Here is a 57,671-nt window from a genome sequence, read left to right on the forward strand (position 1 = left end):
GCGCGCGCTTCGCTCCGCGAAGACGACGCGCCGCCGCTACGCGGCGGTTCCGGCTTCGCCGGAAACCTCACGACTCCGTCGTGAGTGGGCATCACTCCGTGATGCCTTGCCGGTCCACTCCGTGGCCCAGCGGCTCGGATCGCTCCGCGATCCGGCCTGAACGGCCTGCGCTCCGCGCTGGCCTGAGACTGCGGCAGCAAGGGGTGTGGCGGGTGTGCTTGACGCCTGGTCAAGCACACCGTCTTACATGAACTGCTTGGGTTCTGCTGACGAGGTTCTGGGCCGGCTGCTCTCGTGTCGGAGGTGCGGGCCTTCCCGGATCCGGAGGGCCTTCCCGTCGGTCTCTATCGTAGCGCTTCCGGGGTGCTTCCTTATTCGAGTTGTGGGCAAAAAAGTTACGGGATCTCTGAGTTTTCGGGGCGCTCCTCTTCGGCGGGGGCGGTGCTGGCTTCATGGAGGATGGTCTGGATCAACTTGCTTCTGCTGTCGGAGAGTTGATTGTTCCTCTGGCTGGTGCGGATCTTGCAGAGCCAGGGGCCGATCATGATGCGTTCCCCGTCGACCTCGATCCCCTCCCGGGCTCCGGGAAGTCGGCCGTGCCGCTCGATGAAGGCGCGCAGCAGTGTGGCTGTCTGTTCGAAGGAGCGGCGTTTTCTGGTCTTGAGGGTGCTGGGTGTGGCGGGGGTGGTGGTCTTCTTCGTTGTCAGGGTGACGTGGTCCGGGGTGAGGCCAAGGCGGGCCAGGAGGTGGCGTTGACCGTCGTCAAGGGTGTTCCAGGTGGTGAGCTGGCGGTGTAGCCAGGTGCCGGCTTTCATGCCGTCAATCACCGTGTCGCGGCGCAGTTTTGCGGGGTCGTGTCCGTCCTGGATGTGGCGGGCCAGGATGTGGTACTTGCGGTGCCAGTCGGGTCCGTACGGGAGGAGCCAGTTGGGGTCGAGGGCGGTGAGGCGTGTGTGACGGGTTGTGGGGAGTTGGTCTTTGCGGGCCAGGCCGCGTTGGTCGACGAGGAATTGGCCGCCGGGATCGTGGGCAGGGATGGCGAGATGGCCGTGCTCGGCGTGGAATGCCTCGACGAGGGTCATGTTGCCTTCGAAGGCGGCTTCGTGCTCGTCCCAGATCATGCCGAGCTCTTCGAGTTCGGCGGTCCAGTCCGCGGTCAGGGTGCCGCGGCGGTGGGCGGTGCGCTGGCCGGCGATGAAGGGGCCGAGGCGGTAGCCGTAGGCGTCGGTGTAGTCGACCGGGACCTTCAGGTGACCGTGTTCTGTGTGGTAGCGGGTGGCCGCCGCCAGGCCGGCACGGCGGGGTGCGGAAAGGACTGCGCCGGCCGACGGCCAGGCCAGCAGGTCCATCGCGCGGGCGATCGTGCCCGGGTCGAGGGTGAAGTCGAAGCGGAACCGGCGGGTGAGGAGGCGGTGGGTGTCGGCGTCCAGGCGGTGCGTGGTGGCCTTGCGCGGGGCGCGGGCAGCAATCGTCTGGTCGTGGTGGCGCAGTGCTGCGGTGATGAGCCAGAGGGCTTCGTAGGGGGTGTCGAGGAGGTCGGTGGGGTCGGAGTCGGGTGGAGTGTAGGCGGGGATGATCAGGCTCGCGGTCTTCACATCGGTGGTGGGGGGTTTGCGCAGGGCGCGGCCCAGGGCCTGGACGATGCGGCGCACGCTCTCGGTGCGGGAGGCGAACACGATTGCGTCCACAGCTGGCAAGTCGATGCCTTCGCCCAGGACTTGGGCGTTGGTGATCACGGCGCGGTCGGCGTTCGCGAACTGGTTGAGGAGTTTCGCGCGCTGGTCGGGGGTGTGGTTGCCGTTGATCGAGGAGACGGCCAGGGTGCCGGCCCAGGAGGGGCGTTGGTCGGGTGGGAGGGCGCGCAGGGTGTGGGGGAACTGGCGGGCGAAGTCTTCTGCGTCGGCGACCTGTTGGAAGTAGACGATCACATGGCGGAGGTCGTGTTCGGTCATCGCTTTGAGGATCGCCAGGTGCAGGGCGGTCGTCCGGCGCGTGGTCGGGGCGAAACCGGTGTGCGCGTGGTCGGGGTCGGTCAGGACCGTGCGCAGGTCGGTGTCGGTGATGGTGGGGATCAGGAGCTGGTAGTCGGCCAGGACGCCGTCCTCGATCGCAGCCGCGTGGGTGTAGGTGTGCAGGCGGGGGCCGAATACCTTGATGTCGTCCATGGAGGCGATCAGGGACGGGGACTCCCACTCCGGTGCGGTCGTTGCGGTCCGCTTGGGGCGCGGGCGGGTGTCGGGGGCCTCGGCCAGGCGCGGCGCCTCCCATTCATAGGGCGTGGCGGTCAGGTACAGGCGGCGCTCCGCACGAATCCGGGAGGAATCGTGGACCATCGTCCATTCCTTGTCCCAGGAGCCCGCGGTGCGGTGCGCCTCGTCGATGATTGCGAGGTCGAAGGCGGGTGCGGTGAAGACGGAGTGCTGGATTTCCTCGATCCGCGGGAGGGAGTCGAGGGTCACGAGCACGATCGCCTTCTCGTTCTTCCTGGCGCGCTGGACCAGCCAGTACGCCAGGTACTCCCCCGAACCCGTACTGCTCGCGCCCGCCTTGGCCAGCACGGGGTGTTTGTCCGCGTTCAGCGATGACACCGCCATCAACGCCTCGGTGCGGCCGTCAGCGCGGGCTGCGGCCGCCCACTGGCCGATCAAGTCCCTCGATGGCACCACCACCAGCAGAAACCGGGCATCCAGGGCTTCGGCCGTGCGCAGCGCGATCAGCGTCTTGCCCGTACCGCACGCCGACACCATGTGCCCGCGGCTCCCGGGTTTCCTCAGACCTCTTGCCCCGCTGTCCACCGCCGCCTGCTGATCCGTGCGCAGCGTCCGGCGGGCAGGCGCGAAAGTGTTGGTCAGGGGCGGATGGCTGTCCGGGACAGCGGGGCTGGGGTTGGTGGCCATCGGGTGGTTCCTTGGGAGGCTCGGCTGAAGGTTCGCAGGGGGCGGGCGGGGGTCACTGGTAGAGGAAGTCTGTCCACCACACCTGAAGCCCGTCGACCAGGGCGACAGCATTGTCTGCTACCTGACGGCGCTGGGCGGTTTCATACGTGGCGTATACGGCGTCGAAGGACGGCCCGGGATTGTGGTACTCGGCGGCAAGCCGGCAGAAAAGGGGTGAAGGGCTGAAGGCGGTTGTCGCCGCCTCGTCTTCGTCCACCAGCTCCGCGGGAAGCCCGCCGTACACCTCGGAGGTGATCCAGCAGGCCCAGTGGACCAGTTTGCGTGTCGCCCCCACGTCGGCCGCGACGTGGTCGAGCAGCAGCGGGCGGCAGTGGGGGTCAGGGCATTCGTCCACCGTCGCGTAGAACAACCGGTCCAGCAGGGCGTCACCCGCCCGGGCATGAGGGTCTGGCAGGTACGCCCCGGACGGCGGCACGAACGTGCGTTGTCGACGGCGGACTGCGGCCGCAGTATGCACATGGTTCACGTCGCTCACGACTCTTTCCACGGGCCCTCCAGCAGGCTCGTTCCCGGTATCACAGTTCATCGTCGCGCGCCCTGCATGCATGGGGGCCGCTGGGCGGCGAAGACGCCGCCCAGCAGTGGATCTTCTGGTAGGGGGCGCGCCTTCGAAGGGGTCTGTCAGACGAAGGGCCCTGTCTCACATTCGGTGGTGGCGGAGAGTGTTGCTATCCGAGGATGATGCGGTGGCGAAGCGGCGCGAAGCCTGCTCGTCCGTGCATCTGGCGCGCGATCCGCTTGGTATTGGTGTTGACGCCTTCGGTGGGGCCGTTGCTGTACGGGGAAGCGTGAGCGCGGCGTTCACGGCGTCGAGGTCTCGCTCCAGGCCGCGGGTGAAGGCGTGCAGGTGGGGCAGGTCGGTGCCGCGGACCTGAGTGATCCAGCGCGTGAGCGCGTCGGCGTTGTCGGCGCGAGGCACCAGGAGCGGAGGCTGCGTTGCTGGCGGCCAGTTGGGACACTCGGGGCAGGCGGCGGTGAGCTTGGCCAGGAGGTCGCGTTGTTCGGCCTTGAGGCTGTTTGGCCTGGTCAGCAGCATCCGGGCGAGCCGCCGCAGGGAGATGTGGCTGCTGTCGGCGTCCGCGCGCCCCTGGTTGATGTACTTGTGCAGGAGGTTCGGGCAGCCGGTGAAGCCGAGGGCCTTGATCTCCTCGAAGAGGTGCTTGACGGGGACAGAAGGGTCTTCGGCCTGGTGTTTGCGCAGTTGCTCATGGTAGGGATCGACCAGGCTGGCGCGGTACTTGGGGGCGCGGAGCATGCGCTCGGGCTTGTCGGCGCGGGCGTACCGTTTGGCGGTGTTCAGGGCCAGCTGCAGGCGGCGGGCGCGTTCGAGTAGGCCGACATCCTGGTCGAGCAGACCGTGGGCCTGGTGCCAACGCTCCAGGGTGTTCTGAACGTGGGGGGCGGTAGATCGGCGCGCCCAGCACGTGCTGTGCGCCTTGGCCTCGCTCAGGGCGGCTTCGCGCAGGTTGTGCCAGATATGCCACCGGTCGGCGACTTGCGTGGCGTCGGGCAGGGCGCGGCGTCGCTTCGGCGTAGGTCGCCGAGCCGTCGCGGCACACGGTCTCGAGGCCTGGATGCTCACGCAGCCATGCCTCCAGCGTGTCGGCCGCGCGGTCGGGCAGTATGTCGATCCGTTCATGGGTTTCGGCGTCGATGATCGCGGTGGCGTAGCGGTGCCGCCGGCGCAGGAGGCGTCCGCCCGAGGGGGAGCGGGATGCGCAGGAGCGCGCGCAGAGCCGTGTGACGTGACAGGCTCACCGCGAGTATCGCCAGCAGACGGGCCCGGACCGGCCTGCTAATTCCTTGACCACCGACTTGATTTGTTTGGTCAGACGGGTGGTTCGCCGCTGGTATCGGTCCAGCACTCCGGGCACCTGCTCGCGGAAGGTGTGGCGGTAGCCGCGCGTGGAACGCACCAGGCGCGGCACCCGCACACGGAGCATTACCTGTCGTTCATCGGCCGGTACGTCGGCCACGGTCCGCCAGTGATAGCCGTGCACGCGTTCCGAAGAGGCCCTGCGCACCGGGCGGACCGCGCTGTCCGCGGGGTCCGTGCCCGCACGAGGATCCGCTCACCTTCGTCGCCTGCATTCTCGATGGGCAGCGGAGACAGACCCGAGAACACCGTCCGGACGAGCTCGTTGACATCCCTCGTGTAAATGGCAACGCTCCCTCATGACTCTCCGTCACCGCCGAATGTGAGACAGGGCCAACCGTTTTACACTCCCCATCGTCGCGCATCAGGCCTCGTGTCGGGCTGGCTGGGTGCTATGGGGTGGTGTCGGAAAGGGGTGATTCGTTCTGGAGGGCCAGGCCCATGTGGAGGGCCAGGGCTGTGGCGAGGGAGGCGACGGTGGGGTGTTGCCAGACGAAGTTGCTGGCCAGGCGGACGTCGAGGTCGGTGTCGAGGCGGATGCGTAGTTCCGTGGCGAGGAGTGAGTCGAAGCCGAGGGACTTGAGGGGGGTGTGCGGGTCGAGGGTGCTACTGCCGGTGCGCAGGATGGTGCGGATGTGGTCGGCGAGGTAGCTCTCCAGGGCAGTCTGGCGGGCGATGCCGGGGGGCAGCGCCTGGAGTCGGGGCCGAATGCTGTTCTGGTGGTGTTTGGGGCCATTATTCTGGTTCGTGATTGTTTCAGGCGCTTCAGTATGAGCTGGGGTGAGGAGCTCGAAGAGGCTGGAGTGCGCGGCGGCGCTGGGGATCCAGGTTTTTGCCGGGCCCGGGATGACGGCTGTCTGGACCCGGCGGTGGGCGAGGAGGGAGCGCAGAGCCTCTAGTCCCTTGCGGGTGGGGATCGTCTCGTAGCCGCGTTCGGCGAAGTCGACGGCCTGTCCTGTTTCGCCCCAGGGGCCCCAGTCGACGGCCAGTGTGGGCAGGCCGTTGCGGGTGCGCCAGGTGGCGAAGGCGTCGAGCCAGGCGTTGGCTGCCGCGTACGTTCCCTGTCCGGCGTTGCCCAGGAGGGAGCTCATTGAGGAGTACAGGACGAACCAGTCCGGTGAGTGGGTGGCGGTGGCCTGGTGGAGGTTCCAGGCGCCGGTGGCCTTGGGGTCCCATACACGTTTGAGCTGGTGTTCTTGGACGGTGGCCAGTGCCGCGTCGTCGAGGACCATGGCGCAGTGCACGATTCCGCGAAGGGGCACGCCCCCGCTGGTGGCGGCGGTGACCAGGCGCTGGGCGGTTTCGGGCCGGGAGATGTCGCCGAGGACGACGGTGGTGCTGGAGGTGAGGTCGTTGATGGCTCGTGCGGTTTCGGGCGAGGGGCACCGGCGGCCGTTGAGAATGATGCGGCCGGCTCCTTGGTCCGCCAGCCAGCGGGCGGTGGCCAGTCCCAGGCCCGAGAGGCCGCCGGTGATGATGTAGGCGCTGTCGGTGCGTACAAGGGGTGGTCCGTCGGGCAGGACGGCTGTGGTCTCTCCTTGGTCGGGGACGGTCAGGACGATCTTGCCGAGGTGGCCGGCGCGGGCCATCAGGTGGAAGGCGTCTGCTGCTCGGTCGAGCGGGTACTCGGTGCACAGGAGCGGTTTGAGCCGTTGGGCGGCGATGTGGTCCATGGCCTCGCGGAAGACTGTGGCGAACAGCTCTGGGCGCTGCTGTTGCAGTTCGATGAGGTCGACGGTGCTGAAAGTGATGTTGTGGCGCAGGGGTGCGAGCTTGAGGGGGGCGTCGGCCAGGATGTCGCGTACGCCGAGTTCGATGAACCTGCCGAACGGGCGCAGGGTTTCGAGGCCGGCTCGGATGGCGGGGCCGGCCAGGGAGTTGAGGACGACGTCGACTCCCTGGCCGTCGGTGGCCTGGCGGGTCTGTTCGGTGAAGTCCAGGGTGCGGGAGTCCATGACACAGCGGATTCCCATGCCGCGCAGGTGGTGCCGTTTTTCTTCGCTGCCGGCCGTGGCGAGGATGTCTGCGCCCAGGAGGCGGGCGACGGCGATCGCGGCCAGGCCGGTGCCTCCGGTGGCGGAGTGGATCAGTACGCGTTCGCCCGGGGCGAGGTGGGCGACGTGGCGCAGGGCGTACCAGGCGGTGAGGAAGGCTGTGGGCAGTCCTGCTGCAGTGGTGGGTGTCAGGGTGGGGGGCAGGGGGGTGACGGCCTGGGCGGGGAGGGTGATGAAGGAGCCGAAGGCGCCGCCTTCGAGCTGGACGGCGAGCACGGGGTCTTTGGGGCGCAGGTGGTGCACGCCGGGTCCTACGGCGCTGATTTCGCCTGCGCACTCGAAGCCGATGCGGTAGGGGGTGGCGGGCTCGGAGCCGAGCATGCCGAGGGTGGTCAAAACGTCGCGGAAGTTGAGGCCTGCGGCATGGACGCGTACTTCGACTTCGCCTTCGCCGGGCTGGCGGCGGCCGGTGGCAGCCAGTTCGAGGCTGTCGAGGTTGCCGGGCTGTCCGACGCGCAGGCGGAACCCGTCCTGTCCGAATCGGACGGTTCGGGTGGTGCAGGCGGTGCGTTCGGCGGGGGTGATGGGGGCGCGTTCGATGCGGGCGATGTGCCGGGTGTCGCCGCGGAGTGCGACCTCGTCTTCGGGTGCGTCGGCGAGGAGTTCGGCGGCAAGGGCTCGCAGTCCGTTCTCGCCCGGGTCGGTGTCGATGAGGGTGGGCCGCAGGTGGGGCTGTTCGACGGCCATGACGCGTGCCACGCCGCGTACGGTGCTGTGGGCCGGGTGGCCGGACTCGTCTTCGGTGACGGCGTAGGCGTGGCGGGTGACGGCGTACAGGCGCCATGCTCCGCTGTGCTCGTCGGCGGCCTGGGCGAAGGCGAGCAGTTGCCGGGCCCGTTGCTGTGCGCCTTGGAGGGGGTCGGTGTGGGGGGTGGTCGGTGCGCGGAACAGCAGGACTACGGCGTGCCAGGGTTTTGTCCGGGTGGTCAGGTGCTGGGCGAAGGTGTGGGCCAGGGGTGCGAGTTCCTCCGCGTTTGAGGGGTATTCCTTCACTTCTGTGTGAGCGCCGGCGGCGCGCAGGAGTGCGGCCAGGTGTTCGCCCTGGCCGTCGCCCTCGTCCATGATGAGCCAGTTCCCGGGTGGGGTGGTGGTCGGGCGGGGGGAGGGTGTTGGGTGCCAGCCGAGTTGCATGAACCACTGGTCGACGGTGTTGTCCTGGGCGGGTTCGCGGCGGGTGAACCGTACGCCGTCGAGGGCGAGGAGGGGCTGGCCCTGGGCGTTCAGGACTCGGATGTCTCCGGCAAGGGTTGTGCGGCTGTTCTCGGTCACCCGTGCGTGGGCGTGGGCGGCCTGGGCGGGGTCGCCGAGGATGCGAAGGGTGCGGATCTGGAGCGGCAGGATCGGTGCGGGAGGGCTCTCGAAGCCGATTCCTGCTACCAGTAGCTGCAGGCACAGGTCGAGGAGGACGGGGTGGATGCTGAGGGCGGGTTCGGGGGTGCGGGCGGTGGGCGGCAGTTGGATGTCGGCCCAGAAGCTGTCCTGGCGGTTCGTCGTGTGCAGCGTGGTGATGCCGGTGAAGGCGGGGCCGTGTTCGAGGCCGCAGGCACGCAGGGTGGTGTAGAGCCTGGCGGGGTCCAGGGGGACGGGGTGTCTGTCGCGCAGAGCGGGTACTGATGCGGGGCGGGTGTCGTGGGGTGCGGGCTCGCGGCGGGCGGTGGCTGTGGCGTGCAGTTGCCAGGAGCCGTCCGGGTTTCGGGAGTGGATTTCGCAGGCGGCCTGCCCGCCGGTGGCGGGTGTGACGGTGGTGCTCATCTGGGTGTTGTCGTCCAGGCGCAGGAGGTCTTGGAAGGTGATGTCGGTGAGGGCGATGTCCGTGGGGGCGCCGGTGAGTGCGGCGTGGGCTGTGGTGTGGAAGAGGGCGCAGAAGCCGGCGCCGGGCAGGACGGGGGTGTTGTGGACGTGGTGGTCGTTGAGCCAGGGCAGGTGGAGGGCCGGGGCGGTGGCGCTCCAGGTGTGGCGGACCTGGTCGCCGGGGGTTTCGGTGTGGTGGCCGGGCAGGGCGTCTGCGGGGGGCAGGGTTGCCCGGCCGGTGGCCCAGTGGCGGGTGCGGTCGAAGGTGATGGTGGGGGTGTCCGCCAGGTCGCCGGCGCCGTACAGGGGGGTCCAGTCGACGGTGCCGCCGTTGCAGTGGAGGGTTGCCAGCTGGGTGAGGAAGGTGGTGGGTTCGTCCTGGGCGCGGCGCAGCGTGGGCAGGACGACGGCGGTGGGAGTCAGTTCGGTCAGGGTGTCGGTGAGGGTCTGGGTGACCACGGGGTGGGGTGAGATCTCGATGTAGAGCTGGTGGCGGTCCTGGGCGGCGGCGGTGACGGCGGGGTGGAAGCGGACGGGGCGGCGCAGGTTGTCGCACCAGTAGGCGGCGTCGAGGAGGGGGGCGTGGCGGGGGTCTTGGGTCACGGTGGAGTAGAAGGGGATGCGGGGTGGGCGGGGGTTGAGGCCGGAGAGTGCCTGGTGCAGGTCGGGCAGGAGGGGGTCGACGTGGGGGCTGTGTGAGGCGACGTCGACGGCGATGGGAGAGGCGGGGATGCCGAGTTGGTTCCATTGGCCGGTCAGGTGGGTGATCTGGTCTCGGTCGCCGGAGATGATGGTGGTGTCGGGGGCTGCCAGGACTGCCACGGACACGGCGTCGGCGCCGGTGTCGGCGAGGGTGGCTTCGAGGGCGGCCTGGGGCAGGCCGACGCTGGCCATCGCTCCTGTTCCGGCGATTCGTTCCAGGAGTGCTGAGCGGCGGCAGATGACGCGGACGCCGTCGGCGAGGGTGAGGGCTTCGGCCACGACTGCGGCTGCGGCTTCTCCCATGGAGTGGCCGATGACGGCGGCGGGTCGGACGCCGTGTGCCTGCCATGTGGCGGCGAGGGCGATCTGCAGGGCGAAGAGGGTGGGTTGGATCTTTGGGCATCCTGTGATGGGTTCGCCGGCCCGGATCAGTTCCAGGACGGAGAAGCCTGCCTCGTTGCGGATGAGGGTGTCCACGTCGGTCAGGGCTTTGGCGAAGGTCTTGTTGTGGGTGAGGAGTTCACGGCCCATGCCTGGCCATTGGGAGCCCTGGCCGGAGAAGACCCATACGGGCTGGCGGGGGGCGGTGATGTCGGTGGTGCCCGGGATGAGGGCCGGGTGCGGGCGGCCGTCGGCGAACAGACGGAGGGCCTTGACCGTTTCGGTGCGGGAGCGGGCGAGGACGGCGAGGCGTCCCCGGCCGGGGCTGCGGCGCAGGGCCAGGGTGTGGGCGGTGTCCCGCAGGGGGGTGCGGGCGCCGTCGTGGTCCAGCCAGTCGGCCAGGCGGCGGGCGGCTGCCGGCAGGGCTTGGTGGGATCCGGCCGCGACCAGGATCGCTTCGGGCGGGGAGAGGCGGGGTTTGCGGGGGGCGGGCAGGGTGGTGCGGCGGGGGGTGGGAGGCTGCTGCAGGATGACGTGGGCGTTGGTGCCGGAGAAGCCGAATGAGGAGACTGCGGCCAGCCTGACTGGCTGGTTGCGGGGCCATGGGGTGCATTGGACCGGGACGTAGAAGCGGGTGGTGTCTGCGGAGATGGCCGGGTTCCATCGGGTGAAGTGGAGGTTGGGGGGGATGGTTGCGTGCTGGAGGCACAGGACGGTCTTGATCAGTCCGGTGATGCCTGCGGCGGGTTCCAGGTGGCCGAGGATGGTCTTGACCGAGCCCAGGGCGCATGGGGAGAGGCCGTTGCCGTAGACGGCGGCCAGGCTGGCGAACTCGACGGGGTCTCCGATAGGGGTGCCTGTGCCGTGGGCTTCGATCAGTGAGATGCGGGCGGGGTCGACGCCGGCCCGGTCGAGGGCTGTGCGGTAGAGGTTCTGCTGGGCGGTGCGGGAGGGGGCGGCGAGGCCGTCGGAGCGGCCGTCCTGGTTCACGGCGGATCCGCGGACGACGGCGAGGATGCGGTCGCCGTCCCGGCGGGCGTCGGCCAGGCGTTTGAGGACGACGGCGCCGCAGCCCTCGCCGCGGACGAAGCCGTCCGCGGCGGCGTCGAAGGTGTGGCAGTGGCCGGTCGGGGAGAGCATGCCCATTCTGGCGAAGGAGCGGGTGATGCGGGGGGCGAGCATGAGGGTGACGCCGGCGGCCAGGGCGAGATCGCAGTCCTGGCGGTGCAGTGATTCGCAGGCCAGGTGGAAGGCGACCAGGGAGGATGAGCAGGCGGTGTCGAGGGCGATGCTGGGGCCGTGCAGGCCCAGGAGGTAGGAGAGACGGCCGGCGGCGACGCAGTGCCCGTTGGTCAGGATGGAGCCTTCGAGTTCCTGGGGGCGGCCGGCCAGCTGATCCATGTAGTCGTTGTAGCTCAGTCCTGTGAAGACGCCTGTTGGGGAGCCGGCGAGGCGTTCGGGGGGCATGCCTGCGTGTTCCAGGGCCTCCCAGGCGACTTCCAGCAGCAGCCGGTGCTGGGGGTCGAGTACGTCGGCCTCGCGTCCGGAGACCCCGAAGAAGTCCGCGTCGAAGTGTGAGACGTCCTTCAGGTAACCGCCTCGGTGGAAGGCGGGTGGTGCGGGGGCGGGCAGCCCGTCCTGGGGGTGGGTCATCCCGCGGCCGGGTGGTGGAGTGCTCACCGCTTCGCGGCCCTCGACCAGTAGACGCCACAGGGCGGCCGGGGAGTCGGCGTCCCCGGGCAGTCGGCAGCCCATGCCGATGACAGCGATGGGCGGGTTCGCTGGGCGGTACGGGTGGCTGTGGTGGGCCACGGGAGTCTCCTTGTCGTTGACGGGGCGTGTGGGGGTGCGGTCCGGGACGAGGGAGGGGGGCCGGGCGGTGGAGGGGCGCGCCGGCATGCGGCTGTACGGGACGGGGCGGCAAAGGGCTGTGAGGGGCGAGGGGCGGGGGCCGGGTCCTTGCCGGCCCCCGAGGGTGGGGGCCTGGGGGCCGGGGCGGCTGGGGGCAGCGGCTCAGATGTCGGGGCTTCCCAGCAGGATCGCGCTTTTCACGCCCCCGACTTGGTAGTTGAAGCTGAAGGCGTAGTCGAAGTCGAGGGGGCGGGGTGCTGTTCCCGGGACCGGGTCGAAGGTCAGCTGGGGGGAGGGCTGTTCGCAGTTGGCGGTGGGGCACACCTGGCCGTGGTTCATCATGAGCAGGGTCAGGGCCACGCCGAGACAGCCGGCCGGGGCGCCGTTGTGGCCGAAACAGCCTTCCTGTGAGGTCATGAGCAGGTCGCTCGAGGCGGGGCCGTACAGTTCCTTGACTGCGTTGGCCTCGAATGCCGTGACGACGACGTTGCCGTCGCTGCCGCCGTGGATGTAGGGCACCTGGTTGATCTCCCAGGTGTCACCGAGGCATCGGCGTACTGCGGAGACCAGGGCTTTTCCGCTCTCGTCGCTGGCCAGGGGGTTGGCCAGGCCGTCGCGGGTGGTGGCCTGGGACAGGACTTGTCCGTAAGGGAGGGCGTCGCGGCGGAAGGCGTGTTCCCTGCTCTCCATGACGATGGTTGCGGCTCCCTCGCCGTGGTTGATGCATTCGGCGCGCCGGTCGTAGGGGCGCATCAGGGCATCGAACGATGGCAGGAGACTGGGCATGTCCTGGGAGCGCATGGTGTCGTAGGTGCTCTGGGCTCCGCTCAGCAGGCGCTGGATGTTGCGGATGAGGGTGGCGCTGAAGACGTCGACTCCGGTCACCACGGCGATATCGATCTCGCCGGCGGCGATGAGGCGCTGTGCGTTGCCGATCTGGAGGGCTGAGGAGGCGCAGCCGCAGGAGACGGTGAAGTTGGCGCCCCTGGAACGGGTGAGGGCGCCCTGGACCAGGGCGACGTCCGAGGGGGTGACGGCCTGTTCCGCTGCGACGAACATCTCCAGCGCGTCGGCGGCCGGGTAGGTGGCGGGGTCGGCTCTGAGGACGGCGAGGTAGCTGTCGATGTTGGCGTCCACGCCGCCGCGGCCCACCAGGATGGCGGCTTCTTCCAGGTCGCGCCGGGGCTCGAGGCCGGCGTCCGTGCATGCCTGTGCCAGTGACACCAGGCCGAAGCGGTGTGCGTCTGTGTAGTGGCGTGAGAAGAACTCGGGGATGCCGGGTACACGTTCGTTGAACGTTTCGTCCGGGAGGTTCACGCTGCCGTAGTAGACGCCGTTCTTGCTGAGGCAGGATGTTCCGGTGGACGCGATGTTCCAGAGATCGTCGGCGGTGAGCACTGGGGCTCCCGGACCGGGAAGGCACAGCCCGATGCCGGTGACCACGGCGTCCCGGGCCCGGCCTTTGGTCCGCCGTGTCATGAGTCACCCACGGGGGCTGGCGGATTAATCATGGGATTTTCCTTTCGAGGTCACAGAGGCGGGTCTATTCGGCCACGTATGTACGGCGGCACCAGCGGTAGACGGGCAACTGCTCGCCCTCATGGAGGGAGTAACGGCCCGAGAAGTCGAAGTGCTCATAGGCGTTGCCGCACAGGATTTTCACTCTGGGTTCGGCCTCCAGGGACCGGACTTCCCATACGGGAGGAATGGAAATCCAGTCCGGGCCTCCGGAAAGCTTGACTCGAATACGGTCGGACAAATTCAGCTCCATTTTCTGTCTGCGGGCGGCTGGTCCGCACCGTTCCGTGCTCCGCGCATGTGCACCGCGCCCCAGGGGGTTTCACCTGGGGCGCGGTGCGGCATCATCAGTTTCTCGCCCGCGAGAGGAGGGCGGGAATCAGAAACCAGAATCCATGCAGCAGGCGCGGCACAGGGAATCAGGAAAGGCGGTGGCCGGTACGGTGGCCTCGGTATGCGGCGGAAAAAAGTGCATCGCCTTTCGGGCATACGCCTCTGCCCGCGCCGTGAGCGCGCAGAGCAAGCAGACCGCAAGGTTCGCGGGCCGGCGGACGTCCGGGCCGCTGGGGGGGGGCGGGCTGCGCACGGAGAGGGTGAGGGGCTTCTCGCTGCCCGCTGCCGGCCGGGCGGCAGCGGGCAGCCGGAGCGCGCGCCGGCCTTCGGGCCGGGAGCCTGGAGGCCGGGCGGCGGCCCGGGCACGGGTCAGGTCGCGCTGGCCAGCGCCTGGCTGATCGCCGAAGCGGTCGCCTGCTCGGAGCCCAGTGCCGAACTGGCCGATCCGAGCAGGTTGTACACGATGGCGGTCGCGTTGGCCGCGGAAGCCGTGAGGACATTGGTTCCCACCACCGGCGGCTGCCCGGCGCAGTCGCCGAGCGCGGAGGCGAGCGAGGTGGCGGTGCCCAGGTTGCTGGCGAAGGCGGCCTTGGTGTCGTTGGCCTGGTCGGCGGCGATGGCGGCGTTGTTGGAAGCCTGTGCGGCCTGCAGGTCGTTGACGCAGGGGGAGGCGGCCACGGCGGCGGGAGCCGCTGCGGCCAGGGGGGCGAAGCCCACTACGGCGCCCGCCGCCAGGGCGGCGGTGGCGGTGGCGGCGGCAAGACGGGAACGGAACATGCTGACACTCCCTACAGATGACGTGCGTGCTCATTGGCGACGACGTCGGCGGAGCGGTGCCCTTCCCCTGCCGGGGGCGGCCTGTTCTGCGAGCGAGAACGCCGTCTGGCCGCCGCACACTTCACTGCGAGGGGAGCGAGGACCGGAACGGGTAGCAGCCACGTCCCCGGGAAGGGATGGGCGACCCGCCGGTTCGTAACCCAGTAAGAAGGACGGATTCGTGGCGCCTCAAGGGAGGAAGCACCCAATCACCCGTTCGGAGTACAACGCCAAGCGGAAAATCAAACACAACAGCGTTCACCGCCTCAACAGTCCACGCCCTCCTCTTCCCACCTCTCATGAAATTCAGGCGGTGAAAAAACCGTACTGCTCCGCAGAAATAACGATCCATCACTTCGCAGCAGCGGCACAGAAATAACGATCCGGCACCTTGCCGGCGCATATCCGACGGATCCCGGCCGAATACCAGGCGCCCCCGACCGGCACCCCGGATTCAGCGAAAGACTCGGAAAAAAATACCTGACAATGCATCAGAAATCTGCCAGGCGGCGGGATTCCGAAGCATCCGCACCGCCCATTCGTCTATTTCTAAACTGGATCAAATCCAGGTATTTCATAGCACCAGGGTGAGCCATTCGGGTACCGTTTCACCGACACCTATTGCAGTCATATGCGAGCCCGGCGGATAACGGTTAGGTCCAACGGTTGACCGCCCCTCCTCTCCGGGGAAGTGGCCATCTGCCGATCGGGCGTCCGATTCGCGCCGGTCACCGAACGGCCGGTTACCGCTATGGGCGCCCCGGGAGAGGAATTGGACGCGTCAGCCGGCGTCACCCGGCGCCGGCTGACGTTCCGGTCCAGCACCCGGTCGGGCACGTCGCGGCAAGGCCGCCTCGCTGCCGGACCAGACCAGCCCGACAGACCGCCGTCCCGCATTGGCACGGCGGTTGTCGCCGTCTTCGGGCCGGGTGGATGCCGGAGCATTCGGCCGGGAGGCCGAAACGCCCCTGCACAAAGGCATCTCCCGCCACCGACAGGAAGGAGCGCGCGGACAGCGGACCGGCACACCGTATGCACCCTTTTGTCTTCGTGTCCACCGCCCTCCCGCGCCTCCCGGGCCCGAGGGAAGCACAGTGCCATGCCCCTTCTTCTCACACGCGTGAAGGACCCCCCACCACGCCGGCGGCGCCCCCGCGCTCCGCTGCGGGACACCAGAACCTTCTGCCGCCTGCGCCTCTCACGAGCACCAGGAGAGTCATGTCGACGACCCCTGCATATGCGTGTATCGCGCTTACCCCGCAAGAAGTCGAACGATGGCCCGATACCCCGGTGGCGAGCGTGCTGGCCACCGGCTGGCTCCGGTCGCGTTCCACCGCCCTGCGTCTTCCGGCGGTGGACCGGGCCGTCCCCGTCTGCCGGTACCTGACCCGTTTATGGCTCGATCAGCAGCACCTGACCGACGAAGGCGTCCGGCACACGGCCCTGCTGATCGCCACGGAACTCGCCACGAACGCCATCCTCCACACCAGCAGCAGCGTCATCACCACCGAGCTGCAGCAGAACAGAAGCCACCTGCGCATCCAGATGCGCGATCAGGGTACGCAACGGACCGTCAGGCACTGGCACGGCAGCTCCGGTTTCGGCCGCGGCCTGGAGATCGTCGCCAACTGCACCCGGACACTTGGCACGCACGTGGAACGCGACGGGTCCCGGACGATCTGGGCCACCGTCTCCCTGACGCGGTGCCCGGCGGGGCCCCGTCCATGAGAAGAAGCCGGCGCCGGGGCGCCCGGGACCGCGGGCCGCGTGGACCTGCCCTGCGGCCCCGGGGCGGCTGTCCCGGAGCCGGACAGACCCTGCACCGGCGGACAGAGCCGGCTGCGGGCAGGGCCGGACGGAGAGATGCCCGGACCGGTGCACCTCCCTTCAGGCGCCCCGGACCGGCCCACCTCGCCCGCGAAAGTCCCGGGCCGGACTGCTGCAGGTGCCTGCCGCCGCAGCCCTCAGAACCCGTTTCGTATCCCCTGCTGGCGAGTAGCCTGAGCCCTACGCTGGCGTGGTGGTTGAGGGTGCTGGCGGGGCCGTGCAGAGGGTGTGCGAGGGCTGTGGTGAACGGCTGAGGCCGGCTGCCCGGCCGCACGCGGTGTTCTGCTCGGCGGCGTGTCGTTCCAGGCAGTGGCGGTTGCGGCGCCGGTTGCGTCGGCGCCTGGCGGCGGTCCGCGGTGAGGGCGACCGGAGGTCGTGTCCGATCTGCGGGTCGGGCTGGATTGCCGGGGTCGACCGGAGTGTGCGGGCGGTCTACTGCTCGAAGCGGTGCAAGGTGGCCGCCTGGCGGCTGCGGAAGGAAACGTTCGGGACTCGGTCACAGTGACCGTGCGGCGAACACTTCTGTGAACCCCATACGGTCACGTTCGGTCGTTTTCCGTCTTTTATTGCGATCTTCCTACTTCTGGTCTGACTCTCCGTAAAGGAAGCGGAACCGGTCCATCTCGGCCCGAAGTGCCGTGCCGGTTAACGCAGTTGGATGGTGAGTGCACCATGCCGGAGGAGAACAGCAACGTCGGAGAAGTGACCTTGTCCCGCTACGAGCAGATCGTGGCCGAGCTGCGGGACGTGGTCGAACAGCAGACGCGCGGGCAGTTCACGATCGGGGACCGCGCCCTGGAGATCGAGCCGATGCGGGAGACGGGCGGCGGGGTGCCGACCGATCCGGAGTGGTCGGTGACCGCGACGCTGACGCGGCTGGCCGAGGATATCGGCCTGAAGTTCAGCACGGTGAAGTCGGCGAGGTGGACGTCCTCGCGATGGCCGGCCGACCGTCGTCAGCCCGGTGTCTCCTTCACCGTTCACCGGACGCTGGCCTTCATCGAGGACGAGGAGGAGCGGTTCGCCGTCATCCTCACTCCGCCCGAGGGCAAAACCCGGTGGGTGCCGGACGACGCCCGCCGCTACGTGGGCAACCAGGTCGAGACGCCCATCACGCCCCAGGAGAAGATCACCGCCATCCACTCCCTGGCCCAGGACGACCAGGTCGCCGCAGCGGTGACCAGCGTGTTCCTGAAACGTCCGGAGGTGACGGCCTCGGTCACCCCGGTGGACAGGGCCCGGGTGGTGGAGGAGTTCACCCGCGACGAGCACGTCGCCACCACGGCGGCGACGAACCTGCTCCGGCGGCCGGACATCGCGTTCAAGGCGATGAGCGACGACCACGCCCGCTTCCAGGTCAACCATGCCCAGAACGAACGCTCCCGACAAGCCCGCGAGCACTTCGAGGACACCAGCCCGGTCGCCCCGGCGGTCCGCAACATCGACCGGACAGTGGAGTTCCTCGACCTGGTCACCGCCTGCCACGCGTTCGTCGCCGCGGCCGGTCGCACCGTCCCCGGCCTGCGCGACCGGACCTTGTCCGAGGACGAAGGCGTCATCGTCCACCAGAACGTCGCCAAGGTGAGAGCGACGTTCTCTGAACTAAGAACTGCAGCTTGAATGCCGTGTCATGGGGCTGCGACTTCGCTTGTCCGTGTGGCGATCTGTCCGAAGGTTGGCATGCCGAGGTGCACGACAGTGGACCTTCGCTGCTCCTCGGTGTCCAGTTGGTTGAGCTTCTCCTCTGCGCCGGCGAGGCTGACGCGGAGTCCTTCGACTTCCCCGAGCCACCCCTCCTGTTCTGCTTCGGTAACCCGGGCGATGAGGTTGTCGCGGATCTCGACAAGGCGGGGTCGCTGCGTTGGATCGGGCCGGAGCATCGGGCAACGGACGCAGGCGTGTTCGTGGATGCAGTCGGTGCCGAATGCCCGGCCGCAGGTGCCCACCGAAAGCTTGCGGCGCTCGAAGTGCCCCAGGAAGGAGTCCCATTCCTCCGGGGTTGGGATGCGGTATTCCTCGCTCGGACGCAGGGTTCGACGGCGGGCGATGAACGCGTGGTGGGCCTCGATGGCTTCGGTCGGATAGACCGCCTTGTAGCCCATCGTGGTGGAGATGTTCTTGTGCCCGACGATGATCTGAGCGATGTGTGGGGGCAGGCCACTCATGATCGCATCAGTGACGAAGATCCTTCGGAAGTCATGGGGTTGATAGCGCAAGGGCTGCCCAGTGTTGTCCGTCAGCCCGGCCGCCTCCAGGGTCTCGTCCAGCGCCTTGCGGATCGTGCTCATCGACACCACTCGGTTCTGTTGCCCGGTGCGCCACTGGAACAGCAACGGCATCGGCGGGTTCCAGACCCGTTCACCGTGGTCGTAGGAGGCGACGAGCGGGATCTTGCCGGACTCGTCACGGGCTCGGGAGACGATCGTGCTCAAGACGTCGGCGAGCTCTGGACTGACCAGCAGCAATCGTTCCTCGTTGGTCTTCGACGGAGCGATCTGCAGCAGGGGCACGATCTCGCCGGTGGTCGGCAGTTTGTATTGGATGATGCTGTGATGGCTCACCTCCAGCATCTCCTCGATGCGGACGCCGGTGAGGCGGAGGAACTCCACTGAAGCCCAGGCCCAGAAGGCCCGGAGCTCTGCGTCGCCCAGGCGCCTCCTCTTCCCGTCCGCGTCGAAGGCGATCGTCATCTGGCGCGGGTCGCTCCAGCGGTTGCCCCGGGCCTTCGTGAACGTCTCACCCAGCACCGTGAACGTGGTTCCCAGATCGGCTGCCCGGACCGCTTCCAGCCTCGCCTGCGCCTCCTTCAGTTCGCCGGCGGCCGTCCTCACCAGAGCGGGCAGAACGGGGAGCCGTTCACGGGTCCGCTGATCCATCCGCGCCTTCCGCCGGGATTCGCACTTTCGATGGGAGACCTCGTTCGCCTTGATCGGGCAAGGTGCGGCCCAGGGGCCCCAGCGGGACGGCTCTTCCACGGCCCACTGGGCGATGTCGAGGTAGAAGGCACGGACCGCCGTCAGCAAGTCGATGTAGTTCAACCGCAGGCTGGTGGTGTAGCTGCCGTCCGGTTGGCGCTTGCGGTCGACCTTGGTGCGGACGCGCTCCTTCCAGGCCGCTGCGGTCTCGGCGGAGAGACGAAGCGAGTCGATGCCCGGCCGCAGGTCTTCGAGGTTCTTCCAGAAGTGCCGTGCCAGGATCCGGGACAGGTCCTCCAACGATGAGAAGTCCAGGGCGGGTTGTCGCTCGACGAGGTAGTCGACCAGCAGGTCACGGACGGGGGTGCACTGAAGCTGGTAGCGGTCGACCAGGTCGGCGACGCTGACCTGCCCCGAGTGCCGGGTCACGTCTCGAAGGGTGTGAGGGGCGTCCGGCGGGAACGTTCCGAGGTCCTTGAGCCAGCGGTAGAACAGCGATCGACCGGTGCCTCCGAACCGGTAGACGCGGGCCTCGGTCGCCCGCAATTCGAGGCAGTCTCCGACCGTGATGTCGCGGATGCGTCCGCCCTTGGCGGCCAGCAGCACCGCGATCTGTAGGCGGGCCAGCCGCCCCAGTTGAGACGACCATGTGGGGCCGGCGGCCGCGACGAGGTCCGCGTACCCCTCCGGGTCCCGGGTCAGTTCCATCCTGCTGCGGAAGTTCGGCGAGTGCAGGTGAAGCAGCCAGGACACGCTGGGCCGGATCACGTCTCCGCAGATCAGATGCAGGGTGCCCGAGGAGAGGAAGTGTGCAGTGCCGACGCCGCGCTCGGCGTGCCAGGACGCAGGAAGCTCGCTCCAGCTTCTCGGGTGGTCGTCCGCCGTACTGCTTTGCCACCGCTGCTGCCAGCTCTCCCCGGGAAAGGTCTCCAGCCAGCGCATGAGCAGGTCGGCGCCGCGCACCCGGATGTAGCGAGTGTGCTTCGACGACCCGGCCGAGAGTTCGCGGAGCCGGGAGACGGCCTGGTCGCGCGGCTCGGCGGTGACCGTCCAGGTGTCCGGCGTCAACCGCGGCGGGAAGGTCTCCTGAAGCGCCTTGTATGCCGCTCCGTGGAACGCGACGACCTTGTCCTGCGACGTCGCCGCGGCAGCGGTAGTCGTGGTGGCCGTGGTCGTCATCCTGCCTGCCCGAAGAGCACGTTGAGGCTGGCGGGGTTGTAGCCGGGTGCCGGTGACGGCGGTCGCATCTGCTCGCGTTCTCGGCGAGCGTGGTGGGCGAGGACCTGCTCGATGACCTCCTCCTGGCTCGCGGCGAGATAGATCTCGGTGGTAGACAGATGCGCGTGCCCGAGGACCCACTGGACGTCGGTCAGGGACATCTTCGGGTCACGGGCCATCCGGTAGGCCGCCGTGTGCCGAAGGTCGTGCAGGGTCCAGTTCGACCCGAGCAGGTCGTTGGCGCGGTTCAGCATGGCCCGGGCGGCGTGATAGTTCAGCGGTCGCCACGGACGTCGCAGGGTCCACCACAAGGTGTGGACTCGTCCGCGGGGCGCCCCCTTGCGCCAGGCGTCCTCCTGGGCGAGCCGAAGCCAGACGAACGCGTCGGTCGACGCCGGGATCTGCTGGTAGGCGCGGGTGCCCTTGCGGGTCACGCCGATCAACTGCTGGCCGGGCAGGGCGTCTTTCTCACAGCTGGTGAGCAGTTCCTCGGCGCGGGCGCCGGTTGAGACCCAGAAGGCGAGCAGGGCCCGGTCCCGGTTGTACTTCAGCGCGGCGAACAGGGCGTTGAACAACTCGTCCGGGATCCGTCGCGGGATGCGCTTGGGGACCTTGGGCCGGTAGCGGCCCTGCCGCTCGGGGCGGAAGGTGTTCATCGGGTTGTGGTGAGCGTGGGCCCGGCCGGCGCGGCGTGACCGGTCGAGCGGGAAGGGGTTGACGATCGGTCCGCTGCCCTCTTCGAGGTGGAAGTCGTAGAAGGACCGCAGCACGGTCTCGCAGTGAGCCCGGGTGGAGGCCGCGTATTTCAGCCCCGGCGCGGGCCTTCCGGTAACCGGGTTCGGCGCCCCAGGATCTCTCCGCGATCCGCGCTGAGCAGGCACGGCGCCCGCTTCGACGCCCTTGCGCTGATGCCGCCAGTGGACGCGTACGGGCTTGTCGGCGAGCTGGAACCAGCGGGAGAAATCCCGGGCCTCGGCCCTGGTCGCCTGGTTCCACGGCACCTCCACGGCCCACAAGAACCGGTACCACCTCAGCAGGTCCATGCCGTACGAGCGGATCGTCGTCGCCGGCTTCGACGCCGCCTGAAGGTCCGCGAAGAACACTGCCGTCGGTACGACGAGGTGTCCTTCGGGGTCGAGCAGCCGGTACGGCTCGGCGGCCTCTCCGGTCTCCAGTAGCCGACCAATCTGCGGTACGACCAAAGAGGCCGGGTTACGGATTGGCCCGTCAGCATCAGTCACGCATCAGCTAACGCCAACCCTCGCGATAGGTCACTGACCTGCGAAAACTCCTGTCTTAGTTCAGTCAACACACCCTGGACTGGATCGAGACCGCGGTCGACACCGGCAAGGTCGACATGGACGACGAGCTCGCGGCCATGCTGCGGGGCGAGTAGTCGTGCCCCGCGCCTCCCGGCGCAAGGGAGACGCCGCCAGACGGCACGCGGACACCGTCCGCTTCGTCCTCTTCGAGGCCCGCCCAGCCGGGCTGGAGTTCCACCAGCTGGTCAGGGCCAGCGCACTGTCCCCTCACCAGGTCCGCTCGGGCCTCGCGGCGCTGAAGGACGAGGCCGCATCCAAGGGCTGGCCCCCGCTGATCTGGACCCGCAGCGACGGCTACCAGCTCGGCGCAGAACGGGCCGCGCTGGAGGCATACGAACGGCAGGTGGTGGGCGAGAAGCTGACCCAGTTCCGCCGGTTCATCACCGGCACCGTCGCCCCGCACGCCGCCGCCCACCCGAACGACAAGTGGGTACGGCACATCGTCGCCCAGCTCAACTCCATCGAATCCACCCTCGACCTCGTCGCCTCAGCCTGACCCAACCCACCCGGCGGGGGGGGGGGGGGGGGGGGGGGGGGGGGGGGGGGGGGGGGGGGGGGGGGGGGGGGGGGGGGGGGGGGGGGGGGGGGGGGCGGGGGGCGCCGGCGGGGGGCGCCCCCCCCCACAACCCCCCCCCCCCCCCCCCCCCCCCCCCCCCCCCCCCCCCCGCCGGGGGGGGGCCCCGCCCCCCCCCCCCCCCCCCCCCCCCGCACCCATGCCTGGAGGCACCCGTTGTCATGCGCCGCCGCCGCTATCCCACCGACACCACCGACGCTGAATGGGCCCTGATCGAACCACTGCTACCCATCCCGGCGTGCGACACCGTCGTCGGAGGGCGCCCAGAGAAGCATCCGAGGCGCGAGATCGTGGACGCGATCCGCTATGTCGTGGACACCAGCTGCAAGTGGAGGGCCCTGCCGGCGGACTTCCCGCCTTGGCGGACGGTCTGGGGGTTCATGGCCCGCTGGGCGGCCGCCGGGATCGTCAACCTGATCCGTGACCACCTGACCTCACGCATCCGCCGTGAGCTGGGCAAAGGGCCGAGAGCTGTCGCCACGGTCATCGACTCCCAGTCAGTGAAGGCCGCTGAGACCGTCTCCCGGGCGACACGTGGCTATGACGCGGGCAAGAAAATCAACGGCCGCAAACGGCACGTCGTGGTCGACACCCGCGGCCTCCCGCTGATGGTGATGGTCACCCCCGCCTCCCTCAGCGACCGCGACGCGGCCAAGGAAATTCTCTTCCGACTTCGCCTCACCCACCCGGAGATCACGATCGTCTGGGCGGATTCTGCCTACGCGGGCAAGCTCGTGGCCTGGGCGAAAAGGCGTCTCAACCTCACGATCAAGCCGGTCAGCCGCCCGAAGGACACCTCCGGATTCATCGTTCTGCCCCGACGCTGGGTCGTTGAAAGGTCGCTGGCCTGGATGATGCACGCCCGTCGCCACGCAAGGGACTACGAACGCCTCGTCCAGCACTCCGAAACTCTCATCACCTGGGCAGCGATCACCTTGATGACCAGGCGTCTCACCCGGACGAAACAGCAACAGAACCGGCCATGCTGAACAGCCCTCTGAGTCTGCTCAGAGGGTCTGACGTTGGTGCGGCAGACTTCCCCGGCGGTGTCATCTAGACCAAACGCACGAACCGCATCTCGTGTCCATCCCCGACGGGAGTGACAGCTCTTCCGGTCGCAATCTCCGCAGCCGAGGCGCCTCCACCGCTGGACTGCAAGGCGGACAGGAATTGAAACCGACTCTTTCCGGCTGGTCCCGCACCAGGGCAAGCAGTCACACCCTCCTTAAGCGTGCCCGGTTCGCTCAGGATGGTGGCAAATGCCGGTCAAGGAAGGGTGATTGCATCATGGCGGACTGGGTGAAGGTCGCGGGAAGTCTCTCGGCCATCTCGGCGGGGTCCAGGACGACGGTGTGGGGTGTGAACGCGGCGAGCGCGATCTACCACTACACGAACTACGACGGAAGCCCCTGGATCAACATCCCGGGAGGCTTGAGTGACATCGGCGCGGCGGCGGACGGCACCGTCTGGGGCGTCAACAGCGGCAACCAGATCTACCGGTACACCGGAGACCAGAGCACGACGAACTGGGTGGGCATCAACGGCAGCCTGGTCCGCATCGACGCGGGCTCCCGGACCAACGTGTGGGGCGTCGACTCCGCCGGCAGCATCTACCGGTACACCAACCACGACGCCAACCCGTGGCTCAAGATCCCCGGCTCACTCAGCGACATCGGCGCTGCGGCGGACGGCACCGTCTGGGGGGTCAACAGCAGCAACCGGGTCTACCGGTACACCGGGGACCAAGACCCCTCCGACCCGTGGGCGGACGTCAACGGAAGTCTGAAGCGGATCGCGGTGGGCTCCCGGACCAACGTGTGGGGCGTCGACCCGGCCGGCAGTATCTACCGGTACACCAACAACGACGCCAGCGGAACCAACCCCTGGATCAAGATTCCCGGCACCGCCACCGACATCGCCGCCGGCGCCGACGGCACCGCCTGGCACATCAACAACGCAGGGGACATCTTCCGCTACACCGGCGACCAGCCCAGCTGATCCCCACCAAGCACTCCCCGCGGCCCTCTGACCGAAATCGGTCGGGGGGCCGCACACGTCGCACGAGCCACCGGACCGACACCGAGGGCTGTCCGGACCTACGGTTCCGCGGCCGAAAGATCGAGCTCTGACAGACGGCCCTCGACAACCCGAAGCCGCGAAAGCGCTGGCGCCTGACCGCAAGGATTCAGAAACAGGCACTCAGCGGACGACCACGGTGTTCTTGATGTCCCCCACGACGAAGCCGATCAGACTGCCGCAGCCGAGCAGACACAGACCGGGGGGCTGGTTGGGCGCCGGGGAGGAGGAGACCTGGACGGTCGTGGTGCTGCTGGACGCATCGCAGGAGCCGTTGCCGTTGTACGCGGCGGTGATGGTGTGCGTGCCGGCCGTGGTGAACGATGCGGGGTAGGCGGCCTGGCCGTTGGGCGCCACCGGCACGGTGCCCAGGAGGTCACCGCCGTCGAAGAAGGACATGCCCAGACCGCCGCCCGGGTCGGTGTCGCAGGTGACGGAGGCGGTCAGCTGGACCGGGCTGTTCACGGTGGCCGACGAGGGCGAAGCGGTGACGCTGGTGGAGGACGGAGCGGCGGCCGCCGGCGTGGCAGCAGCCAGGACGATTGCCAGCGCCGCCGAGATGGCGGCCCCCCCGCCATGCGTATGCCTGCGCCTCATTGGGCAGCTCCCTTTATCTGTTTTTGCCGGTCTTTCCGGTAGCGCACACGCTAGGCCCTGCCGGAAGGATCCGCGGTGAGGCCGCCCGCAGGGCGGACCCGCTCGGGTGAGCCCGCTGGGGCGATCGCGTGAGGGAGGCGGGGCGGCAGAAGCAGGGCGCTCAGATCTCGGGGGCCGCAACTCGGTGAAAGACCACCGATCCTGACGTTCCGCCCGCTGTCGTCACCTGAACGGGCACGTCACCGGCGGCTCCCGGCGGGATGGCCGCGGTCATCTGGGTGTCCGAGAGCACGGTGAAGGCGGCCGGCACGCCTGCGGCCTCCACGCCGGTCGCGGTGGCCAGCCCCGTACCGGTCAGTGTCACGACCGTGATGCCCGAGGCCGGTCCGCTGGAGGGGAACACACCGCTCAGCACGGGGGCATCCACATACGCGTAGGCCAGAAAGTTGCTGGTGCCGCCGGGCGTGGTCACCGTCACCGTGACCACGCCGGACCCCGCCGGGGCGACGGCCGAGATCCCGGTGGACGAAACGGGGTTGAAAACGGCCGGGATCGCGCCGAACCGCACGGCGGTGGCGTTCGACAGGTTCTGTCCCGTCAGTGCGACCGTGTTGCCGCCAGAGGCCGGGCCGGACCCCGGCGCGAGCGCGGTGAGCACCGGGGCGGGAACGTAGAAGAAGTACGACGCCGGTGCGGCGGCGCTCGTGCCCGCCGGCGTCGTCACCGTCACCGGCACCGCGCCCGCGGATCCCGGCGGGGAGAGCGCGGTGATCTGGGTCGGGGACAGGACGCTGAAGGACAACGCGTCGAGGGAGCCGAAGCGGACCCGGGTGGTACCGGAGAAATTGGTTCCCGTCACGGTGACCATGGTGCCGCCGCCCGTGGATCCGCTGGACGGCGAGAGGCCGTTCACGGCGGGGAGCGGAGCGGGGGTGTAGGTGAAGACGACCGTGGCATTACTCGTCCCGCTGGGAGAGGTCACCGTCACCGCGACCGGGCCGGCGCTCCCGGCAGGGGTGAGCGCGGTGATCTGTGTGGCCGATGTGACCGTGTAGGAAACGGCGTTGGCGGTCCCGAACCGGACGGCTGTGGCGCCTGTGAGTCCGGTACCGGTGATGACGACCGTGGTACCCCCCGATGCAGGCCCCTGCGCGGGGTTGATGAAACTGACCACGGGCGGCATGGATACCTCCTGGAACGAGAGCGGAACGGCAAAAAAACCCGGTTCAAGAAAGACGGCCGGTGTCCTTCCCGGCGCACGGCACCAGCCGCGTCCCGGCCGCCGCCGGGCCGGGCAGCGGGATCGCGTGGCGGCTGGACCAGCCCGCACATCCCCCGAGTCCGCCGGGCGGCTGCCGCCGGAGGCCGGGCCGCCTCCGCGTCGAGGGGGCAGACAGGAACAGCACTCTCGTCCCGTGCGGGGCAACGAGCCGTGCGCCCGGCCCCGGCCCGGCACAGAGCCCCTTGGCGAGGGCGGCCGTCGGCCCGTCGCCGAACGGCACGGCGGTGCGCGCTGTTCGGGCCGATGGCGGGCCGCAAAGGACGAAGTGTCACTACTTCACTTCATGGGAACCGTGGGCGGCGTGTTCCGTTCCAGCCGCACAAACGCGGCACCGCGTGCTTTCCGGTCCGGGGGAGGGCGGCCCGCCGACTGGACATCCCCAGTCACCCATATAGCCGCCCCGTCGGCAAGGCAGTCCACAACGGGATCACCCCAACGGGCTAAGCGGCGCCGGCGGTTTCGCGCACAGAAGCCGCTTGCTCCCCAATTTCCGGACCAGGAAAGGGATTTGCCCTGTCCCGGGCGGCGGAGCATCGGCCGCCCGGACGCCGCGGCCCCGGGGGCGGCGTCCGCCCGGTGAGTCAGGCCGGCGCGGACGACAGCCCTGCCGGCGGGTGCGGCCGTGACCGCACCCGCCGGCAGCAGCCCTCGCCCTGTCGTTGCCCTGCCGGCGACCGGCCGCCGGGCGACAGGCCGGCGTCACCGCACCTGGGCGCGGCCCACGTGCCCGCATTCGCGCTTCCGTTGGATCGCGCTTTGGCGAGAGCCGGATGTTCAGCGTGCCCATCCGGCCGGCCGGGGCGGACGGCTCCGGCCCGGCCGGCGCCCGGCGGGTACCGGGCCGATCACCCGGGCAAGCCGGCCCAGAAGCAGCCGGGAACACACCGGCCTCACGCCCCGGCGGGGTCCCGCGCCGGGCCCGGACGCCCACGGCCGCGGTCCGCCCCGTGCTGGGTGCGGCAGTCCGGCGGGAAGCCCGTTTGGCGGCCGGGCGGAAAACGGCGCGGCGGAAACTGCCCCGGCAGGGCACGAACCAGGCTGCCGTGCGGGCTGTGCCCGCCGACTCGAAGAGGCACGTGCTCACGCCGAGGCGACTGCTCCGTTCGGGTGACAGGAGGTCGCGGCTCTTGTCACTCATATGCCCCTGTGGGTCACTGAGATGGCGAACCGGCGGGCTGCCCACCCTGGCCGAGGAAGGCGGGAACAGGCAGCACGTGCCGGTTCTTCTCCGCATTTGAGGAGAAGGTGTTGGCACCCAGGGTCCGGTGCCGAACCCGGTCAGGCGTGTTTGCCCCGCTCCCCCGGCCCCCGGCAGTGCCCACCACGCCCCACCATGCGGTGTCCTTCGGCGTCATCGGCAACCGGCGTCTTCGGCGGCCGCCGAATGCCCGGGCCGGGCGCTGCTTCGCCGGTCGCTCATGTCCCCTTGGAGAATGAGGAGCGTTGTCATGCCTATCTCTCCCAACCAGGGTTCCACCGGAGGCGGAACCCTGGTGACCATCACGGGAACGAACCTGTCCAACACAAGTGCGGTGAGGTTCGGCAGCAAGCCGGCCACCGGCATCACCCAGGTCTCCCCCACCGAAGTCACGGCCCTCTCCCCCTCGGGCACCGGCACTGTCGGCGTCACCGTCACCACACCGGGCGGAACCAGCAACCCGGTGCCCTTCTTCTACGTCGGCGCACCGTTCAAGTCCTCACTGAGCGGGACGTCCGGGCCCACCGCCGGCGGCAACACCATCACCGTCAACGGCACCGGGCTGTCGACGGCCACCAGCGTCTCCTTCGGCACCGCGACGGCCACCCCGACCGTGAACTCCGACAGCTCCCTCAGTGTCACGGTTCCCGCCGGCACGGCAGCGGGCCCCGTTCCGGTGACCGTCACCACCGCGGGCGGCAGCAACAACGGCCTGACCTACACCTACGTGGACGCCCCCACGGTCACCACCCTCACCCCGGTCTCCGGGCCCACCTCCGGCGGAACGGCGGTGACGATCACCGGCACCAACTTCGACACCACCGATTCGGTCACCTTCGGCGGTACCCCGGCACCGTTCTCGGTGATCAACGCGACCACCCTGTCGGCCGTCACCCCGCCCGGTACCGCGGGGGCAGCCGACGTGGTCGTGACCAACCCCGCAGGATCCGACACCGCGGCCGGCGCGTTCACCTACGTCGCCGGCCCGGGGATCTGACCCGGTCCGCCTCGCCCCGGTGAGGCAGCGATCCCGTCCGGGCGCCTCTTCCTCCCGCCCGGACGGGATCCGCTCATCACCTGCACGCACATCACGGCCCGCGGCGGCACCGGCCGACTCGTACCGGGCCGGGCCGGGACCAAAGACACGGCCCCGCAGCGGGACAACAAGGAAGCGACGGTACGGGACCGCCCCCGGGCCCGGCCACGGTGCTTCCACAACCGCCGGCCGCTGCTCGGGCCGGCCTCCAGGACCCGGCCGACACCGAAGCAAAGTGCCCCACCCGTGCCGGCCAGGCCGCCGGCGCCCTGTGAGAGCGAAGAGGCAGACCATGCCTCCGGCCGGTCACCGGCACGCTCCGGGCGGCCGGCCCCTGGCTTTATCGACGTCACACGACAGCAGTTGTCGATGCCCTCGGGAGGCACTCACCGCACCCGGATCTCGATGTCGATGAGAACAGGAGGCACCCGTCGGCACTCGGCAGCGGCGCGATGAAGGCTGTGACCTGCGACCTTAGCCAGCGCTTTTATCCCGGACTCCGGACCGACGGCACACGGCGTCTTGCCGGTCGTCACCGGGCTGCTGTCCGAGGCCATCGCTATTCGACGTGGGCAGCACCTCCCGAACTGCCCGAGAAACGCTGCTCTTCGTCATCGACAGAGCCAGCGCTCCGGGTCGAGCCGGTGTGGCAGCGACGGGCGCCGACGCGGAGCCACTGGCGGAGTCTGCGCCGGCAGCAGCGGCGTGACGGTGGTCCAAGGCTGGGTGGCCGGCGGGGCCGGAGGCGTCCAGGAGCGGGTGGGCGGCAAGCCCGAGGGCGAACAACACGTCCGGGTGGGGAGTGGGCTGTTTGCCGGCAGGGGCGAGCAGGCGCCGGTTGGCCAGGCGCGGGATCTGATCGGCGGGCAGGTCGGGGGTGAGGCCGCGGGCGGTGTGGTGCAGCAGGCGGGTGAGGGCTGCGGCCTCGCCGGGGGCGAGGGAGGCGGCGGTGTGGCCTGAGTTGTGCAGGTTCTGCCGCTGCTTGCCGGTGAGCAGGTCGGGCACGCACGTCAGGTGGATGGCGGTGTCGGTGTGGATGAGCCGGTGCGGGCTGCTGGACTGTTCGAGGTGTGCGGCCAGGGTGGTGGCGGCGCGCCCGAGGCGGTGCGGGGTCCATTCCAGAGCGGAGGCCAGGTCGTCGGGGTGGATGCGGTCGGCCTCGAGCAGGGCGGCGTGCAGCACGGTGGCGTGGGTGGCCGCGCCCGGGGCGGGACGGCGGGCCGGTGCGGGCTGGCGCAGGAGGGATTCCGCGGAGGTGTTCAGCGCGCGGGCGAGGGTGAGCAGGGCCCCGGCGGGGAGGGTGTGCGGGGTGAGGTGGCTGTCGAAGTCGGTGGCGGGGATGCCGGTCAGCGCGGCCAGGTCCTCGTCGGTGAGCCGGCACTCCATGGCGCGTGTGCGCAGGAACGTCAGGTCGAACGCGGCCGCGGACGTGTCGCCGGGCGGCGGGGTCTGGTCGGTCACGGGTGTAGCTCCCCAAGGCGCGGCAGGACGTCGGGGGCAGGTGGCGTGGGGGTGTGCAGGTGCCAGCAGCGGGCGGCGGTATGCCAGTCGTCCCCGGAATGGCCGTTGGCCAGGGCGGGGATCGGGAGGCCGGCGTCGGCGATGAGGGCATCGAAGCGTGGTGTGGTGCCGAAGCAGTTCGCGAACAGGCCGTGGTTGTCAGCGGTGCGCGGGGTGCGCCGGCGGAATTCCACCGCGGCGCGCAGCAGGGGGCGGGCTCGGGGCGGGACGGCGTACAGGTGCCGGGGCCCGGGAGGTTCGCCGATGTTGATCCGCGAGTCGCGGTCGATGGCCGCGGTGGTGCCGTCCTTGTCGACGCTGGCGATCTGAGTCATCGACAGCAGCGAGGTGTCGGTGCCGGTGAACAGCAGGGCCGCGATGGCGGCGGCGCGCAGCGGGTTGGGCAGGCGCACAGTGATCGTGTGCACGACGCGCGGGGTGAGGGGCACGGTGGTGATACCCGGACCCGCGCAACTGACGAGGTTGTCAGGCACGTTGAGCAGCAGCGCATGGGCCAGGAAGCCGGCCTGGGCGCCGCGTACGCGGGCCACGGTGTGCTGGGTGCTGGGGCTTGAGACGGTCAGCCGGGCCAGGAACAGCCGTAGGGCTTCGGTCTCTTGCAGGTTGAAGGGGGTGGGCTCGGCCGGGTCTTCGGTGGTGGAGGTGGTGACGGCAGCTTGGGGTGGCTGGGCCTGCAGGCGGGCCAGCCAGGTGCGGGCGGCGGCGTAGCCGGCGCGGTACTGGCCGTCGGTGCGGGCGAAGTCGGTGGTGTTCTGGTGGCGCCAGCAGTCCGCGCGGAACGCGGCCACCGAGCTGCGCGGCAGTGTCGGGAGCCGGTAGGCGTGATCGTGCGGCGGTGGCCCATAGCGTCGGCCGGCGGCGGCCGGGCCGATCGCGTCGAGGACGGGGACCGTGCCGCGTGCGGTCACCACGTCGTCCAGCCCGGCAGCTGTGAGATGTTCGGTCAGACGCTGCTCGTCGTCACGCTCCGGTGCGTGGGCAAGCAGTGTGAGGCGGATACCGGTGTCCGCGTGCCAGGCCGCCAGGCGGCGCAGGCGCTCGGTGGTCAGGCGGTGGGCGCGCAGAACAATAACCTCGTACACGCCGGTTGCCAGGGTCCAGCAGGTCACCGCCCGCCAGGCCGGATCCGTGGACATCCGCTCCGCGTCTGGACGGGAGAACCCGTCGCGGCCCATGGCGCGCAGTACGTCCAGTGCGAGGTAGGCCGGGCTGGTGGTGTGCGGGGTGGGATCGACGGTGATCCGGCCGCAGGCGGGATCGGCCCACTGGTAAGCGGCCCGGTGCACCGCGTGGTCGTCGTCGCCGTCCAGCAGCAGCCTCACCGGCCCCGCCGCCCGGGCCGCCGACGACGGTGGTGTGGCCGGCGGCAGCGTGGAGGCGGGGACGGGAAAGAGCGTGGGGGCGGTCATGGGCGGCGTCCGCCGTCGACCCGGTCGGCCACCGCCTGCAGCATGCCCCAGTCCGGCTTGCTCGCTCCGGTGGCGGCCAACACCCGCTGGGTGTGAAGGGTCAGCACGACCCAGCGGCGCAGACAGCCATCGGCGAGGCGGGCGTCCAGCGCCTTGAGGTCGTCGGACGCGACGCTTTGCCACACAGGGTGCAAAGCGGGCACCGCCTTCTGAACCTGGTCGCGGGTCAGCGGCCAGATGTAGGGCCAGCCGGCACTGCGGGTGGCGAGCATCCGCTGGGCGCGCAAGGAGCGTTCGCCGCGCGCCTGGGCGATCAGGACCACGCACAGTCCTTGGGGGAGGTCGTCGTGGAGGAAACGCAGGTACTCGAAGCAGGACGCCGACAGCCGGTGGGCGTCCTCGACCACGACGATCCGCGGCTTGAGAGCCAGGGCGCGACGAATCCAGGCGTCGGCGGCCCCTGGGTCGGCGGGCGCCTCACCACGGAGGCCAAGTGCACGGTGAAGGGCGGCTCGCAGGTCAGCCGGCGCCGGCTGAGCCCGGAAGTGCAGCGGCAGCAGCAACAGCTCGCCGAGACGGCGGGCGGCGGTGTGGACGGCGAAGGTCTTGCCGACCCCGGCATCGCCCAGCACGCACACGAACCGGCCCTGGGAGTACGCGTCGGCGAGCGCGTCGCCCACGGCGAGCATGCCCGGGGTGAGCAAAGTCCGTACACCTGGGGTGTCGAGGAAGTGCAGGCCGGAGGGGGCCGCGTCTTCCATGACGGCGAAGGGCTCGGCTGCGGCGGCCGCGCCCCAGACAACCGACAGCGGAGGCGTGGTGGTCAGCATCGCTTCAGGGCCCAGTCCACGACCCGGTCGTCGACCTTGTCGGCCCCCAAGTGCTCCATGCCCTTGATCACGTGCTTGGTGACCTTCGCCCACTCGCGGAACGAGCCGAGTGCGTACTGGGTGTCGACCCTCTTCAGCAGCGCCTCGTCCACGCCCCTCCACACCGGGTGCGAGTCGGGCACGGCCTTGAGGACCTCGTCCTCGGTCATCGCCAGGATCTCCAGGCGGATGTAGATCCGCGAGGCCAGCGCCGGATCGCTCTGCAGCGTCTCGTACGCCTCCCGGCCGCCGACGAAGAGGACGGCGGGCTTGGGGTCGCAGGTGTCCCACAGTTTGCGCAGGAACTCGAAGTTCTCCCGCCGGTACTGCTGGGCCTCGTCGCACACGATCACATACGGGCGCCGGGGCAGGGTCTCGCGCAGCAGCTTGTCGAAAGCGGTCGGCGTCCCCGGCATCTTGCAGGACAGGTTCATCTGGTGGAACAGCTCCTCGCGCAGGTCCTTCGGTCCCGGGCGCGAGCGGGCGAAGTCCAGCGGGAGGATCAGATCCGGGTTCATCTCCTGGATCGTGGCCCGGGTGCCGAAACTCTTGCCGAGCCCGGCGTCCCCGTAGATCACCGACATGGCCCGCGATTCGACGGTGTCGACGACGGTGTCCTTGATCTGCAGCAGCGTGTCGGTGGCGACCAGTGAGGAGTCCTCAAGGCCGAGGAAGAACTGCGGGCGCAGATCCGGACGGCGCGGCGCTCCCGACTCGGGCGGCCGGGGCGGCGCGGCAGTAGGTGCAGTGGGTGTCATGTGTCCTCCGAAGACGGATGAGAGGGGGCGGTGGCCTGGCCGGGGCGTGCCCAGCCGGCCGGAACGGGGGTCAGTGGCTGGTACGGCTCTTCGCGCCGGCGGGGAGCAGCAGGTGCTCGGTGGCTGGTGCCCGCGAGTTCGGCGAGCGCCTCTTCCTTGGTCATGCGGGTCGCAGAGACGGGCAGTTGGGGTTCGGTAGCCGGCAGATAGCGGTCGCGCCTGCGCTCACCGGAGCGCTGCAGGGCCCGGCGCAGGGCAGCACTGTGCTCCCGGCGGTTGGCAAGGACCTTGGCGCGCAGTTCCTCGGTGGCCTCGTCGCTGAGGAATGCCCGGCCCAGGTAGCGCTCCCCGCGGAAGGTGTACAGGTCGATCTCATGGGCGTGGTGCGGCATCCACCGCACCCGCACCTCGACCCCGATCCGGCCGGCACCGTTCTCGGGCATGTAGCAGCGGCCCGCGAACTCCACCCCGTGGCTGGTGATCTTCCGTGGTCTGTGGTCGCTCTCCAGCATGAACGCGCGCAGCTCGGCCGGGGTGGGCTCGGGGCGGATCTCAGCAGGGTCGGCCAGCCACGCCTCCAGCGGCGTCAGCCCGGTGCGCTTCCCCACGTGCTGGGTGTTGTGCTCGGTGACCCACTCCCCCAGGAGCTCCACGAATGCCTCGAAGGTCAACGGCGGGTCCGTCTCGCCGACACGGCGGCGGTGATCGAGCAGGGGAGCCTTGGTGTAGCGGGGCAGGTCGGCGAAGAAGCGGGTCATGCTGGTGCGGTTCAGTCGCTCGATACCGCCTTTGTGGCGGGCGCTGCGCACCCGGTGCACCGGGACCCCGAGCAGACCGAAGGCCCGCCGGACGGTCTTGGACATGAAGTCGGCGCCGCCGTCGACCCGTACCAGGTGAGGCAGTCCCCCGGCCGGCCCGTAAGGATCCTCCCTCAGCACCGAGGCCCGTACGGCCGCCAGGACCGAGCCGCGGTGCGCGGAACCGGCGGTGACCGCCCAGCCCATCACGTGGCTGGTACCGCGGTCCTCGAACCACGTCACCCACACCTTCGACAGCTTCTTGTCGGGCATCATCACGACGAGCGGGGCCTGCTTGTGGTCGCCCTCCCACACCTGGTTCCGGGCTACCGCGGGCCGTTGGAAGGCGGGGTCGAAACCACGGGCGGCCGGGATGCCCTCCCGCAGGCCCGCCATGAAACCGGGGTCGAGGTCACGGGCGATCGCGTCGTGCAGCGTGGTCAGACCGACCGGCTTTTGACCCGTCGCCTTGGCGGCGCGCACCAGATACTCGTGAGCGCGTTTCACGTTGCCCTGGTGGTCGGCGAGGACTTCGATGATCTCCTCGGTGATCCGGAACCGCCGGCGCTCCGGCTTCTCCGTGGACCCCGTCTCCTCGGCCTGCTTCAGCCAGTCCCACACCGTCCTGATGTGCACGCCCACCGTGTCGGCGACCAGCCGCACATGCGCCGTCCTCAGCTCTCCCGCCCTGCGCAGCCGCAGCAGCTGAGCCACCGCGGCAGGCCGCAACTCATCCCGGTGCCGCCCCAAGCCCTCATCCACGGCCCCCAAGGCGTCGCCGCCCGCCGTCACCGGAACCGACAACCACACAGAGAACGAACCCGCAACCAAGCAGTGATCACAATGCCAGCCTCCGGGCAGTCAACATCCGCCCCATACAGAGCAGTTCAAGCAACGCCCATGGCAGGCGCGACGGATGAGACGTTAAAGCCGACACCCCCACAAGAGCCCCGTCGATCACCTGGGCAGGTGACAGAGACCCCGTTCCACCTCCAGCCCGCACCCTCATGCGCTATAGAGCCCACCTCAAAGGAGGTTCGACGAACACTGCACTGACCCATTCGGGATCACACCACCACCGATTCAGGAAAACACCACCAAGATCAACCACCTGAAACACCAACTGACCAGGACAAACACGAGCCAGCATCAGTGGTGGGGAAACCCGAACATCTCGGCAACCTCTTCCCCGAACTTCACAGTTGACTTGCTTTCTGTTTGGTGCGGGTCTTGCACAGCCACGGGCCGATCATGACGCGTTCGCCGTCGGCCTCGATCCATTCTCTGGCCCCGGGCGGGCGTCCGTGGCGCTCCACGAAGGCGCGCAGCAGCAGTGCTGTCTGTTCGAAGGAACGGCGTTTCCTGGTGCCGGATGTGACGGGTGTTCTCGGTGTTTGTCTCAGTGGGACTTGATCGGTGGTCAGGCCGAGGCTGGTGAGGAGGTCGCGTTGGCCGGAGTTGAGTTCGTGCCAGGTGGTGAACTGACGGTGCAGCCAGCTGCCGGCTTTCATGCCGTCGATCACCGTGTCGCGGCGCAGCGTGGCCGGGTCGTAGCCGGCGATGTGGTGCTTGATCAGGTGGTATTTGCGGTGCCAGTCGGGGCCGTGCGGGAGTGTCCAGTGCGGGTCGAGGGCGGTGAGCTGGGCTTCGCGGCTGGGGGCGAGGCGGTCTTTGCGGGCCAGGGACCGCTGGTCGGCGAGGAACTGACCGCCCGGCTCCTGGGAGGGGATGGCAAGGTGGCCGCGGGCGGTGTGGAAGGCCTCGATGGTGGCCAGGTGTCCCTGCCAGGCGGCTTCGTTCTCGTCCCAGACCATGCCCAGGTCTTCGAGCTCGGCGATCCACTCGGCGGTCAGGGCGCCTTGGTGGTAGGCGGTGCGTTGTCCGGTGATGAACTGGCCGAGCCAGTAGCCGTAGGCGTCCTCGTAGTCGGACGGGACGCGGAGGTGGCCATTGCTCAGCGTGGAAGCGGACGGCGGCCGCGAGTCCCGCGCGGCGGGGTGCGGACAGGACCGCGCCGACGGCGGGCCAGGCCAGCAGGTTCATGGCCCGGGCGATATGTCCGGGGTCGAGGGTGAAGTCGAACCGGAACCGGCGTGTGATCAGGGTGTGGGTGTTGGCGTCCGGGCGGCGCTTGGCGTTCTTGCGCGGGGCCCGGGCGGCAATCCGACTGGTCGTGATGCCGGAGTGCGGCGGTGACCAGCCGAGGGCTTCGTAGGGGATGGAGAGGAGGTCGGTGGGGTCGGCTTCGGGTGGGGTGTAGGCGGGGATGACCAGGCTCGCCGTCTTGCGCTCGACGATCGGGGGCTTGCGCAGAGCACGGCCCAGGGCCTGGACGATGCGGCGCACGCTCGCCGTACGGTCCGCGAACACGACCGCATCCACGGCCGGCAAGTCCACCCCCTCGCCCAGAACCTGGGCATGGTCAGTACACACCACGGTCGGCATCAGCGAAGCCGGTGAGGATGGCGTGGCGCTGGTCGGGGGTGTGGGTGCCGTTGATCGACTGCACAAGAAGGTCGTCGGCCCATGCGGGGCGCTGGTCCACGGGGAGAGTGCGCAGCGTATGGGGGAACTGGCGGGCGAAGTCGGCGGCGTCCGCGACCTGCTGGAAGTACACGATCACATGCTTGAGGTCGTGCTCCGTCATGGCCTTGAGGACGGCCAGATGCAGCGCACTCGTACGACGGGCACTCGGACCGAACCCCGTGTGGGCATCACCGGAGTTGGCGAGGACAGTGCGCAGGTCGGTGCTCGTGATCGTGGGCACAAGCAGCTGGTAGTCGGCCAGAACACCATCCTCGACCGCATCCGCGTCGCAGGACCGGGCCTCCCGTTCGCCCCGGGCGACGGCGAATACGTCGGCGGTGTGCGGCCAGCGCGCCCGGTACTCGTGCGCGTGCAGGCGCTCGCCGAGCCGCTTGAACGCCTCGCGGTGTGCCGTGAACGTCGGCCAGCTTGGCCGGGGACGCTGCGACGAGGTGTCGAGGCCCGCCGGCAGGGCGCGGCGGACCCGGCGCGAGGTCGGGCAGGACCTCGTCGCCCAGCGGTGTCGTGCTCCCGGCCAGGCCCGGTACAGCGCGCTGTTCTCGTCGTCCGGTGCACCGTCCAGGTGCAGGGCCGTCACGCGGTCGCCCGCTGCGGCTGTCAGCTCGTCGTGCGCGGCGATCATCGCCTCGTACGTGTGCGGGTATGTCCCGTACGAGGTCAGGGTCAGCAGGTCCGCGGTGCCGGTGCGGAGCTGGTCGAGTGTGCGCTCGCGCGAGGCGTCGTCGGCGAGTGCCTGGGCGACGTGCTGGTGTCAGAATTCGTATGTGTCCGGCACATTGGCCGGGAAGTCGATGAAGTACGCGTTGTGCTGGACGTGGTCCCCGGTCATCGTCCGGACGGTCTCCAGCGTCCGTACGGCAGTGTCGATGACCGTCCCCTCTGACAGTCCCGGCAGGTGCTTCAGCAGGTCTGCCGCGAGCTTGAATCCGACGGACATCAGCGCCGCGTCGAACTGCCTTGCCGCGACGTCCCCTTGCCCGCTCGGGCCGGGGGTTGAGGGAAGGCGGTGGGGGTGCCGGATGCCCAGGGGTTCGAAGCGGTGGACCATCCGGGCATGGTTCCAGGACCGTACGATCCGACGTACTCGGGTTTTCGGGCACCCAGCGGTGGCCTCTGGACGCGGCGTCGCTCTTCCCGCCCTCGCCTGTCCGGGCCGGTAGCCGTTCCGTGCCCGGCCACTGCGGAAACCGCGGTGATCCGGTGGAGGGCGTCGTTCCCGTCCGGGGCGTGGCCAGGGGGAGGGGGCGGCCTGGTGGGATGGAACGACGGTGCACGCCTGCTGGTCCTGGCCGGTCAGATGTATGCTGGTCCGGCGCCCGTCGTCGGCAACCGTCGCCGCGACGAGAAGCCCGGTATCTGCCGAGGCTCCCCCAGCTGTGCCGTGTTCTTCCGCTGGGCGATGCCCACCGCTCAGGGTGTGGCCTTTGACGGCCAGTTCACGCCATGCCGCGCCGTCCGCGTGAGAGGACCAGGACGGGCCTCATGCCCGTCCGCTGGTTCAGGGGGTGGCGGAGAGACCGGCTTCTTCCGCGCGTGCCCGGGCGGGGGGGCTGTTCGGTCACCGGCCGCGGCCGTGGTGGTCTCCCGTCATCCGGGGTGCACCTGGCGGGTGCTCCGATGCCAGGGCAGGCCGGTGGCGGGGGTGAAGGCCGGGCACGTGCGGGTCGGGATCTTCGGCCTGTGCACGAACCTGGTAACCCGGCCAGGACGCTCCGGCCTCAGGGCGCGGCCGTTGCTGCTCCCGGCGGGCGGGGTCCTCGGTGGTGCGCCTCGCCTTGTTGTGGCTTTGTGCTGCAATGAACCGGGGCCGTACCCCTGTCAGCGGAAGTGGGCCCCCAGGTCGTAGCCGCTCTTGCTCGGGGAGCAGGAGCGGTGGTCGGTCTTGCCCGCCCGGTACAGGTTCTGGGCCTCCTGTTCACAGGCGTCCTTGGTGGGGAACGAGCCGACGAACTGCCAGGGATCCGCGTGCGCGACGCGTTCGACTTCGATCCGGGCGTGCTCCGTCCCGGGAATCCTGTCCCGGGGGCGGCCGAGGGTCGTGGCGGTGAGCCTCGCGCCGGGATGAGGATCGGGCGCCGCTTCGCCGGCCTTCGTCGGTTCCGGGTCCGGGCGGTGCGGCAGGGACAATCGGTGCTCGCCTCCGGGAACGGCCCGTCACGGATCCCGGCGCCTCTCGTGAGGCCGGTCGGTCGAAGTAGCTACCGGCAGCAGTTGAAGGACGGGCTTGGAGAGTGTGTCCGAATCTGGAGCCTTCTGAGCATCGGGGCTCCGCTATGATCGACAAGAACTTGACAAGCTCGGTGATCTGCGGTCATCGGGAACTTGCCCGCAACCGAGGAGGTGGAGCGTTGGATCCCCGCGGGGTCGCGGCCGGCTCGCTGACCTTTCTGGTCCGCAGAGCCTGGTTGAACATGAGGTCGGCGATCGCTGGGGAGCTCACGGAGTTCGGGTTGACGACCTCGCAGTACGCCACCCTCCTGATGGCCGAGGCACAGCCCGGGATGTCGGCGTCGGACATCGCGCGCGAGGTGGCGAGCTCCAGGCAGGCCGCCAACGAGATGCTCATCGGGCTCGAACAGGAGGGCCTGATCGAGCGGCGGCCGAATCCGTCCGACCGGCGCAGCCAACAGATCTTCGTCACCGAGTCCGGCCGAGCGCATCTGACCGATGCCCGCAAAGCCGTCGACCGCTGCGAAGCCGAACTGGAGGCTCCATTCACGCCGAAGGAGCGCGCCGCGATCCGTGAATGGCTTGAAGGGATCTCCAGGGCGCGTCACTGAGCCCAATCCACCTGAGCGTATACACGAATTTGACCTGGACCGCTTGAGCTGAATTGTTGGCCGCGCTACAGTTTAGTTGAAGAAAGTCAAGAAACCAAGGTCATGGGGGAATTCTTGTCGACGCTTTCGGGAACTCATCAGGGAATTCGCTCGGAAAGGTTTTCGGGAGTTGGGCGGGGAGGTTTCATCGAGCAATTCGACAGTGCGAGCGAGATGAGAGTTTCCGCTCTGAAGTCCGTTACGCGGGCCCGCTATGACGTTACATTATCGGCACTGAGTCCGGAGTGGTATTCCGGTGAACGGGGCCGGGTGGTACGGAAAATAGTTGGTGAAGCGGAGCGGAGGGGGGTCGCCGTACGGGAGCTCTACCATCGTGACGACCTCCCCCACTGGTGTACTCCGGAATACCTGCTGTCTGCCGCGGAGCGTGACAGCCAGGTCCGGATCACTGACACCAAGCTGCAGGAACTCGTCATCGTGGACTCTCAGGTCGCCTTCATGCGGACCCAGGTCGGCCTCTCCCAGGAGCACTACCTGGCTACCTGGTCACCGCCGCTGATCAAGAATTTGCAGTCGTTGCTCGCGGCCGCCTGGAATGGTGCCAGTGAGCCATCGAGTTACCTACGTCACCTTCGGTCAGATTTCGATGACGCGGATCGCCGGATCATCAATGAGCTGGCGATCGGACGCAAGGACGAGGTGGCCGCCCGCCGATTGGGAATATCACTTCGAACTTATCGGCGGCGGGTGGCGGAAATAATGAGCCGGCTGGATGCCAATTCTCGATTCCAAGCCGGTGTCCACGCCTTGCGGGACGGTCTCGTGAGCCGGGGAGGGCGCGAAGAAGGATTTCTTCATCCGAGCTCTGCCTGAAACCTTTCTCCCGCCCCCGGTCGTTCGGGGGCGGGAGAAAGGTGTTTCTTTTGGATTTCTTTGTGTTTTCTTTCTTTTCGGCTCCGGGTGGGCGGGGTCAGGAGCTCTGCCACCAGGTGGGCGGAACCTTGAGGGCGCCCTCGGGTCCCGTCGGGCGCAGGATCTGACGGGTCTGCCGACCGACCGCGAGCAGGGTGCCGTCCGCGCTCCACAGGCTGCTGGACTCCACCGTCCAGCCGTCGCTCGACTGGTCCGTCCCGACCCGGACCAGTGCCCAGTCGCCGCTGTCGGCGAACGACAGTCCGTCGGTGAAGTGCGCCGAGTACTCGGCGGTCGGCACCGCCACCAGCTCGGAGGCCGCCGCGTATACCGCTGGGGGCATCGCGTCGAGCAGCACCAGTGCCGCCTCGGCGATCGGCAGATCGAGGTCCCGCAGGCGCAGCCAGGCGGTCATCTCGGGATGTGTCCCTCCTCCGAACGGCCGCTCCTCGCCCGCCATCCTGGTCTCGAAGTGGGCCGCATACGGGAACATCCGGGCCGGGAAGCCGGCATCCGGGCAGTCCGCGGGCGTCGGCACGACCGGCATCCCGGCCGCCTGGAGCGTGGGCTTGTCCCCCGTGATGCCGAACAGCGCCGTCGCCAACGCCACGGGCCGTTCGTGCTGTTCGAGTACCGAGCGCACCACCGCGCTGGTGCGCGACTGGCGTACCACCTCCGACCGCACCAGCAGCGGATGGTCCGACACCGGGGCGAGGAAGGAACTGTGCAGCGATCTGGGTGCCAGGTCCACGGTCAGCTGGTCACCCGCGTGCCGGAGCATCAGCGTGGACACCAGGCCACCGAGAGCACCGGACCAGGTCCGCCACGACCTGTCGACCGGCGGCAGTGACGCCTCACTCGTCGTGGCAGCGTTCATCGCGCATCACCTTTCTGTCGCACCGGCCGTTGAGGACCGGGAAGTTCGAGAAGTTCGGGGGGCCGTGGCGCTGCGGGGCACTACGACGGTGCTCCGTCCCCGGGGCGGGTGCCGGCCGGGAAGTCGTCCTGGGCGGTGCGGCCGAGCCGCCGCCCGGCCGTGTGTCCCTTGGCCTGTACGGGCTTCAGCTCGCCGGCCCGGGCGAGCCCGATGCGTCCCATGTTCGCGTAGACGCTCTCGTACTGCCCGTCCTTCACCAGGTACGTCTCGTGCCAGATGCCGACGTCCCCGGACTTGAGGACCTGTTGGTTGTATCGCCGCCAGGACGGCAGGTGCGGGTCGTCGGTCTTCCGGGCGAAGGCTTCGAGCTGTTCGAAGCTGCGCCAGTACTGCACGACCGTCGGCCCGACGCCTGAGACCAGGGCGAAGTAGGTGCACAGGGCGCCCTTCTCGGGATGCTCGCGCAGGTCCTTGACCATGCCGAACATCGATCGGAAGACCGGCCACCACCGGTGGATCCGCCAGGGGCGGTTCACGTGCATGCCGATCAGGAAGACGACGAAGTCGCCCTCGATGTGTGCGGTGTGGCGGCCGCGGTGGACCTGGGACATGGGGCGGTGCTCCTTCCGAGCAATGGTCGGTTCACAGGGTGAGGAGTCCCCACTCGATGGCCCGGACCACGGCGAGGGTGCGGTTGGGACAGTTGAGCTTGGCCAGGACGATTCCGACCAAGCGCTTGACGCCGTGCTCGGAAATGCTCAGGGAGCGTGCGACCTGCCGGTTGCTCAGCCCGCCGGCGATCAGCCGCAGCACTTGGAGTTCACGTGCCGTCAGCGAGATCGGGACCCGGCGCGCGGCCGGTGCGTCCGCGGCCGGCTCGGATGCGGTCACCGACCGCCGTGCCGGGGTCTCCGACATGTAGAACCGCCCGGAGGCGATGTCGGCGATCGCCTCGCGCAGTGAATCGGGGCACAGGTCCGCCCAGTCGAGGAAGCCGTGCGCGCGATCGGCCCACGAGGGGTCGAGCACGGAGGCCGAGTCGATCAGCATCAGCATGCGGATGCCGTGTGCGCGCAGGGCTTTTGCGGTTGCGTCGGGCAGGGGGCCCGCGACGTCGTTGGAGGAGATGATCAGCTGGCCGCCGGAGAATCCGGCGAGCTCTTCGAAGTCCGTGCAGGCATGCGTCATCGGCGGGGTGTCGAGCGAACGGAACATTCCCTCGATCCCGTAGCGCCGCATGTCGTCGCGGATCATCAGGACTATCTCGATGCCGTCGTCGAGCGTGCGGGTCGGCACGGTGTCTCACTTTCCTGCAGCGGCCGTCATGCGGATGCCGGCCGTTGGATTGACTTGACCTCGCAGAATTCCTCCAGCCCGAAGCGGCCGAGCTCACGGCCGTTGCCCGACTGGCGGTAGCCGCCGAACGGGGCGGCCGGGTTGAAGGACGCGCCGTTGATGTCGACCTGTCCGGTGCGAAGTCGTCGGGCGACGGCCAGCGCATGGTCGGGGTCCTCGGAGAACACCGCGCCGCCGAGGCCGTAACGGGTGGCGTTCGCGATCTCCACCGCCTCGTCCTCGCAGGAGTACGGGATGATCGACAGCACCGGCCCGAAGATCTCCTCCTGGGCGATCACTGCGGCCGGGTCGACGCCTGCGAAGACGGTGGGCCGGACGAAGTAGCCGCGCTCGAACCCGTCCGGCGGTGTCGGGCCGCCGGCCGCGAGCTGTGAGCCGTCGGCAATCGCGCGTTCGATGTAGCCCCGTACCCGGTCGCGCTGGGCGGCGGATGCCAGCGGGCCCAGGCGGGTGCCCGGCCGGGTGGGGTCACCCACGGTGAACGCCTCCGCCTCCGCGGCCGCCGCCGCCACCGCCTGGCCGTGCAGCGCGGCGGGCACCAGCATGCGGGACCAGGCCCAGCACAGCTGGCCCCCGTTCATGAAGCAGTTCGCGACACCGGCCCGGACGGCGGCGGGGAGGTCGGCGTCCGGGAGCACCAGGTTGGCGGACTTGCCGCCCAGTTCCAGGGCCACCCGCTTGACGGTTCCCGCGGCGAGTGCCGCGACGCGCTTGCCCGCCGCCGTCGATCCGGTGAAGGACACCATGTCGACATCGGGGTGGGTGGCGAGCGCCTCGCCGACCACCGGGCCCTCGCCGTGGACGATGTTGAGGACGCCGTCGGGGATCCCCGCGTCGTGGACGGCCTCGGCGAGGAACCGCGCGGTCAGCGGTGCGATCTCGCTCGGCTTCAGCACGACCGCGTTCCCGGCCAGCAGCGCGGGTACGACCTTGGCGACGGCCTGGTGCAGCGGAAAGTTCCAAGGAGTGATCGCCGCGACCACCCCGACCGGCTCGCGGAGGACGGTCGAATGCCCGATCTGCTCGGTCCAGGCGAACTCCTCCGCGACGGCGGCGACCGCGACCGACGTGGCGGCCGGCAGGCTCGCCTGCACCTGTTGCGAGAACCACGCCGGCACACCGACCTCCGCGGTGATCGCCGCGGCGATCTCGTCGTGCCGGGCCGACAGTCCCTTCGCGACCGCCCGTACCGCGGCGATGCGGGATTCGAGCGGCACGGCGGACCAGCGGCCGAATGCCTTCCCGGCCGCGGCGACCGCGCGTTCCGCGTCCGCCGCGGTGCCCGCCGGCACGGCCGCCAGGCGCTCCTCGGTCGTCGGGTCGATCACGTCGATCCACCGGGTGTGCCCTGTGGTCCAGGCTCCGTCGATCCAGTGCGTCTGTTCGGGCAGGGACGCCATCAGCCGCAGCCACCCGCGGTGTCCTGGTCGAACTGACCCACCAGGTCGACCAGTTCGGCCGGAATGCCCTCCATCGGGTCGCCGTCGATGTCGAGGACGACCGGTACCGGACGGCGCAGGCCGGTCAGGCTCTGCGTCTCCGGTGCCCGGTCGGCGATCGGCTGCGTCATCATGCCGCCTTGCCCTTCTGCTGCCACTGACGGAATCCCGCGATGAAGTCGTCGAGACGGTCCAGGCCCCAGTACCGCTGGAAGCCGACCTTGAAGTACGGCGCGCCGAACACGTCGTCCAGGTAGGCCGCTTCCTGAGCGGCCATGCCCTCCTCCCGCAGCTCCGGGTCCTCGGGGGCGGCGCTCAGCGCTTCGCCGTCGAGCCCGGCCTCATCGGCGATCCTGCGTACCGTCTCCCGGTCGCAGATGTTCTCGCCGCGCCCCCAACGGGCCTCGACCAGTGCCCAGTACAGGGTGTTCTGGTCGCCGGTCCGCTTGGCGGCGAGCCACGCGTGGTGCGGCAGCACCCACCACGGCTCGCGGTCGACCGGCCAGGTCATGTTGAAACCGAACCGCGCGGACAGCCGCTTGACGTCCTGGAGGATGTAGAGGTGCTTGGCCTTGCTCATGTCCCGGTAGTGCAGCTCGATCCCCCTTTCCGCCATCGACTTCCAGGTCTGCTCGTCCGGGTAGAAGTACGGGATCCACTCCAGCGAGTCGAGTGCCTCCGGGCAGCGTTCGGCCAGCAGCCTGCTCGCCATCCAGCTGTAGGGGCTGTGCAGGGAGAAGTAGAACTTCGGGGGGTAGCGGGTGCTCACAGACGCATTCCTTCCGGTACCGGCCGCCGCCCGGTTTCCGGGTCGGCGGGCAGGTGGCGGAGCAAGAACTCCGAGACGAGTCCGGTCACCCTGTGGGGCCGCTCGATGTGACAGAAATGGGTCAGGTCTTCCTCGAGCCGGATCTCCGCGGCCGGCATATCGCGGCCCAGGGCCTCGGCGCGCGGACCGCTGATGCCGGGATCCGCCGACCCGCCGACCACGAGCGTCGGCACGGTGTTCGAGGAGAGGTCGATCCCGGACGAGGAGATGAAGAGGTCGAACAGGCTGAGAAAGCCTTCCGGACCGATGCGGTCGAGGGCCTTCTTGGCCATCAGGTCGAGGATCGCCGGTTCGAGCCGCTCGGCGCGCTCACCGAGACGCGCCCGCAGCCCGGCCTCCATGGTGGTCCGGAAGTCGGCGAGCGAACGGTCGAACATCGCCCAGTCCACCGGGGCGGAAGCCAGGCGGTGGAACGGCGACAGCAGCACCACCGCGTCGACCTGCCGCGTCGGGCCCGATGCCAGCCAGTGCAGCACGGCGTTCGCGCCCATGGAGTGGGCGACGACGACCGAGACCGGCCGGGGTACCAGTTCCAGGGCGTGTTCCACCCATTGCGCCGCCGTCCCGCCGGCGCGCCACGCGTAGTCGCCGCCGGCCCGCCACGGCAGGTCGATGGCGTAGCAGTGGAACCGGTCGCCGAACCCGTCCGCCATCGGTTTCCAGCTCTGCCAGTCGTCCTCCAGGCCGTGCAGCATGACCATCGTGGGACGGTGGGCCGGGCTGTGGGCGCTCAGCGGTATGCCGCCGGCCGCGGACCGGGCGACCGGTTCCCAGGTGTTATGCGCTCGTCGCACGGCTCCACCCCCGGATCACGGCCGCACCGGCCATCCCCTCGGAGGTGAGTGACGTGACCAGGGAGACCTGGCCGTCGCGCTCGGGGTTTCTGCGGTGCTCCGCGAGCAGCGCGGCCAGTTGCATTCCGCCTGCTGCGGAGTAGGTCTCTCCGACCAGTTCCTTGACCGGCAGGAGGTTCGGTGTGTCGGTGCCCAGCCCGGTGGTGATGGCCAGCCGTTCGATCCGGTCGCGCCGGGGCGAACCGGAGAGCGACGGTGCGACCGTCCAGATATCGCCCGGTTCGACACCGGCCGACTCCAGTGCCCGGACGATGCACTCCGCCATGCCGGTGACCGGGTCGTCCTCGCTGCCGGGCTCCCCGTAGAGGCCGCACTCGACGGCCAGGATCTCCGCGTCGAGGCCGCGGCCTGCCGTGCGTACGGTCCCGGCGTCCTCCAGTACGAAGAAGGCGCCGCCCTCGCCGACGTCGACACGCGCTTCCTCTCCGCCCCTGGCCTGGTGCGATGCCCAGGCCCGGGTCGGGGAGAACTCCTCCACCACACCGGTCACCGCGGCGTTCACATAACCGTTGCGGACTTTGTTGCGGGCGTAGCGCAGTGCGGTCAGGAAGGCCATCTGGCCGCCGGAGACCGTGGCGTTGACGCCCTTGAGGTGGTGCCAGATCGCCGTGGCGCTCGCCGCGCCGTTCATCACTGCGTACGGGAACAGCACCGGGTTGACGAGGTAGGGCTTGTCACTGGTGTACATCTCGTGGATGAAGTCGGACATCGCCTGGGGCCCGCCGCTGCTCAGGCCGAGTACCAGCCCGATGTCTTCGCCCGCCTTCTCGTCTGCCGGGTCGTGAGCCAGGCCGGCGTCTTCGAGGGCGAGCTTGCAGGTGACCACGGACAGTGCCGTCGAGCGGTCGAAGAAGCTGCTTCCCTTGCGGCGCAGGTGTGCCTTGGCGTTGAAGTCGGGTATGGCGCAGGCGGTTTCGGACGGGAGGTCCTGCTCGAACATCTCCGTCACGTTCTTGCGGCCGCTGAGGCGTTGGCCCCAGTTCTCGGAGAACTCCTCCGCACCGGTGCCGATGGCGGACAGCACCCCCCACCCGGTCACGGCCATGACGCTCACTCGTACCTCCCGAAGATCGTGATGGCGTTGTTGCCACCGAAGGCGAACCCGTTGTTCTGCACGATCCGTACGTCGGCGGGCCGCGAAGCATTGGGCACTACGTCGACCCCTGCGAAGTTCGGGTCGAGTGTGGTCAGGTTGATGGTCGGCGGGATGAAGCCGTCCTGGATCGCCAGGCAGGAAGCGATCGCCCCGAAGCCGCTCGCCGCACCCATGGAGTGGCCGAGCATCGACTTGATCGAACTCATCGGAGGGAGTCCGTCGCCGAACACCTCGCGCATGGCGGCGATCTCGGCGGCGTCGTTCGACGGTGTGCCGGTGCCGTGGGCACAGATGTAGTCGATCTCCTCCTGCTTCACCCCCGCGTTCTTGTGGGCCCGGCGGGTGCATTCGGCGATCGATGCGGCCAGTGGGGAAACCATGTGGTTGGCATCGCAGTTGAGCCCGTAGCCGAGCACTTCGGCGTAGATCCTGGCGTCTCGGGCGAGCGCCGAGTCCAGTGACTCGAGCAGCAGCGCGGAGCTGCCCTCGCCGATGAGGATGCCCTTGCGGTTCGCGTCGAAGGGCGTGCACACGTCCTTCGCGAGAGCGCCGAGCCGGTAGAAGCCGGCCACGGCGAACGCGCACATGGCCTCCGAGCCGCCGGCGATCATGTAGTCGCTGTCGCCGCCGGCGATCGCGTCGTAGGCGTAGCCGATCGCGTAGTTGCTCGCCGAGCACGCGGTCGCGAGCGTCACCGCTTCGCCGTCGATGCCGAGTTCGCGGTTGGCCGCGACAGCGAGCCGGTAGGCGGGGATCTTCTGCACGAGGTCGCCGAACTCGGCAGCGGGCCCGTCGTCCAGCCACTTCCTGTACGCGTCCTCGTGGAGGCTGGTCTCGCCTCCGGTCGTGCCGAAGACCGACCCTGCCCGGCCGCGCCGCAGTTCGGCGCGGTCGAGGCCGGCGTCGTCGGCCGCCAGCCTCGCCACGGCGGCCGCGGCGAGGCTGGCCGGCCCCCAGTCCTCCGGGTCGACGTTCCTGACGTATTCCGAGGGGTGGACGTCGCCCAATTCGTTCGCGATGTTGTGCGGGAATCCGGAGGCGTCGAAACTGCGGATGGGCGCGCTGTTGCTTTTTCCGGCACGTAGACCGGCTGCGAATGCGTCCGGGCCGACACCGATGGTCGACAGAGGTCCGAGGCCGGTGATCACCACTCGGCGGGTCATGTCAGAGATTCCCGTCGGAGTGCTCGACCAGGGTGTTGTACACGGCCTGCAGGTTCACCATGTCGGCGAGGCATTCCTGCGGCAGTGAGATCTTGTACTTCTTCTCGATGCGGGCCAGGATCTCGATCGCCTGGAGCGAGTCGGCCTCGTGGGCGTCGATGAAGAGGCTGGTCTCGGTGATCTTCTCCGGTTCCTCCTCGAGAACCTCTGCGATCATCTCGCGGAGTTCGTCCATCAGCTGCTGGTTGATTGCAGTCGTCATCGCGTCACAACTTCCTGTGCTGTCTGTTCGCTACTGGATGTCTTGCGGAATATCCGAGCCGGAGGATGGGCGTCGGCTCGATGGGGTGCTGCCCGTGGGGGTCATGCCCGGTGGGCGGTCCCATCGTTCGGGCGCACGACCGCGATTGCTTCGCCAATGGTCATGACGGGCTTGTCGCCGACGAAACTCTGGCCGGACAGGAATGCGTTGTCGCCTACCAGTTGGTCGATCTTCAATCTGTGCCGTACGGTGTCGCCCGGATGGACCGGGGAATGAAACCGGACGTTCTTGGCCGCGGCGAATATGAGTGTTCCGTTCAGGGATTCCCCACGGCTCCTGATGCTTTCCAGCCAGAGGACGGCACCGCTCTGGCAGAAGGATTCGATGAGCAGTGACTTCGGATAGGTGAAAGCACTCGGATCGAGACCTTCGGCCATGTTCGCATAGCATGGCTCGCTGCCGGAGACTGCTTTTACGGTGACGATACGGTCGAATGGGTGCAGCTCCAGGGCCGCGTCGACGAGCAGAATCGGGTGGCGGTGCGGAAGGATGTTCCGAATTCCGGCGTGGTCGATCACCGGGTGTCTCCGCCCGTAATCCGGTACATCAGTTTCAATCGCGCCGCGGCGGTGCCCGCGGCGGTACGGCAGTTCGCCTCCACGCCCAGGTCGTCACCGTGGACGGTGACCTGGCAGGTCACCTGCAGCGTGTCTCCCGGCAGGACGGGCGAGGTGAAGCGCGCGGACATGACGGTGACCAGATCCGCGATCCGGTCGGTGCCGAGCACGCGTGCCGCGTATGCGTCGACCGCCTGGTTCACCGATTCCATGATGAACACGCCGGGATAGATCGTGAAGTCCGGGTAATGTCCTTCGAGATACGGGTCCCCGGTGCGGACCGTTTTTGTTGCCGTGATCCCGGACTCGTTGATCCGGACGATGCCGTCGATCGCTTCCAGAGGTGCGGAAAACTTGCGCATTTCTGACATCAGAAGGCGATTCCACCGTCGACCTGGATGACCTGTCCGGTGATGTAGGAGGCGCGCTCCGAAACAAGGAAGGACACCAGGTCGGAGACGTCGTCCGGGTTGCCGATCCGATTCATCGGAATCATGCCGAGTGCGGCCTCCCTGGCCTTCTCGGAGAGCCCTGCGGTCATGTCGGTATCGATGAATCCGGGTGCCACCACATTAACGCGGATTCCGTATTTGGCGACTTCCTTGGAGAGCGCCCTGCTCATGCCGTGGATGCCCGACTTCGCCGCCGAGTAGTTGGTCTGGGTCGGGTTTCCGAACACGCCGGCGACCGACGAGATGTTCACGATGGTGCCGCTCTTGCGTTTCATGAATCCGAAAACCGCGCTGCGACAGAAGTTGTAGGTGCCGGAGAGGTTGGTGTCGATGACCGCATGCCAGTCCGCAGCCGGCATCAGGACCATGGGGTTGTCCTTGACGATACCGGCGGAGTTGACCAGAACGGCGGTTTCTCCGAGCTTCTCCTCCGCGGTGCCGAGGAACGCCTGCACCGAATCGAGATCGGCTACGTCGCAGGGCGCGTGATAGCACTCCACGCCCAGATCGCGGATCTCCTTCTCGGTCTGCACGGCCGCGTCGCCGCCGAGGCGATAGCAGAACGCAATGTCATATCCGTCCGCCGCTAACTGGACGGCGACCGCCCGGCCGATTCCCCGGGAGCCGCCGGTGACGACTGCGGACCCTCGCTCGCTCATTGTTTTCGCCCCCTCGGATTGCCTTTCGCAATCGATGCTATGGCCGCCCTGACGACTCACTCGATCAGTGGCAGGTACGTGCCAAAAAACCTGCCGACCCGATCGCTCCGCCCCCCGGCCAGCTGCCCGGGATGCCTGCAACGGAGCGCCGAGGGCCCGGTCGGAGGCGGACACGCGGCGGCCCCGTGCGCTCCGGCAGGGGTGTTTCGGACGCACGGGGCCGGGGAACAGGGGCGCGCCTCAGCTCTGCGGGGCCAGCCGCCGGTCACTGGCCGACGGGATGCCCAGCTCCTTCCAGACGTCGCGGAGCGCCTCGGCGAAGTCCTCCACGTCGGATCGGGTGTGCACCGCGGACGGCGCGATCCGCAGGATCTCCTGACCGGCAGGCACGCTGGGGGCGTTGATGGGCTGCACGTAGATCCCGTGCCGCTCGAGCAGCAGCCTGGACACCTGCTTGCACGCCCGGTCGTCCCCGATGAAGGCGCTCACGATGTGTGAGTCCGCGGATATGAACGGGATGTCCGCCTCGTCGAGCAGCTGGTGCAGCAGCCGCGCGTTCTCGGCCAGGGCCTGCCGTTCGGCCTCGGAGTTCCGCAGGTGGCGGACCGCTGCCAACGACCCGGCCGCGTTCGCCGGCGGCAGCGAGGTGGTGAAGATGAAGCCGCGCGAGAGCGTACGGACGGCCTCGATGGGGGCCGCCGGTCCGGCGATGTAGCCGCCGACCGTACCGAAGCCCTTGGCCAGGGTGCCCATGATGACCGTGAACCGGTCGGCGATGCCCTCCCGGGCGGCGATGCCCGCGCCTTCGGGGCCGTACATGCCGACCGCGTGCACCTCGTCGAGGTAGGTCGTGGCGTTGTAGCGGTCGGCGAGATCGGCCATCGCGGCCAGCGGTGCGATGTCGCCGGACATCGAGTAGACCGACTCCAGGACGATCAGCTTCGGGCGGTTTGCGGGAGTGGCCGCGAGCAGTTCTTCCAGGTGGGCGATGTCGTTGTGCCGGAAGACGTACTTCTGCGCGCCGCTGTGCCGCAGGCCGTCGATGATCGATGCGTGGTTCTCCGCGTCGGAGAACACGGCGGTGTTTCCCGGCAGCCCGGCCAGCACGGTGAGGGCTCCGTCGTTGGCGGTGAATCCGGAGGTGAAGAGGAGGGCGGACTCCTTGCCGTGCAGCTCCGCGAGCTCCCGCTCCAGCTGGACGTGGTACTGGTTGGTTCCGCTGATGTTGCGGGAGCCGCCGGAACCTGCGCCGTGGGCCCGGATCGCGCTCGTCATCGCTTCGATGACCCGGGGGTTCTGGCCCATGCCGAGGTAGTCGTTGCTGCACCAGGCGGTGATCGGGAGGTTTCCCCCGTCCCGCCGCGCGGTGGCGGTGGGGAACTCGCCGGAGTGGCGGGCGATCTCCAGGAACTCCCGCCGGTGGGTGGCGACCCGCTCAGCGATGGTGCCTTCGGAATACGACTCCAGGTGAAGATTCATTCCGTTCGCCTTTTCTGTCGAATTTTGTGGTTCCGGACGTCGAAAACACCGGATCAGCTATCGAGCAATCGCAGGCGCAGCTTGTCGGGCTTCCCGTTCTCGTTCAGCGGCAGCGCGTCGAGGGTGGTTATCCTCTCCGGCGCGTGCAGCACCGAGAGCGAATCGATGATGTGGGCACGGACGCTCTCCGTCTCGACCTTTGCCGCAGGGTCGCAGACCAGCGCGGCGTGAATGTGCTCGGAACCGTCCTGGTCCGGCACGCTGTAGACGGCTGCATGCCGGATTCCCGGCAGGGAAAGGATTTCCCTCTCGACCACCGTCGGGTGGACCTTGACCCCGTTGACCTTGATCACTTCGGCCACCCGGCCCAGCAGGTGCAGATAGCCCTTCTCGTCGCAGTAGCCGATGTCGCCGGTGTAGTACCAGCCGTCCCGGAGCACCTTCGCGGTGCGTTCCGGGTCACCGGTGTAGCCGTTCATCAGGTGCGGTGAGCGGACACGGACCTGGCCCACCTCCCCGGTGGGCACCGGCGCTCCCGAGACCAGTTCGCCGATGACGACCTCAACCTCGGGGAAGGGGCGGCCGACGGTGGTCGACAGCCACGGGTCGAGGTGCTCCTCGCGCTTGAGCGACGTGATACGGCCGGTCTCCGAGGTGCCGTAGGCCTGCACCAGGATGAGGCCGAGGATGCGGACCGCCTGTGCGATCCTGGCGGGCGCCGCCGCACTGCCGCTGTAGATCAGCCGGCTCAGCGAGGACAGGCCGGCGGATTCCAGGTCGTGCGCCCCGAGTTCCTCCAGGTGGTCGAGCAGCCGGAACAGTTGGACCGTCGCCAGGAAGGTCCACGAGATCGCCGACTTCTCGACTGTCCTGGTGAACTCTCCCGCGTCGAAGTGATCGTGGATGTGGAGTTCTCCGCCCAGGGCCAGGGCCGCGTCGGCCATGGTGCCGACGGTGTGGCTCAGCGGTGTCGTCACCAGCAGTTTCACGTTCTCAGCCGCGCGATCGGCCGCCGTCATGCCGCGGACCGCTCCGTTCCAGACCCGGCCGGAGAGCCGGATGCCCTTGGGCCGCCCGGTGCTTCCGCTGGTGAACCCGATCACTGCCACGGCGCCCGGATCCCACTGCGCGGCCCGCGGGGTGTCGGCCCGCTCCGCCGCGTCGTGGCCGGTGCCGCCGGTCCGGGTCACTCGGAGTCCGCCGGCGGCCTCGGAGAGTTCGAGTGCGCGCTGCGTGTTCTCGGCGTCCGCGTATACCGTCGCGGCCGCGGTGTCGCACAGGATCTGGATCTGGTGGTCGAGCGGGAGGATCGTCGATATGGTCCCCGGGTTGGTGGACCGCAGGTAACAGATGGTGCCGCCGAGCAGGTGCGCGGCATATCGCGCGGTGAGCATCTCGGGGCTGTTCGGGGCGACCAGAATCGCTACGACGTCTTCTTTGCCCACGCCCTGGTCGCGCAGTGCGCAGAATATCTCGGTGGTGGACCGGATCAGTTCGCTGCCGGAAAACTCTTGGCCGCGCCAGAAAAGGGCAGGCCGATCTGGTGCCGCCGCAAGGGCCGAGAGAATATCCGAAACGTAGCTGTCGCTTTCGCGCCACCATTGGTCCTGTGGGGTCATGGCCCTGCCTCTCGGTATATACCCCGGCGGATTGTGATCTGCCGTCCCGGGTGCAGCCCGATCCTGCCGGTTCACCGGATATGCGGGAAAGAACGTCCGGGCGGCTGGAGCGGCGCGTCGAAGCGAGTGTCCGACCGGTGTAGCCGACCGGGTACTGCGCGAAATCCGGTGAGTTCCTCGAGCCCGGCCGATTCGGTGGAGGAGTCGGAGCGGTTCGAGACCGACGTGCTGTCCGGTTCGTCCCGGCGCGAGCCCGAGGGGCCGGGTGTTCCTGGTTCTGCCCCGGCAAGGCGTTGGGCATGGGCGTGTCATGTACATCCGGTTCGGGCACCGTCGTGCTGTACGGCCTGCCGCGCACCGTCGCCCGAACAGCGGGGCGGGCCCCTCCGGCCCGGTGGGCCTTCAGCCCTGAACGGGACGGCCGACACCGGACGGCCGACCGGGCCCGACGCGCGCCACGAAGTCCGCGAAGTCCTCCCGCGGATCCCGCGGATCCCGCGGGTCGGACGGCTTCGGCCGGACCTGCCGACGGCCGCCCGTCCGCCGGACCTCGAAACCCGCGACCGCGCCTTCGGCGGGCCGGCGCTCCTGCCGCCCCGGCGGCAGCGGGGCGGCGGCGAAGCCGCCGGCGCCCCATCCGATGCCCACGAAGATCCCCAGCGCCCGCCCTTGGTCGGAACGAGGGGCCGTCGTGGGTGCGGTGGGCGTGTGACGGCCTGCGAGATTGACAGGTTTCTTGACGATCACACACAATAAATTCGTCAGGTTCCTGTCGATCTCACTGAAGGTCTCCCATGCCGACGCCTCCAGCTCTGCCGAAGTCCCGGCAGCAGTTGATCCTCGCCGTGCTCCTGTTGTCCTCGCTGCTGATCTGGCTGGACAACACCATCCTCACCACCGCCTTCGAGACCCTCTCCGACCCGGTCGAGGGCCTGGGCGCCAGCCCCAGCCAGCTGCAGTGGGCCACCGGCTCCTACACCCTGGTCTTCGCCACCTTGATGTTCACCTCCGGCGCCCTGGGCGACCGCTTCGGCCACCGCACCGTGCTGGCCACGGGAATGGCGGTCTTCGCCGGCGCCTCGGTATGGGCGGCCTACGCGGGCGACGCGAACCAACTGATCGCGGCCCGGGCCGCGATGGGCCTGGGAAGCGCGCTGATCATGCCCGCGCAGATGGCCGTCCTCATGTGGGCCTTCAGCGGACCCGCCCGGGCGACCGCCATCGGCATCTCCTCGACATCGGCCGGCGTCGGAATCGCCGCGGGCCCCCTGCTGGCCGGAGTCCTCCTCGGCCGTTTCTGGTGGGGCTCGATCTTCCTGGTCAACATCCCGATCGCAGTGCTCTCACTGATCGGGATCGCCACCCTGGTACCCAACTTCCGCAGCCCCACCCCGCGCCCGCTGGACCCTGCCGGACTGCTCCTGTCGATCAGCGGGCTCGCCTTCCTCGCCTACGGACTGATCCACGCCGGGCAGGCAGCCTCCTGGGCCTCGGTGTCGGTCTGGGGCTCGATCGCGGCCGGAGTGGCCCTCCTGGCCGCCTTCACGCTCGTCGAACTGCGCCACCGCCAGCCCAGCTTCGACCCCCGCCTGCTCGCCCAGCGCATGTTCGGGCTCGGCAACGTGGCGCTCGGCCTGCTGATGTTCGCCATGACCGCCGCCAGCTTCTACGGTGCCTTCTACCTCCAGGGCGCACGCAGCTTCTCACCGCTGGAGGCGGGCCTCGCGTTCTCCCCGACTGCGATCGGGGCGATCGTGGGAGCACCCCTCGGCGTCCATCTGGCCCACCGCTGGACACTGCGCTCGGTCACCGCGACGGCACTGACCACAGCGGGCCTCGCCATGGGCTGCAACATGTTCTTCGGACTGCACACCCCACTGGCCGTCAACGAGATCGCCTACCTGATCCAGGGGCTGTCGATCGGCATGGTGATCGGCCCGGTGACGGGGGGACTCATGAGTGCCCTGCCGCTGGAGCGGGCCGGCGCCGGATCGGCCGTCCTCAGCACCGTGCGCCAGAGCGGCAGCCTGCTGGGGATCGCGGTCGGCGGCACGGTCATGTCGCTCGCCTACCGGCACGCCATCGATGGCTCGCTGGGCGGTTATCCCGACCGGGTACGGGCCCAGGCACAGATCTCCGCGGAACAGGCCCGGCACGCCGCGGCCACGATCCACCAACCCGACCTGGTAAGCCTCGCCGACAACGCGTTCATCAAGGCCATGCACATCAGCGCCGCCGGAACCATGCTGGTCGCGCTGTGCGGCGCACTCCTGCTGGCGATCGCACTGCGCCCGGGCCGGCAGCCCGTGGAACCGGTACCCCAGGACACCCCGGTGAAGTCCGCTCTCTGACCCCGGAGTGCCGAGGCGGCCCACCGTCCCGGCACCGAACCACCGGAAGCCGGGCCGGGGCCGCGGCCCGCTCCCCCGCACCACCACCCACCCCGCACCGACGGCGTTCACCGGGAAGCGGGACCGGCACCGGCAGTCGGACCCGCTTCCCGATCCGGGCGACAGGACACCCCGGCGTCGACGAGTGGCGGCGCGGCCCACCTCACGCGTAGCGGCCGACGAGCTCGCGCTTGAGGACCTTCCCGCTGGCCCCCTGCGGGAAGGCATCGACGAACTCGACGCGGCGCGGGTACTTGTAGGCCGCCATCCGCTTCCTGCCCCAGGCCACGATGTCGCTCGCAAGGCCGTCGCCAGGGGTGTGGCCGGCGCCGACCACGACGACGGCGCACACCTCTTCCCCGAACTTCTCGCTCGGCACCCCCACCACCGAGACCCCGGCCACGGCCGGGTGGCCCAGCAGCGTCTCCTCCACCTCGCGCGGATAGACGCTGTAGCCGCCGCGGATGATCATGTCTTTCTTGCGATCGACGATCGACAGATATCCGTCCGCGTCCTGCACGCCCAGGTCACCCGTGCGGAACCAGCCGTCGACCAGAACCTCCGCGGTCTCCTTCGGGCGGTTGAGGTATCCGGCCATCACATTGGGCCCGCGTACCACGACTTCACCGACCTCGCCCTGCCGCACGAACGTGATGCGGCCTTCCGCCTCGGCGTCGGCGATGCCCACCTCCACGCCCTCGATGGGCAGGCCCACCGTGCCCGGCTTGCAGGCGATGCCCGGCATGTTGTAGGCGACCACCGGGGACGTCTCCGAAAGCCCGTAGCCCTCGTAGACCTCGCAGCCGAACATCGCCCGGACCCGCTCCAGCACGGGCACCGGAAGGGCGGACCCGCCGCTGTACACCCGGGAGAGCCGTGGGCTCTGCGCACCGTTCGCGACCTCGTCGAGCAGTGAGTGGTACATGGTCGGGACGCCCATGAAGACCGTGCACCCGTGCACCCGCATCAGCCGCAGGGCCTCGCCCGCCACGAAGCGCGGCATCACGACCATGGTCGCGCCCGCGTAGAAACTGACCGCCATGCAGCAGATCTGGCCGAAGACGTGCGACAGCGGGAGAGCGCACAGGAGGACGTCGCCGCCATCGAACGCGAAGGGTGCCACAGCCGCGCTCCGGATGTTCGATACGAGGTTGCCGTGCGTCAGCAGCACCCCCTTCGGCCTGCCGGTGGTGCCGGACGTGTACAGGATCGCGGCGAGGTCCCCCGGCGCGCGTTCCACGAACGTGTCGACGGGCTCGGCCGCTTCGTCGAGACGGACCGCCTCGGGGTGCGCGTACCCGGCCGTGAGCAGTTGGGCCCCGGCCTCCTTCGCGCTGCGGGCGGTCTCCGCGGAGAGGGGGCCGGCGAACACCAGGGCCCGCGATCCGGAGTCCCTCAGCACGTGATCGATCTCCGCGGGCTTCAGGAGGGGGTTGACCGGCACGACCACGGCACCGAGCGTCAGCACGGCGAAGTACAGGGCCGCGTACTCCGCAGAGCTCCCCAGCAGCAGCGAGACCCTGTCCCCGGGGCCGATCCCCTGCTCTCCCAGTGCCGCGGCGTACCGGCGGGTCCGGTCCCACAACTGCGCGTAGGAGATCCGCTCCGAGCCGCACACCACAGCCGGATGCGCAGGTCTGCGGGCAGCTGAATCGGCGAGGACAGAAGCCATCGACCCGGTCATGAACGCCCGCTCCGATCGCTTGCCGTGGCGATGCCCAGCTCTCGCCAGATACCGCGCAGGATGCCGGCAAGCTGCTCGACCTCCTGCGGCTCGTGGATCGCGGACGGGGTGATCCGCAGGAGTTCCTCACCGGCGGGCACGTCCGGAGCGGCAATCGACTGGACGTAGATCCCGTGCCGTTCGAGCAACAGCTCGGAGGCCTGCCGGCAGATCCTGGAGTCCCCCACGATCGCGGAGATGATGTGCGAGTCGGGCGACAGGCACGGGATGTCGGCGTCACCGAGCAGACGGTGCATCATCCGCGCGTTCTCCGACAGCGCCCTGCGCTCGGTCCCGGACGTCCGCAGGTGGCGGACGGACGCCAGCGCGCCGGCCACGATCGCCGGCGGCAACGAGGTGGTGAAGACGAACAGACGCGACAGCCGGCGGATCGCGTTGATGACGGTGGCCGGTCCCGCGACGTATCCGCCGATCGTGCCGTAGCCCTTCCCGAGGGTGCCCATCACGATCGTGAACCGGTCCGCGATGCCCTCGCGCGCGGCGATGCCGGCGCCCTCGGGGCCGTACATGCCGACCGCGTGCACCTCGTCGAGGTACGTCGTGGCACCGTACCGGTCCGCGAGATCGGCGATCTCGTGGACCGGCGCGACATCGCCCAGCATCGAATGCACGGATTCCAGCACGATCAGCTTGGGGCGGTCCGCGGGAGCGGACGCCAGCAGTTCTTCCAGGTGTGCGACGTCATTGTGCCGGTAAATATGCTTCTGCGCTCCGCTGTGCCGAATTCCGTCGATGATCGATGCGTGGTTCCGCTCATCGGAGAAAACGATGGTGTCCTTGGGTGTGCTCGCCAGAACGGTGAGGGCTCCATCGTTGGCCGTATAGCCCGACGTGAAAATCATCGCGGCCTCCTTGCCATGGAGGTCCGAGAGTTCCCGCTCCAACCGGACGTGGTACTGGCTGGTCCCGCCGATGTTG

42 protein-coding genes and 3 pseudogenes (1 of these 45 running past the window's edge) are annotated in these 57,671 nt (G+C 69.1%); 10 read left to right on the plus strand and 35 right to left on the minus strand.

Translation table 11 applies throughout. The annotated features are described in order from the left end of the window. Positions 1–395: 395 nt before the first annotated feature. The 7 genes and pseudogenes from ACFYW1_RS35340 to ACFYW1_RS35370 form a co-directional block, all read right to left on the minus strand. The gene (locus ACFYW1_RS35340) at positions 396–2,897 is read right to left on the minus strand and encodes a Helicase associated domain protein (protein ID WP_389002932.1); all 2,502 of its coding nucleotides are present in this window, start codon (positions 2,895–2,897) and stop codon (positions 396–398) included. Positions 2,898–2,949: 52 nt separating this feature from the next. Continuing rightward, positions 2,950–3,432, minus strand: a complete 483-nt coding sequence (locus ACFYW1_RS35345) for a hypothetical protein (protein ID WP_389002935.1) — start codon at positions 3,430–3,432, stop codon at positions 2,950–2,952. A 193-nt stretch (positions 3,433–3,625) separates the two neighbouring features. Then, a pseudogene (locus tag ACFYW1_RS35350) lies at positions 3,626–5,118 on the minus strand (ISL3 family transposase). Between the two features lie 107 nt (positions 5,119–5,225). Then, on the minus strand, positions 5,226–11,516 hold the full coding sequence (locus ACFYW1_RS35355; protein ID WP_389003048.1) for an SDR family NAD(P)-dependent oxidoreductase: 6,291 nt from the start codon (positions 11,514–11,516) through the stop codon (positions 5,226–5,228). Positions 11,517–11,774: 258 nt separating this feature from the next. Continuing rightward, positions 11,775–13,010, minus strand: a complete 1,236-nt coding sequence (locus tag ACFYW1_RS35360; RefSeq protein ID WP_389002938.1) for a beta-ketoacyl synthase N-terminal-like domain-containing protein — start codon at positions 13,008–13,010, stop codon at positions 11,775–11,777. Positions 13,011–13,155: 145 nt separating this feature from the next. Beyond that, positions 13,156–13,383, minus strand: a complete 228-nt coding sequence (locus tag ACFYW1_RS35365) for a DUF5988 family protein (protein WP_389002941.1) — start codon at positions 13,381–13,383, stop codon at positions 13,156–13,158. A 449-nt stretch (positions 13,384–13,832) separates the two neighbouring features. Then, positions 13,833–14,240 carry a hypothetical protein gene (locus ACFYW1_RS35370; RefSeq protein WP_389002944.1) on the minus strand — a complete coding sequence of 136 codons (408 nt, stop codon included), beginning with the start codon at positions 14,238–14,240 and terminating at the stop codon, positions 13,833–13,835. Between the two features lie 1,329 nt (positions 14,241–15,569). Between ACFYW1_RS35370 and ACFYW1_RS35375 the strand changes: the two genes are divergently transcribed. Continuing rightward, entirely contained in the window at positions 15,570–16,007 is a 438-nt protein-coding gene (locus tag ACFYW1_RS35375) for an ATP-binding protein (RefSeq protein WP_389002947.1), read from the plus strand. Between the two features lie 771 nt (positions 16,008–16,778). After that, positions 16,779–17,726, plus strand: a complete 948-nt coding sequence (locus tag ACFYW1_RS35380; RefSeq protein ID WP_389002950.1) for a DUF6192 family protein — start codon at positions 16,779–16,781, stop codon at positions 17,724–17,726. An 8-nt stretch (positions 17,727–17,734) separates the two neighbouring features. Here ACFYW1_RS35380 and ACFYW1_RS35385 read toward each other — a convergent pair whose 3' ends face one another. Together ACFYW1_RS35385 and ACFYW1_RS35390 are read right to left on the minus strand one after the other, a co-directional pair. Beyond that, entirely contained in the window at positions 17,735–20,200 is a 2,466-nt protein-coding gene (locus tag ACFYW1_RS35385; protein ID WP_389002953.1) for a tyrosine-type recombinase/integrase, read from the minus strand. Then, positions 20,197–21,441: a tyrosine-type recombinase/integrase gene (locus tag ACFYW1_RS35390; protein ID WP_389002956.1), complete on the minus strand. Its 1,245-nt coding sequence runs from the start codon at positions 21,439–21,441 to the stop codon at positions 20,197–20,199. Before ACFYW1_RS35390 ends, ACFYW1_RS35385 begins: the two co-directional genes overlap by 4 nt. A gap of 110 nt (positions 21,442–21,551) precedes the next feature. On the opposite strand from ACFYW1_RS35390, the pseudogene ACFYW1_RS35395 reads away from it, so the two are divergent. From ACFYW1_RS35395 to ACFYW1_RS35410, 4 genes and pseudogenes are all read left to right on the plus strand, one after another. After that, positions 21,552–21,635: pseudogene (locus tag ACFYW1_RS35395) on the plus strand (DUF6192 family protein); the annotation flags it as partial. Between the two features lie 2 nt (positions 21,636–21,637). Then, complete coding sequence (locus ACFYW1_RS35400; RefSeq protein WP_283856841.1) at positions 21,638–22,057, plus strand: RacP protein; 420 nt, start codon at positions 21,638–21,640, stop codon at positions 22,055–22,057. Between the two features lie 239 nt (positions 22,058–22,296). Further along, a complete protein-coding gene (locus tag ACFYW1_RS35405; protein ID WP_389002960.1) occupies positions 22,297–23,124 on the plus strand; it encodes an IS5 family transposase in 828 nt (275 codons plus the stop codon). A gap of 298 nt (positions 23,125–23,422) precedes the next feature. Continuing rightward, a complete protein-coding gene (locus ACFYW1_RS35410) occupies positions 23,423–24,133 on the plus strand; it encodes a tectonin domain-containing protein (protein WP_283856842.1) in 711 nt (236 codons plus the stop codon). A 201-nt stretch (positions 24,134–24,334) separates the two neighbouring features. Here the strand turns inward: ACFYW1_RS35410 and ACFYW1_RS35415 are convergent, their stop codons facing one another. Together ACFYW1_RS35415 and ACFYW1_RS35420 are read right to left on the minus strand one after the other, a co-directional pair. After that, positions 24,335–24,808 carry an Ig-like domain-containing protein gene (locus tag ACFYW1_RS35415; protein ID WP_389002964.1) on the minus strand — a complete coding sequence of 158 codons (474 nt, stop codon included), beginning with the start codon at positions 24,806–24,808 and terminating at the stop codon, positions 24,335–24,337. Between the two features lie 160 nt (positions 24,809–24,968). After that, entirely contained in the window at positions 24,969–25,991 is a 1,023-nt protein-coding gene (locus ACFYW1_RS35420) for an IPT/TIG domain-containing protein (RefSeq protein WP_389002967.1), read from the minus strand. Between the two features lie 1,547 nt (positions 25,992–27,538). Here ACFYW1_RS35420 and ACFYW1_RS35425 point away from each other — a divergent pair. Next, on the plus strand, positions 27,539–28,285 hold the full coding sequence (locus ACFYW1_RS35425) for an IPT/TIG domain-containing protein (RefSeq protein ID WP_389002970.1): 747 nt from the start codon (positions 27,539–27,541) through the stop codon (positions 28,283–28,285). A gap of 513 nt (positions 28,286–28,798) precedes the next feature. Here the strand turns inward: ACFYW1_RS35425 and ACFYW1_RS35430 are convergent. From ACFYW1_RS35430 to ACFYW1_RS35460, 7 genes and pseudogenes are all read right to left on the minus strand, one after another. Next, positions 28,799–29,785 carry a hypothetical protein gene (locus tag ACFYW1_RS35430; RefSeq protein WP_389002973.1) on the minus strand — a complete coding sequence of 329 codons (987 nt, stop codon included), beginning with the start codon at positions 29,783–29,785 and terminating at the stop codon, positions 28,799–28,801. Beyond that, on the minus strand, positions 29,782–31,254 hold the full coding sequence (locus ACFYW1_RS35435; RefSeq protein WP_389002976.1) for a hypothetical protein: 1,473 nt from the start codon (positions 31,252–31,254) through the stop codon (positions 29,782–29,784). Before ACFYW1_RS35435 ends, ACFYW1_RS35430 begins: the two co-directional genes overlap by 4 nt. Further along, positions 31,251–32,084, minus strand: coding sequence for an AAA family ATPase (locus ACFYW1_RS35440; RefSeq protein ID WP_389002979.1), 834 nt, complete (start codon positions 32,082–32,084; stop codon positions 31,251–31,253). The genes ACFYW1_RS35435 and ACFYW1_RS35440 overlap by 4 nt, the downstream gene beginning before the upstream one ends. Next, complete coding sequence (locus ACFYW1_RS35445; RefSeq protein ID WP_389002981.1) at positions 32,078–32,881, minus strand: AAA family ATPase; 804 nt, start codon at positions 32,879–32,881, stop codon at positions 32,078–32,080. Before ACFYW1_RS35445 ends, ACFYW1_RS35440 begins: the two co-directional genes overlap by 7 nt. Beyond that, the gene (locus ACFYW1_RS35450) at positions 32,878–34,392 is read right to left on the minus strand and encodes a Mu transposase C-terminal domain-containing protein (RefSeq protein ID WP_389002984.1); all 1,515 of its coding nucleotides are present in this window, start codon (positions 34,390–34,392) and stop codon (positions 32,878–32,880) included. Before ACFYW1_RS35450 ends, ACFYW1_RS35445 begins: the two co-directional genes overlap by 4 nt. A 485-nt stretch (positions 34,393–34,877) precedes the next feature. Further along, positions 34,878–37,273 (minus strand): annotated as a pseudogene (locus ACFYW1_RS35455) (Helicase associated domain protein); the annotation flags it as partial. A gap of 770 nt (positions 37,274–38,043) precedes the next feature. Next, on the minus strand, positions 38,044–38,352 hold the full coding sequence (locus tag ACFYW1_RS35460) for a hypothetical protein (RefSeq protein WP_389002988.1): 309 nt from the start codon (positions 38,350–38,352) through the stop codon (positions 38,044–38,046). A gap of 146 nt (positions 38,353–38,498) precedes the next feature. Between ACFYW1_RS35460 and ACFYW1_RS35465 the strand changes: the two genes are divergently transcribed. Continuing rightward, a complete protein-coding gene (locus ACFYW1_RS35465; RefSeq protein WP_389002992.1) occupies positions 38,499–39,005 on the plus strand; it encodes a MarR family winged helix-turn-helix transcriptional regulator in 507 nt (168 codons plus the stop codon). A gap of 102 nt (positions 39,006–39,107) precedes the next feature. Next, positions 39,108–39,878 (plus strand): hypothetical protein, encoded by a 771-nt coding sequence (locus ACFYW1_RS35470; RefSeq protein ID WP_389002995.1) that lies wholly within the window; start codon positions 39,108–39,110, stop codon positions 39,876–39,878. A 97-nt stretch (positions 39,879–39,975) separates the two neighbouring features. Here ACFYW1_RS35470 and ACFYW1_RS35475 read toward each other — a convergent pair whose 3' ends face one another. From ACFYW1_RS35475 to ACFYW1_RS35545, 15 genes are all read right to left on the minus strand, one after another. Next, positions 39,976–40,794, minus strand: a complete 819-nt coding sequence (locus ACFYW1_RS35475) for an acyl-CoA thioesterase (protein WP_389002998.1) — start codon at positions 40,792–40,794, stop codon at positions 39,976–39,978. 80 nt (positions 40,795–40,874) lie between these two features. After that, on the minus strand, positions 40,875–41,405 hold the full coding sequence (locus ACFYW1_RS35480) for a DUF4188 domain-containing protein (protein WP_389003001.1): 531 nt from the start codon (positions 41,403–41,405) through the stop codon (positions 40,875–40,877). Between the two features lie 31 nt (positions 41,406–41,436). Next, positions 41,437–42,090, minus strand: coding sequence for a LuxR C-terminal-related transcriptional regulator (locus ACFYW1_RS35485; protein ID WP_389003004.1), 654 nt, complete (start codon positions 42,088–42,090; stop codon positions 41,437–41,439). A 26-nt stretch (positions 42,091–42,116) separates the two neighbouring features. After that, positions 42,117–43,550: an aldehyde dehydrogenase family protein gene (locus ACFYW1_RS35490; RefSeq protein WP_389003007.1), complete on the minus strand. Its 1,434-nt coding sequence runs from the start codon at positions 43,548–43,550 to the stop codon at positions 42,117–42,119. Further along, positions 43,550–43,723: a hypothetical protein gene (locus ACFYW1_RS35495; RefSeq protein ID WP_389003010.1), complete on the minus strand. Its 174-nt coding sequence runs from the start codon at positions 43,721–43,723 to the stop codon at positions 43,550–43,552. Before ACFYW1_RS35495 ends, ACFYW1_RS35490 begins: the two co-directional genes overlap by 1 nt. Then, positions 43,720–44,358 carry a 2-hydroxychromene-2-carboxylate isomerase gene (locus ACFYW1_RS35500; protein ID WP_389003013.1) on the minus strand — a complete coding sequence of 213 codons (639 nt, stop codon included), beginning with the start codon at positions 44,356–44,358 and terminating at the stop codon, positions 43,720–43,722. The genes ACFYW1_RS35495 and ACFYW1_RS35500 overlap by 4 nt, the downstream gene beginning before the upstream one ends. Further along, positions 44,355–45,212, minus strand: coding sequence for an alpha/beta fold hydrolase (locus ACFYW1_RS35505; RefSeq protein ID WP_389003016.1), 858 nt, complete (start codon positions 45,210–45,212; stop codon positions 44,355–44,357). The genes ACFYW1_RS35500 and ACFYW1_RS35505 overlap by 4 nt, the downstream gene beginning before the upstream one ends. Next, entirely contained in the window at positions 45,196–46,317 is a 1,122-nt protein-coding gene (locus ACFYW1_RS35510; protein ID WP_389003051.1) for a beta-ketoacyl synthase N-terminal-like domain-containing protein, read from the minus strand. The genes ACFYW1_RS35505 and ACFYW1_RS35510 overlap by 17 nt, the downstream gene beginning before the upstream one ends. 5 nt (positions 46,318–46,322) lie before the next feature. Continuing rightward, on the minus strand, positions 46,323–47,531 hold the full coding sequence (locus ACFYW1_RS35515; protein ID WP_389003019.1) for a beta-ketoacyl-[acyl-carrier-protein] synthase family protein: 1,209 nt from the start codon (positions 47,529–47,531) through the stop codon (positions 46,323–46,325). 1 nt (position 47,532) lies between these two features. Continuing rightward, on the minus strand, positions 47,533–47,793 hold the full coding sequence (locus tag ACFYW1_RS35520; protein ID WP_376686821.1) for an acyl carrier protein: 261 nt from the start codon (positions 47,791–47,793) through the stop codon (positions 47,533–47,535). 101 nt (positions 47,794–47,894) lie between these two features. Continuing rightward, positions 47,895–48,371 (minus strand): 3-hydroxyacyl-ACP dehydratase FabZ family protein, encoded by a 477-nt coding sequence (locus tag ACFYW1_RS35525; RefSeq protein WP_389003022.1) that lies wholly within the window; start codon positions 48,369–48,371, stop codon positions 47,895–47,897. After that, positions 48,368–48,781, minus strand: coding sequence for a 3-hydroxyacyl-ACP dehydratase FabZ family protein (locus ACFYW1_RS35530; RefSeq protein ID WP_389003025.1), 414 nt, complete (start codon positions 48,779–48,781; stop codon positions 48,368–48,370). Before ACFYW1_RS35530 ends, ACFYW1_RS35525 begins: the two co-directional genes overlap by 4 nt. After that, positions 48,781–49,521: a 3-oxoacyl-ACP reductase FabG gene (gene fabG, locus ACFYW1_RS35535; protein ID WP_389003029.1), complete on the minus strand. Its 741-nt coding sequence runs from the start codon at positions 49,519–49,521 to the stop codon at positions 48,781–48,783. The genes ACFYW1_RS35530 and fabG overlap by 1 nt, the downstream gene beginning before the upstream one ends. A 240-nt stretch (positions 49,522–49,761) precedes the next feature. Then, complete coding sequence (gene hemA / locus ACFYW1_RS35540; protein ID WP_389003033.1) at positions 49,762–51,000, minus strand: 5-aminolevulinate synthase; 1,239 nt, start codon at positions 50,998–51,000, stop codon at positions 49,762–49,764. Between the two features lie 53 nt (positions 51,001–51,053). Next, complete coding sequence (locus tag ACFYW1_RS35545) at positions 51,054–52,619, minus strand: class I adenylate-forming enzyme family protein (RefSeq protein WP_389003036.1); 1,566 nt, start codon at positions 52,617–52,619, stop codon at positions 51,054–51,056. 794 nt (positions 52,620–53,413) lie between these two features. On the opposite strand from ACFYW1_RS35545, the gene ACFYW1_RS35550 reads away from it, so the two are divergent. Further along, the gene (locus tag ACFYW1_RS35550; protein ID WP_389003039.1) at positions 53,414–54,970 is read left to right on the plus strand and encodes an MFS transporter; all 1,557 of its coding nucleotides are present in this window, start codon (positions 53,414–53,416) and stop codon (positions 54,968–54,970) included. A gap of 202 nt (positions 54,971–55,172) precedes the next feature. Here ACFYW1_RS35550 and ACFYW1_RS35555 read toward each other — a convergent pair whose 3' ends face one another. Both ACFYW1_RS35555 and hemA (ACFYW1_RS35560) read right to left on the minus strand, forming a co-directional pair. Continuing rightward, positions 55,173–56,693 carry a long-chain fatty acid--CoA ligase gene (locus ACFYW1_RS35555; protein ID WP_389003042.1) on the minus strand — a complete coding sequence of 507 codons (1,521 nt, stop codon included), beginning with the start codon at positions 56,691–56,693 and terminating at the stop codon, positions 55,173–55,175. Beyond that, positions 56,690–57,671 carry the 3' portion of a 5-aminolevulinate synthase gene (gene hemA, locus ACFYW1_RS35560; RefSeq protein WP_389003045.1) on the minus strand. The gene runs 251 nt beyond the window's last position, so 982 of the gene's 1,233 nt are visible here — the last part of the coding sequence; its start codon lies off the right edge, out of view — the gene reads right to left on this strand; its stop codon occupies positions 56,690–56,692. Before hemA (ACFYW1_RS35560) ends, ACFYW1_RS35555 begins: the two co-directional genes overlap by 4 nt.

Source organism: Streptomyces sp. NPDC002669 (assembly GCF_042889165.1).
Taxonomy (GTDB): Bacteria; Actinomycetota; Actinomycetes; order Streptomycetales; family Streptomycetaceae; genus Streptomyces.

Coding starts and splice junctions, on each gene's coding strand:
- ACFYW1_RS35420 (WP_389002967.1), bottom strand. CDS start 25,991: ATGCCGCCCGTGGTCAGTTTCATCAACCCCGCGCAGGGGCCTGCATCG.
- ACFYW1_RS35405 (WP_389002960.1), top strand. CDS start 22,297: ATGCGCCGCCGCCGCTATCCCACCGACACCACCGACGCTGAATGGGCC.
- fabG (WP_389003029.1), bottom strand. CDS start 49,521: ATGAGCGAGCGAGGGTCCGCAGTCGTCACCGGCGGCTCCCGGGGAATC.
- ACFYW1_RS35425 (WP_389002970.1), top strand. CDS start 27,539: ATGCCTATCTCTCCCAACCAGGGTTCCACCGGAGGCGGAACCCTGGTG.
- ACFYW1_RS35480 (WP_389003001.1), bottom strand. CDS start 41,405: ATGTCCCAGGTCCACCGCGGCCGCCACACCGCACACATCGAGGGCGAC.
- ACFYW1_RS35475 (WP_389002998.1), bottom strand. CDS start 40,794: ATGAACGCTGCCACGACGAGTGAGGCGTCACTGCCGCCGGTCGACAGG.
- ACFYW1_RS35470 (WP_389002995.1), top strand. CDS start 39,108: ATGGGGGAATTCTTGTCGACGCTTTCGGGAACTCATCAGGGAATTCGC.
- ACFYW1_RS35520 (WP_376686821.1), bottom strand. CDS start 47,793: ATGACGACTGCAATCAACCAGCAGCTGATGGACGAACTCCGCGAGATG.
- ACFYW1_RS35340 (WP_389002932.1), bottom strand. CDS start 2,897: ATGGCCACCAACCCCAGCCCCGCTGTCCCGGACAGCCATCCGCCCCTG.
- ACFYW1_RS35435 (WP_389002976.1), bottom strand. CDS start 31,254: ATGACCGCCCCCACGCTCTTTCCCGTCCCCGCCTCCACGCTGCCGCCG.
- ACFYW1_RS35555 (WP_389003042.1), bottom strand. CDS start 56,693: ATGACCGGGTCGATGGCTTCTGTCCTCGCCGATTCAGCTGCCCGCAGA.
- ACFYW1_RS35410 (WP_283856842.1), top strand. CDS start 23,423: ATGGCGGACTGGGTGAAGGTCGCGGGAAGTCTCTCGGCCATCTCGGCG.
- ACFYW1_RS35510 (WP_389003051.1), bottom strand. CDS start 46,317: ATGGCCGTGACCGGGTGGGGGGTGCTGTCCGCCATCGGCACCGGTGCG.
- hemA (WP_389003033.1), bottom strand. CDS start 51,000: ATGAATCTTCACCTGGAGTCGTATTCCGAAGGCACCATCGCTGAGCGG.
- ACFYW1_RS35445 (WP_389002981.1), bottom strand. CDS start 32,881: ATGACACCCACTGCACCTACTGCCGCGCCGCCCCGGCCGCCCGAGTCG.
- ACFYW1_RS35515 (WP_389003019.1), bottom strand. CDS start 47,531: ATGACCCGCCGAGTGGTGATCACCGGCCTCGGACCTCTGTCGACCATC.
- ACFYW1_RS35365 (WP_389002941.1), bottom strand. CDS start 13,383: ATGGAGCTGAATTTGTCCGACCGTATTCGAGTCAAGCTTTCCGGAGGC.
- ACFYW1_RS35530 (WP_389003025.1), bottom strand. CDS start 48,781: ATGTCAGAAATGCGCAAGTTTTCCGCACCTCTGGAAGCGATCGACGGC.
- ACFYW1_RS35545 (WP_389003036.1), bottom strand. CDS start 52,619: ATGACCCCACAGGACCAATGGTGGCGCGAAAGCGACAGCTACGTTTCG.
- ACFYW1_RS35550 (WP_389003039.1), top strand. CDS start 53,414: ATGCCGACGCCTCCAGCTCTGCCGAAGTCCCGGCAGCAGTTGATCCTC.
- ACFYW1_RS35385 (WP_389002953.1), bottom strand. CDS start 20,200: ATGACGACCACGGCCACCACGACTACCGCTGCCGCGGCGACGTCGCAG.
- ACFYW1_RS35355 (WP_389003048.1), bottom strand. CDS start 11,516: ATGGGCTGCCGACTGCCCGGGGACGCCGACTCCCCGGCCGCCCTGTGG.
- ACFYW1_RS35490 (WP_389003007.1), bottom strand. CDS start 43,550: ATGGCGTCCCTGCCCGAACAGACGCACTGGATCGACGGAGCCTGGACC.
- ACFYW1_RS35440 (WP_389002979.1), bottom strand. CDS start 32,084: ATGCTGACCACCACGCCTCCGCTGTCGGTTGTCTGGGGCGCGGCCGCC.
- ACFYW1_RS35380 (WP_389002950.1), top strand. CDS start 16,779: ATGCCGGAGGAGAACAGCAACGTCGGAGAAGTGACCTTGTCCCGCTAC.
- ACFYW1_RS35415 (WP_389002964.1), bottom strand. CDS start 24,808: ATGAGGCGCAGGCATACGCATGGCGGGGGGGCCGCCATCTCGGCGGCG.
- ACFYW1_RS35495 (WP_389003010.1), bottom strand. CDS start 43,723: ATGATGACGCAGCCGATCGCCGACCGGGCACCGGAGACGCAGAGCCTG.
- ACFYW1_RS35465 (WP_389002992.1), top strand. CDS start 38,499: ATGATCGACAAGAACTTGACAAGCTCGGTGATCTGCGGTCATCGGGAA.
- ACFYW1_RS35370 (WP_389002944.1), bottom strand. CDS start 14,240: ATGTTCCGTTCCCGTCTTGCCGCCGCCACCGCCACCGCCGCCCTGGCG.